The sequence below is a fragment of the Pseudomonas sp. GW821-FHT02H09 genome, from assembly GCF_059421425.1.
The window spans coordinates 115344-173014 of sequence record NZ_JBWKVA010000012.1; the positions used below are offsets into that span (position 1 = coordinate 115344).

General features: G+C 60.2%; 46 protein-coding genes (2 of these 46 cut by a window edge). 25 read left to right on the plus strand and 21 right to left on the minus strand.

All coding sequences use genetic code 11. The annotated features are described in order from the left end of the window. The 4 genes in view from AC07VR_RS17690 to glyA are tightly spaced (at most 23 nt apart) and all read right to left on the minus strand, a layout consistent with a single transcriptional unit that may run on beyond the window. Positions 1–2812, minus strand: the 5' portion of a protein-coding gene (locus tag AC07VR_RS17690) for a sarcosine oxidase subunit alpha (protein ID WP_495011996.1). Its footprint begins 206 nt before the window's first position; only the first 2812 of its 3018 coding nucleotides appear in the window; its start codon is at positions 2810–2812; the stop codon falls past the left edge of the window. Beyond that, a complete protein-coding gene (locus tag AC07VR_RS17695; RefSeq protein ID WP_494990619.1) occupies positions 2809–3138 on the minus strand; it encodes a sarcosine oxidase subunit delta in 330 nt (109 codons plus the stop codon). Before AC07VR_RS17695 ends, AC07VR_RS17690 begins: the two co-directional genes overlap by 4 nt. Positions 3139–3152: 14 nt before the next feature. Beyond that, positions 3153–4403 carry a sarcosine oxidase subunit beta gene (locus AC07VR_RS17700; RefSeq protein ID WP_489362507.1) on the minus strand — a complete coding sequence of 417 codons (1251 nt, stop codon included), beginning with the start codon at positions 4401–4403 and terminating at the stop codon, positions 3153–3155. 23 nt (positions 4404–4426) lie between these two features. Continuing rightward, on the minus strand, positions 4427–5680 hold the full coding sequence (gene glyA / locus AC07VR_RS17705) for a serine hydroxymethyltransferase (RefSeq protein WP_494990620.1): 1254 nt from the start codon (positions 5678–5680) through the stop codon (positions 4427–4429). A gap of 433 nt (positions 5681–6113) precedes the next feature. On the opposite strand from glyA, the gene AC07VR_RS17710 reads away from it, so the two are divergent. Together AC07VR_RS17710 and AC07VR_RS17715 are read left to right on the plus strand one after the other, a co-directional pair. After that, positions 6114–7154, plus strand: coding sequence for a threonine aldolase family protein (locus AC07VR_RS17710; RefSeq protein WP_495011997.1), 1041 nt, complete (start codon positions 6114–6116; stop codon positions 7152–7154). 247 nt (positions 7155–7401) lie between these two features. Then, positions 7402–7935 (plus strand): REP-associated tyrosine transposase, encoded by a 534-nt coding sequence (locus AC07VR_RS17715; protein WP_495011998.1) that lies wholly within the window; start codon positions 7402–7404, stop codon positions 7933–7935. Positions 7936–8116: 181 nt separating this feature from the next. Here AC07VR_RS17715 and gbcB read toward each other — a convergent pair whose 3' ends face one another. Next, entirely contained in the window at positions 8117–9217 is a 1101-nt protein-coding gene (gene gbcB, locus AC07VR_RS17720) for a glycine betaine monooxygenase reductase subunit (protein ID WP_494990623.1), read from the minus strand. Positions 9218–9655: 438 nt separating this feature from the next. On the opposite strand from gbcB, the gene gbca reads away from it, so the two are divergent. Beyond that, positions 9656–10951 carry a glycine betaine monooxygenase oxygenase subunit gene (gbca, locus tag AC07VR_RS17725; RefSeq protein ID WP_494990624.1) on the plus strand — a complete coding sequence of 432 codons (1296 nt, stop codon included), beginning with the start codon at positions 9656–9658 and terminating at the stop codon, positions 10949–10951. Positions 10952–11941: 990 nt separating this feature from the next. On the opposite strand, the gene AC07VR_RS17730 is transcribed toward gbca, so the two are convergent. The 7 genes from AC07VR_RS17730 to AC07VR_RS17760 form a co-directional block, all read right to left on the minus strand. Further along, positions 11942–12508, minus strand: coding sequence for a GNAT family N-acetyltransferase (locus tag AC07VR_RS17730; RefSeq protein ID WP_495011999.1), 567 nt, complete (start codon positions 12506–12508; stop codon positions 11942–11944). Between the two features lie 163 nt (positions 12509–12671). Continuing rightward, positions 12672–13442, minus strand: coding sequence for an electron transfer flavoprotein subunit beta (gene etfB, locus AC07VR_RS17735; protein WP_494990626.1), 771 nt, complete (start codon positions 13440–13442; stop codon positions 12672–12674). Positions 13443–13458: 16 nt separating this feature from the next. Then, positions 13459–14679, minus strand: coding sequence for an electron transfer flavoprotein subunit alpha (etfA, locus tag AC07VR_RS17740; protein WP_495012000.1), 1221 nt, complete (start codon positions 14677–14679; stop codon positions 13459–13461). After that, positions 14679–16643 (minus strand): dimethylglycine demethylation protein DgcB, encoded by a 1965-nt coding sequence (dgcB, locus tag AC07VR_RS17745; protein WP_495012001.1) that lies wholly within the window; start codon positions 16641–16643, stop codon positions 14679–14681. The genes etfA and dgcB overlap by 1 nt, the downstream gene beginning before the upstream one ends. 172 nt (positions 16644–16815) lie before the next feature. After that, the gene (dgcA, locus tag AC07VR_RS17750) at positions 16816–18876 is read right to left on the minus strand and encodes a dimethylglycine demethylation protein DgcA (RefSeq protein ID WP_258698727.1); all 2061 of its coding nucleotides are present in this window, start codon (positions 18874–18876) and stop codon (positions 16816–16818) included. 15 nt (positions 18877–18891) lie between these two features. Further along, positions 18892–19422, minus strand: a complete 531-nt coding sequence (locus AC07VR_RS17755; RefSeq protein ID WP_007907543.1) for a DUF5943 domain-containing protein — start codon at positions 19420–19422, stop codon at positions 18892–18894. 162 nt (positions 19423–19584) lie between these two features. Beyond that, the gene (locus AC07VR_RS17760) at positions 19585–20562 is read right to left on the minus strand and encodes a dipeptidase (RefSeq protein ID WP_123426508.1); all 978 of its coding nucleotides are present in this window, start codon (positions 20560–20562) and stop codon (positions 19585–19587) included. A gap of 221 nt (positions 20563–20783) precedes the next feature. Here AC07VR_RS17760 and AC07VR_RS17765 point away from each other — a divergent pair, with 221 nt between their 5' ends. After that, positions 20784–21185 (plus strand): lysozyme inhibitor LprI family protein, encoded by a 402-nt coding sequence (locus tag AC07VR_RS17765; RefSeq protein WP_495012002.1) that lies wholly within the window; start codon positions 20784–20786, stop codon positions 21183–21185. A gap of 164 nt (positions 21186–21349) precedes the next feature. After that, positions 21350–21772 (plus strand): DUF3010 family protein, encoded by a 423-nt coding sequence (locus tag AC07VR_RS17770; RefSeq protein ID WP_495012003.1) that lies wholly within the window; start codon positions 21350–21352, stop codon positions 21770–21772. Positions 21773–21780: 8 nt separating this feature from the next. Here AC07VR_RS17770 and AC07VR_RS17775 read toward each other — a convergent pair whose 3' ends face one another. Beyond that, on the minus strand, positions 21781–22728 hold the full coding sequence (locus tag AC07VR_RS17775; protein WP_494990632.1) for a GlxA family transcriptional regulator: 948 nt from the start codon (positions 22726–22728) through the stop codon (positions 21781–21783). A 194-nt stretch (positions 22729–22922) separates the two neighbouring features. On the opposite strand from AC07VR_RS17775, the gene choX reads away from it, so the two are divergent. The 6 genes from choX to AC07VR_RS17805 all read left to right on the plus strand — a co-directional run bounded on the left by choX (position 22923) and on the right by AC07VR_RS17805 (position 28406). Further along, on the plus strand, positions 22923–23867 hold the full coding sequence (choX, locus tag AC07VR_RS17780) for a choline ABC transporter substrate-binding protein (protein WP_495012004.1): 945 nt from the start codon (positions 22923–22925) through the stop codon (positions 23865–23867). A gap of 102 nt (positions 23868–23969) precedes the next feature. Next, positions 23970–24857: a 3-dehydrocarnitine:acetyl-CoA trimethylamine transferase CdhC gene (gene cdhC, locus AC07VR_RS17785; protein WP_494990634.1), complete on the plus strand. Its 888-nt coding sequence runs from the start codon at positions 23970–23972 to the stop codon at positions 24855–24857. A 142-nt stretch (positions 24858–24999) separates the two neighbouring features. Further along, positions 25000–25965: an L-carnitine dehydrogenase gene (locus tag AC07VR_RS17790; RefSeq protein ID WP_494990635.1), complete on the plus strand. Its 966-nt coding sequence runs from the start codon at positions 25000–25002 to the stop codon at positions 25963–25965. Between the two features lie 128 nt (positions 25966–26093). Further along, complete coding sequence (locus tag AC07VR_RS17795; protein ID WP_494990636.1) at positions 26094–26570, plus strand: thioesterase family protein; 477 nt, start codon at positions 26094–26096, stop codon at positions 26568–26570. Positions 26571–26594: 24 nt separating this feature from the next. Further along, positions 26595–27758 (plus strand): gamma-butyrobetaine dioxygenase, encoded by a 1164-nt coding sequence (locus AC07VR_RS17800; RefSeq protein WP_495012005.1) that lies wholly within the window; start codon positions 26595–26597, stop codon positions 27756–27758. A 384-nt stretch (positions 27759–28142) separates the two neighbouring features. Next, positions 28143–28406 (plus strand): hypothetical protein, encoded by a 264-nt coding sequence (locus AC07VR_RS17805; RefSeq protein ID WP_347902423.1) that lies wholly within the window; start codon positions 28143–28145, stop codon positions 28404–28406. A 127-nt stretch (positions 28407–28533) separates the two neighbouring features. On the opposite strand, the gene gbdR is transcribed toward AC07VR_RS17805, so the two are convergent. Both gbdR and AC07VR_RS17815 read right to left on the minus strand, forming a co-directional pair. Continuing rightward, positions 28534–29637: a choline metabolism transcriptional regulator GbdR gene (gene gbdR / locus AC07VR_RS17810; protein WP_494990638.1), complete on the minus strand. Its 1104-nt coding sequence runs from the start codon at positions 29635–29637 to the stop codon at positions 28534–28536. 542 nt (positions 29638–30179) lie between these two features. Then, positions 30180–31556 (minus strand): L-serine ammonia-lyase, encoded by a 1377-nt coding sequence (locus AC07VR_RS17815; protein WP_495012006.1) that lies wholly within the window; start codon positions 31554–31556, stop codon positions 30180–30182. Between the two features lie 445 nt (positions 31557–32001). On the opposite strand from AC07VR_RS17815, the gene AC07VR_RS17820 reads away from it, so the two are divergent. The 3 genes from AC07VR_RS17820 (at position 32002) to choV (ending at position 35036) form a co-directional block, all read left to right on the plus strand. Then, positions 32002–32949 carry a choline ABC transporter substrate-binding protein gene (locus tag AC07VR_RS17820; RefSeq protein ID WP_494990640.1) on the plus strand — a complete coding sequence of 316 codons (948 nt, stop codon included), beginning with the start codon at positions 32002–32004 and terminating at the stop codon, positions 32947–32949. A gap of 66 nt (positions 32950–33015) precedes the next feature. Then, positions 33016–33861: a choline ABC transporter permease subunit gene (gene choW, locus AC07VR_RS17825; protein WP_494990641.1), complete on the plus strand. Its 846-nt coding sequence runs from the start codon at positions 33016–33018 to the stop codon at positions 33859–33861. Further along, a complete protein-coding gene (choV, locus tag AC07VR_RS17830) occupies positions 33858–35036 on the plus strand; it encodes a choline ABC transporter ATP-binding protein (protein WP_495012007.1) in 1179 nt (392 codons plus the stop codon). Before choW ends, choV begins: the two co-directional genes overlap by 4 nt. Positions 35037–35246: 210 nt before the next feature. Here the strand turns inward: choV and AC07VR_RS17835 are convergent, their stop codons facing one another. Beyond that, positions 35247–37205, minus strand: coding sequence for a BCCT family transporter (locus tag AC07VR_RS17835; RefSeq protein WP_495012026.1), 1959 nt, complete (start codon positions 37203–37205; stop codon positions 35247–35249). A gap of 470 nt (positions 37206–37675) precedes the next feature. Here AC07VR_RS17835 and betI point away from each other — a divergent pair, with 470 nt between their 5' ends. The 10 genes from betI to yccS all read left to right on the plus strand — a co-directional run bounded on the left by betI (position 37676) and on the right by yccS (position 52462). Further along, entirely contained in the window at positions 37676–38269 is a 594-nt protein-coding gene (gene betI / locus AC07VR_RS17840; protein ID WP_494990643.1) for a transcriptional regulator BetI, read from the plus strand. A 107-nt stretch (positions 38270–38376) separates the two neighbouring features. Continuing rightward, positions 38377–39849 (plus strand): betaine-aldehyde dehydrogenase, encoded by a 1473-nt coding sequence (gene betB, locus AC07VR_RS17845; protein ID WP_495012008.1) that lies wholly within the window; start codon positions 38377–38379, stop codon positions 39847–39849. A 153-nt stretch (positions 39850–40002) separates the two neighbouring features. Continuing rightward, the gene (betA, locus tag AC07VR_RS17850) at positions 40003–41706 is read left to right on the plus strand and encodes a choline dehydrogenase (RefSeq protein WP_495012009.1); all 1704 of its coding nucleotides are present in this window, start codon (positions 40003–40005) and stop codon (positions 41704–41706) included. A 306-nt stretch (positions 41707–42012) separates the two neighbouring features. Beyond that, the gene (locus AC07VR_RS17855; protein WP_029297314.1) at positions 42013–42708 is read left to right on the plus strand and encodes an RraA family protein; all 696 of its coding nucleotides are present in this window, start codon (positions 42013–42015) and stop codon (positions 42706–42708) included. Positions 42709–42851: 143 nt separating this feature from the next. After that, on the plus strand, positions 42852–44294 hold the full coding sequence (locus tag AC07VR_RS17860; RefSeq protein WP_495012010.1) for a TldD/PmbA family protein: 1443 nt from the start codon (positions 42852–42854) through the stop codon (positions 44292–44294). Next, entirely contained in the window at positions 44294–45631 is a 1338-nt protein-coding gene (locus AC07VR_RS17865) for a TldD/PmbA family protein (protein ID WP_495012011.1), read from the plus strand. The genes AC07VR_RS17860 and AC07VR_RS17865 overlap by 1 nt, the downstream gene beginning before the upstream one ends. A 142-nt stretch (positions 45632–45773) precedes the next feature. Beyond that, on the plus strand, positions 45774–47201 hold the full coding sequence (gene mdtD, locus AC07VR_RS17870) for a multidrug transporter subunit MdtD (RefSeq protein ID WP_494990648.1): 1428 nt from the start codon (positions 45774–45776) through the stop codon (positions 47199–47201). Positions 47202–47355: 154 nt separating this feature from the next. Next, the gene (gene dbpA, locus AC07VR_RS17875; RefSeq protein WP_494991171.1) at positions 47356–48693 is read left to right on the plus strand and encodes an ATP-dependent RNA helicase DbpA; all 1338 of its coding nucleotides are present in this window, start codon (positions 47356–47358) and stop codon (positions 48691–48693) included. A 135-nt stretch (positions 48694–48828) separates the two neighbouring features. Further along, positions 48829–50007, plus strand: coding sequence for a BaiN/RdsA family NAD(P)/FAD-dependent oxidoreductase (locus AC07VR_RS17880; protein ID WP_495012012.1), 1179 nt, complete (start codon positions 48829–48831; stop codon positions 50005–50007). Positions 50008–50278: 271 nt separating this feature from the next. Then, positions 50279–52462, plus strand: coding sequence for a YccS family putative transporter (gene yccS, locus AC07VR_RS17885; RefSeq protein ID WP_495012013.1), 2184 nt, complete (start codon positions 50279–50281; stop codon positions 52460–52462). Positions 52463–52604: 142 nt separating this feature from the next. Here the strand turns inward: yccS and AC07VR_RS17890 are convergent, their stop codons facing one another. Beyond that, positions 52605–53342 carry a substrate-binding periplasmic protein gene (locus tag AC07VR_RS17890; RefSeq protein ID WP_494990651.1) on the minus strand — a complete coding sequence of 246 codons (738 nt, stop codon included), beginning with the start codon at positions 53340–53342 and terminating at the stop codon, positions 52605–52607. A gap of 271 nt (positions 53343–53613) precedes the next feature. On the opposite strand from AC07VR_RS17890, the gene AC07VR_RS17895 reads away from it, so the two are divergent. After that, positions 53614–54066, plus strand: coding sequence for a GNAT family N-acetyltransferase (locus tag AC07VR_RS17895; protein ID WP_494990652.1), 453 nt, complete (start codon positions 53614–53616; stop codon positions 54064–54066). A 41-nt stretch (positions 54067–54107) separates the two neighbouring features. Here AC07VR_RS17895 and AC07VR_RS17900 read toward each other — a convergent pair whose 3' ends face one another. From AC07VR_RS17900 to AC07VR_RS17915, 4 genes are all read right to left on the minus strand, one after another. Continuing rightward, positions 54108–54404 (minus strand): winged helix-turn-helix domain-containing protein, encoded by a 297-nt coding sequence (locus tag AC07VR_RS17900; RefSeq protein ID WP_494990653.1) that lies wholly within the window; start codon positions 54402–54404, stop codon positions 54108–54110. 24 nt (positions 54405–54428) lie between these two features. Then, the gene (locus AC07VR_RS17905; RefSeq protein WP_495012014.1) at positions 54429–54941 is read right to left on the minus strand and encodes a M48 metallopeptidase family protein; all 513 of its coding nucleotides are present in this window, start codon (positions 54939–54941) and stop codon (positions 54429–54431) included. Between the two features lie 42 nt (positions 54942–54983). Continuing rightward, positions 54984–57107, minus strand: a complete 2124-nt coding sequence (locus tag AC07VR_RS17910) for a putative bifunctional diguanylate cyclase/phosphodiesterase (RefSeq protein ID WP_494990655.1) — start codon at positions 57105–57107, stop codon at positions 54984–54986. A gap of 447 nt (positions 57108–57554) precedes the next feature. Continuing rightward, on the minus strand, positions 57555–57671 hold the 3' portion of the coding sequence (locus AC07VR_RS17915; RefSeq protein WP_495012015.1) for a ubiquitin-like protein. 87 nt of this gene lie beyond the right edge of the window; 117 of the gene's 204 nt are visible here — the last part of the coding sequence; the start codon falls outside the window, past its right edge; its stop codon occupies positions 57555–57557.

Genomic DNA, 57671 nt, shown 5'->3' on the forward strand with positions numbered 1-57671 from the left:
CTTGCTTGGTGTTGAACACCAGTTGCGCACCTTCCGGCAGCCATTTGGTCGGGTCGATCGGCTTCAGACCAACCAACTGTTTGCGTTGATCACGCACGCAGTCTTCCCGGTTCATGCCGCGCCAGCCGATCCAGGAGAACGGTTTGGTCCGGCCAACACACCAGCCCATGTTCAGGTCGTCCGGGGTCATCGAGCTGTCGGTATCCTGACCGACGATGATGAAGCCCTTCTCGGCCCGCAGTACGTGCATGGTTTCGGTGCCGTACGGGGTCAGGTTGTACTTTTTGCCGGCCTCGACGATTTTTTCCAGTACGCCCATGGCGTAGTCGGCCTGCACGTTAACCTCGTAGGACAGCTCACCGGTGAACGAAATACGGAACACCCGCGCTGGTACACCGCCTACCAGGCCTTCTTTCCAGGTCATGAACGGGAAGCCGTCCCGATCCAGATCGATGTCGGTGACTTCGCTGAGCAGCTTGCGGCTGTTCGGCCCGGACAGGGTCATCGTCGCCCAGTGGTCGGTGACCGAGGTGAAGTACACCTTGAGGTCTGGCCATTCGGTCTGTTGGTAGATTTCCAGCCATTGCAGCACACGAGCAGCGCCGCCGGTGGTGGTGGTCATCAGGAAGTGGTTGTCTGCAAGACAGGCCGTAACGCCGTCGTCGAACACCATGCCGTCTTCTTTGCACATCAGGCCGTAACGGGCCTTGCCCACATCGAGCTTGGTCCAGGCGTTGGTGTAAACGCGGTTGAGGAACTCCCGCGCATCCGGGCCCTGGATATCGATTTTGCCCAGTGTCGACGCATCGAGTAGGCCGACGCTGTCGCGCACGGCTTTACATTCGCGTTTGACGGCGGCGTGCAGGTCTTCGCCGTTTTTCGGGAAGTACCAAGGACGCTTCCATTGACCGACGTCTTCGAACTCGGCGCCGTTCTTCACGTGCCAGGCTTGCAGGGCGGTGTAACGCACCGGCTCGAAGATATGGCCACAGTGACGACCGGCTACCGCACCGAAGGTCACCGGCGTGTAGTTCGGACGGAACATGGTGGTGCCCATTTGCGGGATGGTCACGTTCAGGGAACGCGCCGCAATGGCCAGACCGTTGACGTTGCCGAGTTTGCCCTGGTCGGTACCGAAACCCAGTGCGGTGTAGCGTTTGACGTGCTCGACCGATTCGAAGCCTTCGCGGGTCGCCAGTTCGATGGCGGCGGCGGTGACGTCGTTCTGCAGGTCGACGAATTGCTTCGGCGCCCGTGCAGTGGCTTTTTCATGAGGCACCTGGTACAGCGCCAGGGTTGGCTCTTCCAGACGGGTCAGGGCTTTTGGCAACACGCCCTGGACCACTTTGAACCCGGCTTCGCTGGCAGCGCGCACGCCACCTTCAAAACCATCGGCCAGCGTGTCGCCAAGGCTGTACACGCCATTCACACCACCGACGCACACGCGTTTTTGCGGTGCTTCGCCCGGTACGAAACCGAGGATGTCTTCACGCCAGATCGGCTTGCCGCCCAGGTGCGAAGCGAGGTGAACGACTGGGCTGTAGCCGCCGGAGCTGGCCACCAGATCGCACTCCAGCCATTCGCCAGGGCTGGTCACGGTGTGGGCCTTGACGTCGATGGCCGCAACGCGAGCCGCGGTCACATGTTTGCTGCCACGAGCTTCGACCACTGCGCTGCCGGTCAGAATACGGATGCCTTTGGCCCGTGCTTCCTCTACCAGCGCACCACGTGGATTGCTCCGTGCGTCAGCGATGGCCACCACTTGCAGGCTGGCATCGAGCCAGTCCAGCGCCACGCGATAGGCGTGATCGTTGTTGGTGGAAAGCACCAGTTTCTTGCCCGGCGCTACGCCATAACGACGGACGTAAGTCGAGACTGCGCCGGCCAGCATGTTGCCCGGCACGTCATTGTTGCCGTAGACCAATGGACGCTCGTGAGCGCCGGTCGCCAGCACCACACGCTTGGCGCGGACCCGGTGGATACGCTGACGCACTTGACCGATCGGTGCGCGGTCGCCGAGGTGATCGGTGAGGCGCTCGTGAATGGTCAGGAAGTTATGGTCGTGGTAGCCGTTGACCGTGGCGCGCGGCAACAGCAGCACGTCCGGCAGGGATTTCAGTTCAGCGACGACGCTGGCGATCCATTCGGCGGCTGGTTTGCCGTCGAGGCTTTCGCGGGAGTCGAGCAGGCTGCCGCCGAACTCTTCCTGTTCGTCCGCCAGAATCACCCGGGCACCGCTGCGCGCGGCTGCCAGAGCGGCTGCCAGACCAGCAGGGCCGGCGCCGACGATCAGCACGTCGCAGTGCTGGTTCATGTAGTCGTAGGTATCCGGATCGTTCTCGGTCGGCGAACGGCCTAAACCTGCGGCCTTACGAATGTATTTCTCGTAGGTCATCCAGAACGATTGCGGGTACATGAAGGTTTTGTAGTAGAAGCCCGGCGGCATCAGCTTGCCGCCGACCTTGCCGAGAATCCCCATCATGTCGTTGTTGACGCTCGGCCAGCCGTTGGTGCTGCTGGCGACCAGGCCCTGGTACAGCGCCTGTTGAGTGGCGCGCACGTTAGGGATCTGCGTGGCTTCAGTGGCGCCGATCTGCAGCACTGCGTTCGGCTCTTCGGCACCGGCGGCGAAGATGCCGCGCGGGCGAGAGTATTTGAAGCTGCGACCGATGATATCCACACCGTTGGCCAGCAAGGCTGCGGCCAGGGTGTCGCCTTCGAAGCCTTTGTAGCTCTGGCCGTTGAAGGTGAAGCTCAAGACTTTATTGCGGTCGATCCGGCCGCCGTTGGAAAGACGATTGATCTGGCTCATACCTTCTCTCCCAGAGCCGTCGCGGCCGCTTTCGGACTGTCTGCTTTACCGGTGAATTGCGGCTTGGCGCCGATCTTGTAGGTTTCGAGAATCTCGTAGGTCACGGTGTCACGGGTGGCGTTGAAGTACTGACGGCAGCCGGCGACGTGATCCCACAGCTCGTGGTGCAACCCGCGTGGGTTGTCACGGAAGAACATGTAATCGCCCCACTGCTCGTCAGTGCAAGCGTTCGGGTCCAGTGGGCGCGGGATGTGCGCCTGGCCGGATGCATGGAATTCCTCTTCGGAGCGCAGTTCGCCGCAGTGAGGACAGAAGATGTGCAACATAGGGATTTCTCCTGTTAGTGGGCGACAGCTGCAGCGCCGTGTTCATCGATCAACGCACCGCTGTGGAAACGGTCGATGGAGAATGGAGCGGCCAACGGGTGCATTTCACCCTTGGCCAGGCTTGCGGCAAACACGTTGCCCGAGCCAGGTGTCGCTTTGAAGCCACCGGTACCCCAACCGCAGTTGAAGAACATGTTCGGAACCGGGGTTTTCGAGATGATCGGGCAAGCGTCCGGAGTGGTGTCGACGATGCCGCCCCACTGACGGTTCATGCGTACGCGGGACAACACCGGGAACATCTCGACGATGGCCTGAACGGTGTGTTCGATCACCGGGTACGAACCACGCTGGCCGTAGCCGTTGTAGCCATCGATACCGGCGCCAATCACCAGGTCGCCCTTGTCGGACTGGCTGATGTAACCGTGTACGGCGTTGGACATGATCACGCTGTCGATAATCGGCTTGATCGGCTCGGACACCAGCGCTTGCAGCGGATGGGATTCGATCGGCAGACGGAAACCGGCGAGTTTGGCCATGTGCCCGGAGTTACCTGCGGTGACCACACCGACGCGCTTGGCGCCGATAAAGCCCTTGTTGGTTTCCACACCGATGCACACACCGTTTTCCTTACGGAAACCGATCACTTCGGTCTGTTGAATCAGGTCCACGCCCAAGGCGTCGGCGGCACGGGCAAAGCCCCAGGCCACGGCATCGTGACGCGCCACACCGCCGCGACGCTGGACGGTAGCGCCCATCACCGGGTAGCGAGTGTTTTTCGAGCAGTCGAGGTACGGGATCTCGTCCGCCACTTGCTTGGCATCGAGCAGTTCGCCGTCCACGCCGTTGAGGCGGTTGGCGCTGACCCGACGCTCGGAATCACGGATGTCCTGCAGGGTGTGGCACAGGTTGTAAACGCCACGCTGGGAGAACATCACGTTGTAGTTCAGGTCCTGGGACAGGCCTTCCCAGAGTTTCATCGCGTGTTCGTACAGGTGCGCCGATTCGTCCCACAGGTAGTTGGAGCGAACGATGGTGGTGTTGCGCGCGGTGTTACCGCCGCCCAGCCAGCCTTTCTCGACCACGGCCACGTTGGTGATGCCGTGCTCCTTGGCCAGGTAGTAGGCGGTCGCCAGACCATGCCCGCCACCGCCGACGATGACCACGTCATAGACCTTTTTCGGGGTCGGCGTGCGCCACATCTTCTGCCAGTTTTCATGGTGGCTGAGGGAGTGCTTGAAGAGGCCGAAGCCCGAGTAGCGTTGCATAGTCATTTACTCCAAAACTGCTCTCAGCGGTAAACCGGGAAGTCCGCGCACAGGGCTGCCACATTCTTCGCCACATCGGCCTCGACATCGGCATCGCCGAGGTTGTCGAGAATGTCGCAGATCCAGCCGGCCAGCTCGACGCACTGAGTGACCTTGAAGCCGCGAGTGGTGACCGCCGGGGTGCCGATTCGCAGGCCCGAGGTGACGAACGGCGACTGTGGGTCGTTCGGTACGGCGTTCTTGTTCACGGTGATGTGAGCGCGACCCAAAGCGGCGTCAGCTTCCTTACCGGTGAGGCCCTGACGGATCAGGCTGACCAGGAACAGGTGATTGTCGGTGCCGCCGGACACTACATCGTAGCCGCGTTTGATAAAGATGCTGGCCATGGCCTGGGCGTTGTCGATCACTTGTTGCTGATAAACCTTGAAGCCAGGCTCCAGCGCTTCCTTGAAGCACACCGCTTTAGCGGCGATCACGTGCATCAGCGGGCCGCCCTGACCACCAGGGAATACGGCAGCGTTGAGTTTCTTTTCCAGCTCTTCGTTGGCACGGGCCAGGATCAGACCGCCACGTGGACCGCGCAGGGTTTTGTGAGTGGTGGTGGTGACCACGTCAGCGTACGGCAGCGGGTTCGGGTACAGACCGGCAGCGACCAGACCGGCGACGTGAGCCATGTCGACGAACAGGTAAGCGCCGACTTTGTCCGCGATCTGACGGAAGCGTGGGAAATCCAGGGTTTTCGAGTAGGCCGAGAAACCGGCGATGATCATTTTTGGCTTGTGCTCGACCGCCATGCGCTCGACTTCGTCGTAATCGATCAAGCCAGTGTTGGTGTCGATGCCGTACTGCACAGCGTTATAGAGCTTGCCGGAGAAGCTGACCTTGGCGCCGTGGGTCAGGTGACCGCCGTGAGCCAGGCTCATGCCCAGTACGGTGTCGCCGGCCTGCAACAGGGCAAGGAACACCGCTGCGTTGGCCTGGCTGCCAGAGTGCGGCTGGACGTTGGCGTAGTCGGCACCGAACAGCTGCTTGGCGCGTTCGATGGCCAGGGCTTCAACCTTGTCCACGTGCTCGCAACCGCCGTAGTAGCGCTTGCCCGGATAGCCTTCAGCGTATTTGTTGGTCAGGCCGCTGCCTTGCGCTTCCATGACGCGTTTGCTGGTGTAGTTCTCCGACGCGATCAGCTCGATGTGATCTTCCTGACGTAGCTCCTCGGCATTCATGGCCGCCAGCAGTGCATCGTCATAACCCTGGATTTGGTCTTGCTTGCTGAACATCGCGTCTCTCCCAGCGGCGGCGGTGCGCCATTCGTCTCGGTGAGGCCTCTGTCCTTGGACAGTGCCCTTTGGATGCGATGGTATGACCGGCGCAGACAGGCCAAATGCCTATGGACGCCACGCAAAGGTGCGTTTACGACATAGACTGGCGCGCAGGGATCATTGGTAGCTGATCGTTTATGCACGCAAGCCTTGCGTAGCAGCTGCCGAAGGCTGCGTTCGACCGAGAATCGGTCGCAAATCCGGTATCCACGATTTACCTGCAAGACCGCGTTTTGAGCGTTTTACGACCGCTTCGCGGCCGGACGCAGGCTTCGCCAGCTGCTACAGGGGACCGCTCGCGCATCGGGAATTATTCCTACAGAATCAGCAGATGTGCGCTTCCTGCGATTCTGGTTAAAGTGCGCACCATCATCGACCACAGGATCCGGCCATGACCGATAAGAGCCAACAATTCGCCAGCGACAACTATTCCGGCATCTGCCCTGAAGCCTGGGCGGCCATGGAACAGGCCAATCAAGGCCACCAACGCGCCTACGGCGACGATGAGTGGACCGCACGCGCTTCGGACGACTTCCGCAAACTGTTCGAAACCGACTGCGAAGTGTTCTTCGCCTTCAACGGCACCGCAGCCAACTCGCTGGCACTGTCGTCGTTGTGCCAGAGTTACCACAGCGTAATCTGCTCGGAAACCGCCCACGTCGAAACCGACGAATGCGGCGCACCGGAATTCTTTTCCAACGGCTCCAAGCTGCTCATCGCAGGCACCGAAAACGGCAAACTGACCCCGGAATCGATCCGCGAAATCGCCCTCAAGCGCCAGGACATCCACTACCCGAAACCACGCGTCGTGACCCTGACCCAGGCGACCGAAGTCGGTAGCGTCTACACCCCGGAAGAAATCCGCGCCATCAGCGCCACCTGCAAAGAGCTGGGCCTGAATCTGCACATGGACGGTGCGCGCTTCTCCAACGCTTGCGCGTTCCTCAATTGCTCGCCCGCCGACCTGACCTGGAAAGCCGGCGTTGACGTGCTGTGCTTCGGCGGGACGAAAAACGGCATGGCGGTGGGTGAAGCGATTCTGTTCTTCAACCAGAAACTCGCTGAAGACTTCGACTACCGCTGCAAACAGGCCGGGCAACTGGCTTCGAAAATGCGTTTTCTCTCGGCGCCGTGGGTCGGCCTGCTGGAAAACGACGCCTGGCTCAAACACGCCCGCCACGCCAACTACTGCGCGCAATTGCTGAGCGAGCTGGTGAGCGACATTCCAGGGGTTGAACTGATGTTCCCGGTGCAAGCCAACGGCGTGTTCCTGCAACTGTCGGAATCGGCCGTCGCGGCGCTGACCGCCAAGAGCTGGCGTTTTTACACCTTCATAGGCAAAGGCGGCGCCCGCTTCATGTGCTCGTGGGATACAGAAGTAGAGCGCGTACGAGAACTGGCGGCGGATATTCGGGAAGTGATGAGCGCCTGACACATGATCGTTCCCACGCTCCGCGTGGGAATGCCTCTCGGGACGCTCCGCGTTCCTGCCTCACCGTCTACGTAGAGCCGGACACCGTTGTGACGCAGAGCGTCACGGGCTGCATTCCCACGCAGAGCGTGGGAACGATTATTAGAGGCGCGTCGCAATTTCCCACTAACTCCGCGGCGCTGTCCTCTAGCACCACCCCACAACCCCGCTCACCCTGATCATTCCCACGCAGCAAAGGAATGCACCCATGGGCCGCAGCCGCTACACCATCACCGAGCCCGACAAGCCCCACTTCCTGACCTGCACCATCATGGAGTGGCTCCCGTTGTTCATCCGGCCCTACATTGTCGATCACCTGCTCAATTGCTGGCGCTATCAACAATCCCATCAGAACTTACAGCTGTATGGCTACGTCATCCTGGAAAACCATCTGCACTTTGTTGACGAAGCTCCGGACCTGAGCAAATGCCTCAGTCAGTTCAAATCTTTCACCGCCCGACAAATCATCGACGATCTGCAAAGCAAAGGCGCAGAACGAGCCCTGCAACGCCTGCGTTTCAGCAAGCGCGCCCATAAGCTCGATCGGGTGTATCAGCTGTGGCAGGAAGGTTCTCACGCCGAGTTGGTCTATAGCGAAGCGGTAATGCGTCAAAAACTGGATTACATCCATCACAACCCGGTGAAGCGTGGGTATGTGGATCTGGCAGAGCACTGGCGGTACTCAAGCGCTCGGAACTATGCAGGGATGGAAGGGCTTATCGAGATTCAGCGCTGGTATTGAAACGTACTCCCGGACGACGGCGGCGAGACAGGAACGCAGAGCGTCCCCAGAGGCATTCCCACGCAGAGCGTGGGAACGACCATGGTTGGGGGGCTCCACGTGAGCTCGTTGAGCTCATTCCCACGCTCTGCGTGGGAATGCAGCCCGGGACGCTCTGCGTCCCTTCCCCCGGAGTAACGGGTTAAAACTCGATCCGCACATCCCCTTTCGGCACGCTGCAGCACGAGAGGATATAACCCTCGGCTTCGTCTTCTTCGGTGATGCCACCGTTGTGCTCCATCTCGACCTCCCCGCCCAGTTTCATCACTTTGCAGGTGCCGCAGATGCCCATGCCGCAGGCTTTGGGGATCAGCAGGCCGAGTTTGGCGGCGGCTGCGTGGACGGTTTCGCCCGGTGCGACGCGAATGCTTTTGCCGGAGGCGGTGAATTCCACCTGGTGCAGGTCGGCGGCATCGATTGGCGGCGCGTCGGCCGCTTGTTCGGCGTGTTCGACGGCGTCAGCGCGCGCTTCCGGCGGGGTCGCGCCGAAGGACTCTTCGTGATATCGCGACATGTCGAAGCCAGCGCCTTCCAGCAAGCGCTTGACCGCGTTCATATACGGCGTCGGGCCGCAGCAGAACACTTCGCGCTCCAGGAAGTCCGGCGCCATCAACTCGAGCATTTTGTGGTTCAGGTAACCGCGATAACCGGCCCACGGCTCACCCATGCCATGCTTCTCGCAGATCAGGTGCAAGCTGAAGTTGTCGATCCGCGATGCCATATGTTCCAGCTCGCGGTGATAGATGATGTCTTTGGGCGAGCGGGCGCTGTGGATAAACACCATGTCGACATTGCCGTTGGTGTCGTAGAACCAACGGGCCATGGACATCACCGGGGTGATCCCGACGCCGCCGCTGAGGTAGAGCACTTTCGGCGCGGTGAAATCCATGGCGTTGAACAGCCCGACCGGGCCGTGCACCGCCAGCTCCTGGCCTTCATGCAGGGTGTCGTGCAGCCAGTTGGACACCTTGCCGCCCGGAACGCGCTTGATGGTCACCGAAAAGCTGTACGGCACCGAAGGCGAACTGGAAATGGTGTAGGAGCGCATGATCGGCACACCGTCGATTTCCAGTTCCAGGGTGACGAACTGCCCGGGCTTGAAGAAGAACAGAATCGGCTGATCGGCCATAAAGCAGAAGGTGCGCACATCCCAGGTTTCCTGGATGACTTTGACACAACGGACGATGTGCCGACCATTGGCCCAGGTCTGGGTTGTTACCGGATTCAGGAAACTATTGGACATGCTGATCTCCACGGCCGACTGTCGGCCTCATGTTGCCGATTCTGCTCAAGGCGTGCAGTGGCCACTTACCTATCTACGACATTCACGTACTTATCGCGACCAGCCCCCAACCACTGGGGGTTGCGCGTCGGGAACAGATTTGGCCATGTCGCCCATGGATAAGGTTCTGGCCTGCGCCGGCCCCACACTCGCTTCAACAGATAAACGCTGTTTTCTGCCTTGCGTAGCAACCGTGGCCAGTGTCACGGGGTTGTACGGAGCAAGCCCGGATGCATGAAGTTCTGAGCCAAGGCGCCGCGACGAGTCATAGCCCGCTATGGCGAGGAGCGGCAACGCAGGATCAGGACTTCAGGCGCCGGACTTGACCGTACAACCCCGTTACACTGGCCATACAGCCACTATTCGCCGGCCACACAGATGGCCATGAGGACTTAAACGATGGACGTCACCACTACCCTGAGCTTGGGCGATCCACTGGAACCCGCACGCAAGGCCACCGCGCAGATGCTGCAAGAGCGCGAGCGTACGTTCTCGCTGCCACAGCCGTTCTACTCTGATGAGCGGTTATTTGATATCGACATGCAGGAGATCTTCCAGAAAGAGTGGCTGATCGCCGGCATGACCTGCGAAATCCCGACCAAGGGCAACTACCTGACCCTGCAAATCGGCAAGAACCCGATCATCGTGATTCGCGGCGCAGAAGGCGTGGTTCATGCCTTTCATAACGTCTGCCGCCACCGTGGTTCGCGTCTGTGCACCAGCGAAAAAGGCAAAGTTGCCAAACTGGTCTGCCACTACCACCAGTGGACCTACGAGCTTGACGGTCGTCTGTTGTTCGCCGGCAGCGAGATGGGCGACGACTTCGACATGAAGCAGTACGGCCTAAAGCCGGTGAACGTGAAGACCGCCGGTGGCTACATCTTCATCAGCCTCGCGGAAAACCCGCCGGCCATTGATGACTTCCTGTCGACACTGAACCATTACATGGAACCGTACGACATGGAGAACACCAAGGTGGCGGTGCAAACCACCCTGGTGGAACAGGCCAACTGGAAACTGGTGCTGGAAAACAACCGCGAGTGCTACCACTGCAACGCGTCGCACCCGGCACTGCTGAAAACCCTGCTGGAATGGGACGACGTTACCGACCCACGCGCCGACCAGGCGTTCAAGGACCACGTAGCCGCTTCCGCCGCTGCCTGGGAAGCCGAGAAGATTCCTTACGCTCACGCCAGCTTCGGCCTGCGTAACCGCATCGTGCGCATGCCACTGCTCAAGGGCACCGTGTCAATGACCCTGGACGGCAAGCAAGCCTGCAAGAAACTCATGGGCCGGATCCAGAACCCGGATCTGGGCTCGATGCGCATCCTGCACCTGCCGCACTCGTGGAACCACTGCATGGGCGATCACATCATTGTGTTCACCGTGTGGCCGATCAGCGCGCAGGAAACCATGGTCACCACCAAATGGCTGGTGCACAAGGACGCTGTCGAAGGCGTGGATTACGACGTCGACCGCATGCGTGAAGTCTGGGATGCCACCAACAATGAGGACCGTCGTCTGGCCGAAGAGAACCAGCGCGGGATCAACTCCACCGCGTACCAGCCAGGCCCGTACTCCAAGACCTACGAGTTCGGTGTGGTGAACTTTGTGGATTGGTACAGCGAGCGTCTGCTGAACAACCTCGGCGCAGAACCGGCGCCGTACCTCAAGGGCGTGCCGGTTCACGGCTAAGATGATCGTTCCCACGCTCCCGCGTGGGATTGCATCCCGTGACGCTCTGCGTCACTTCCAGAGCGGACGCAGAGCGCCCATGGCGGCATTCCCACGCAGAGCGTGGGAACGATCATAAAGGTCAACAGATCGCAGCCTGCGGCAGCTCCTACGGAATCACACGATCCCTGTAGGAGCTGCCGCAGGCTGCGATCTTTTTTTTCGACAACGCAAAATCACCGCCCACACCCCCCCTATAGAACTGTACGAAATATGATCTATTGCGTTACAGCCTATAAGGGACGTGGCGTGCAGCCTTCAGCGAACAAGTTATCCACACTTCCACCCACAGCTAATGGGGACAACTGTGGAAAGGCCGGAAGGTTTCTCCACAGAAACCGAAGAAAATCCGTGACTTATCCAAAAGCAGGGTTTTCGGCAGCGATTGTATGTTTTTTAATCAGAGCCCTGTAAACCACGGCCTGCATGGCTCGTAGCGGACCGCGAACACCTTATCCACAGAAGCGCCAACAGACTTTGGGGGCAACTTGGGTGGATCTGTGGAAAACCACCGAAGACCGCGATAAATCGGGGTTTTCAGGCGGTTTATCGGCTTGAATCGGTGATTTGGTTGTTTTTTAACCAGCGCCCTGATAAGCCCGGTTTGTATGGTCTGTAGCGGACAGCGAACATCTTATCCACAGAAAGGCCAACAGAGATTGGGGGCAAGTATTGGTATGCAAGCAAAGTTATCCCAGGGAAAAAGCTCGAAAAAACCGCAGGTTAGGCTGATTGTTTTTTGTACGAAGGGTTGCAGGGCTTGATTGGCGTAGGGTGTAGCGAGGGGTGAACATGTTATCCACAGAAGCGCTAACAGGGATTGTGGGTAAATCCAAAAATCCCTGTAGGAGCCGATCTTGCTCGCGATAGCGGTTTATCAGGCGACAGCGATGGTGAATGTCAGTACGCCTTCGCGAGCAAGCTCTGCTCCTACAGGGATTTGCGTTCGGCTCACAGCCGATGCATCAGATAGGCTTCACCCGTGACCCGAATCATCGGATGAGGAGTGACCTGGCAGGTTTTGACGATGCCAAAGCCGTGTCGCTCATAGAAACGCCGGGCGCCGGTGTTCGCGGCGTAGTCGATCAGGCTCAGGCCATTGAGACCCAACTGGCTGGCTCGCGCATGGGCATGCTCAAGGAACTGCTTGCCCAGGCCCTGGTTACGCCAGCCCTCGTGCAGCGCCAGGCTGGAAATGTAGAGCGTGTCAGGGATTTCCATATCGGCGTAGGGCGCCAGGACCGGATCGGTCACAGGCTCTGCCTCGGGATCTTGGCGCATTGTGTAGCTGTGCATCATGCCGACGACTTCGCCCTCGGACTCCGCAATCAAGCAGTTCTGGTAAGAGAAATCCACGTCGTCACGGGCGTACCGGGCGGCGCCTACATCGAGTAAATCCTGCCCCGACGCTGCCAGTTTGCTCCAGATATAGTCGGAGCAACCCTCAGAGGAAATCTGAAACAAGCGAGCAATCTCGCGCGCATCGGAGCGCAGAGCCGAACGAAATTTAACTGCCATTACCCAACCCCACAGGACATTAACAAGATCGTTCCCACGCGCAGCAAAGAAATGCAGCCCTTGACGCTCCGCGTCACAGCCGAAGCGGACGCAGAGCGTCCATAGAGGCATTCCCACGCGGGAGCGTGGGAACGATCAAACGATCATCGCGTCACAGTCGGAACTAGCGAACCACGCCTTCTTCAATCAGCAGTTTGAGGATGGCTTCGGCGCCCTCTTGGGCGCTGACGCCCTTGAGCACCTGTCCACCGCCGCCGCTGGCCTTGGCCGTTGCGGCCTTCATGCGATCAGCGCCGCTTTTGGCCTTGATCACTTTCAGACGCTTTGGCCGGGGTTTCGCCGGTTGCAGCGTGGCGATTGTGAGTAACTCATCGTCGACCACCTCCACCTGATCGGCCTGCAACACCCCACGCCGGGCCGGGCCATAAGCACTTTGCCGAGGTTTCGGCGCGGCGTTATCCACAGTCGCGAGAAACGGCAGGCGGACTTTCAGCCGCCGACGTTGACCACGGGGCAAGGCCTGCAGCACCAGGGCCGAATTACCATCGATGGATTCGACCTGCGCCAGACCCACGACCAGCGGCCAACCAAGGCTTTCGGCCAGAAGGAACGGCAACATGCCCGAGCCTTCACCGGTTTCCGCCTGGCTGCCGGTCAGGACGACTTGAGCACCGGCATCGCGCAGATAGTCGGTCAATGCTGGAAGCGCATCCGCGCCGGGCGGCTGCTCCAGCACATGCAGCTGCTCCAGCCCCATCCCCAGGTAGGCCCGCAGTGCCGGTTCCGCGATATCGCCGGCATGCAGCACTTGCAGGTTATCCCCAGCCAGTTGCAAACCCAGTTCGACCGCCCGCGCGTCCTGTTCGGCACGCCGAGGTCGCCCGGAAGTCGGGTGGGCGCCGATGGACACCAGGCTGATCACATTCGTACTCATAACCTAAATCCTTCCCTTAAGCCGCATCGCGCTTGGCTTCGTTGCGGTAAGCCTCTACCGCCGCGATCAAGGCTTGAAGAATCGCCGCACTCTCGCCAATCACCGACAGGTCAGCGCGCTTGATCATGTCGCAACCCGGATCGAGGTTGATCGCCACCACCTTGTCGCAGGCACCGATGCCTTGCAGGTGCTGGATCGCCCCGGAAATTCCCACCGCGACATAGACCCGCGCCGTGACCCAGGTGCCGCTGGCGCCGACCTGACGGTCGCGGGCCATGAAGCCATCGTCCACCGCCACTCGCGAGGCGCCTTCGGTAGCACCGAGGGCCGCAGCGGCCCTGTGGAAAAGATTCCAGTCCTTGACCCCGTTGCCGCCCGAGAAAATGAACTCAGCTTCGGCCATGGGAATCGCCGCCGGATCGACCGCCACCGCACCGAGGTCTTCGATACGCGACAGGCTGCGAGCGACCGCTGTGGATAACTCCACCGGCAACGCTTCGTGACGGGTTTCGCTGACAGGTTCGGCGCACTCGGCAGCCGCCAGAATCAGGCGCGCCACTGGTCGTGCAAGATCCTGCAGGCCAGCACCGGCGCGGCCGATGCACTCCTCGCCCTTGACCTGCCAGACCCGCGTAGCCGGGCGTTCACCCAAGGCGGCAGCAAAGCGCCGGCCCAGTTCGCCTCCACCGCTGCGGCTGTCCGGCAGCAGCCAGTGCCGCGGGTTGAACTGGTTATCCACAGCCCGCAGGCCCTGGACTCGTTGTTCCGGTGCATAACCGCTGAACTCACTGCCATCGAGCACCAGCAAGCGGTCGACGCCAGCCGTGGCGAAAGCGTTCTCTTTGTGTTCGCCGAAAACCACGACCAGCACCGCGCCGTCGTTGCCCGCCAGCTGATGGGCCAGGCCCAGCAGGTCGCGGTCGTGGCTGCTCAGGCGGCCGCCGACCATATCCGGCACGACGCTGATGTAGAACGCCGGTTGTGCCACTTGATGCAGCGGCAATTGCACTTCAACCGTGGCCGTACGCTTGGCCGCGCCGCCCTGTTGGGCGCCGCTGCGATCGATGCGTTTGATACCGTTGGGACCGATGAATCCGATGCCGTGGGGATTCTTGCGAATGATGCCGTTAGGCCCCATCCAGCTGTGTTGCACCGGCTGCATGGCCGCGTGCAGCGGGTGCAGACGGTTGCGGGCGATCCATTCAGCGCGAGGGTCGCGGCGGATAATGTCGCTCATCAGTGCACCTCCGCAGGTTCACGTTTGGCCGGCTTCGACGGCTTGCCTGGCGCCGCGTCTTCGAGCAACGCATCAGCTACCAGCTCGGCGATGTCCTTGATCATCGGTCGCGGTTCGACCACGCCTTCAAGCATCGCGGTGCACTGTGGACAACCCACGGCCACCAGCTCGGCGCCGGTTTCGCGGATGTCTTCCATGCGCATGTCGGGGATCCGTTGCTTGCCGGGAATGTCAGTGATCGGCGCACCGCCACCGCCGCCGCAGCAGCGCGAGCGGAAACCGGAGCGTTGCATTTCCTTGATCTCGATCCCCAGCGCCCGCAGCACTTCGCGCGGGGCCTCGTATTCGCCGTTGTAACGGCCGAGGTAGCAAGGATCGTGATAGGTCACGCTGCTGCCTTTATGCTGGCCGAGGTTGAGCGCGCCGGCATCGATAATTTCTGCCATGTAGGTGCTGTGGTGCTGCACCACATAGTTGCCGTCAAAGGCACCGTATTCGTTTTTCAGCACGTGAAAACTGTGCGGATCACAGGTGACGATGCGCTTGAAGCTGTACTTGGCCAAGGTCTGAATGTTGCGTTTGGCCAGCATCTGGAACGTCGCTTCATCACCAAGACGCCGGGCCACGTCACCGCTGTCGCGTTCTTCCAGGCCGAGTACCGCGAAGTCGACTTTGGCCGCTTTCAGCACTTTGACGAAGGCGCGCAAGGTGCGCTGGTTACGCATGTCGAAAGCACCGTCGCCTACCCAGAACAGCACGTCAGTGGTTTTCTTCTCGCTGAGCAGGCTGAGGTTCAAGTCCGCCGCCCAGTTCATCCGTCCGCCCGGGGCGAAACCGCCAGGGTTGTCGGTGGCGATCAGGTTTTCCAGGACTTCAGCGCCCTTGTTCGGCGTGGCGCCTTTTTCCAGGGTCAGGTGACGACGCATGTCGACGATGGCGTCGACATGCTCGATCATCATCGGGCACTCCTCGACACAGGCGCGGCAGGTGGTGCAGGACCAGAGGGTTTCAGCGTCCACCAGACCGTTGACGATCGGTTGATGGGGATTGCCGCCGTGTTCGCCAATCGCTTTACCCTTGCCGTCAAGGGATGGATAGGGGCTACCGGCGAATTTGGCGTCGGTGCCGCCAGCGAGGCCGACCACCATGTCTTGAATCAGTTTTTTCGGGTTCAGCGGTTGCCCAGCGGCAAAGGCCGGGCACGCGGCTTCGCATTTACCGCACTGCACGCAGGCGTCAAAGCCAAGCAATTGGTTCCAGGTGAAATCCTTGGGTTTTTCCACGCCTAGCGGTGCGTTCGGATCGTTGAGGTCCAACGGCTTCAAACCGGTGGAACGACCACCCCCAAAGCGTTCGGCGCGGCGGTGCCAGGCCAGGTGCAAGGCGCCGGCGAAGGCGTGTTTCATCGGCCCGCCCCAGGTCATGCCCAGGAACATTTCCGACACGCCCCACAACACGCCCAGACCGAGCACGGCGGCCAACAGCCAGCCGCCGAAGTCCGCAGGCAGAATCCCGGCTACCGGCAAGGTCGCAAGGAAGAAGCTGATGGAAAACGCCATCAGGCTTTTCGGCAGGCGCATCCACGGGCCTTTCGACAGCCGCGCCGGCGGGTTGCGCCGACGCAGGTAGACGAAGATCGCCCCGCCGAACATCAGCAAGGAGGCGAACAGCAAGGCGTAGCCGAGGATGCGGTTATGCAGGCCAAAACCATGAACCAAAATCGCCAGTACGGCAGCCAGCACAAAGCCGCCGGCCGTGGCGACGTGGGTGTTGGCGATGTATTTGTCCCGCGCCACCACATGGTGCAGATCGACCATGTAGCGCTTGGGTATGGCAAACAGACCGCCGATCAGGTCGACCCTGGAAGCTCGGCCCTGGCGCCACATAGCCACCCGCCGCAGCGCGCCCAGGACAGCCAGGCCCAGGGCAGCGAACAACAGGATAGGAAGAAGGGTGTTCAACATGGTGGAGCTCCCAAAGACCTCGAGGTCTTGCAGGCCTAACTACCTGGATGCCTTGCTCGACTCCTTGTAGGAGCGAGCTTGCTCGCGAAAGCGGTGGGTCAGTCGACATCAATGTTGAATGTCAGTCCGCCTTCGCGAGCAAGCTCGCTCCTACAGGGTTATCCACAAGCTCTTAGAAATCCTTGCACAACCGCAGCGCGTCGTAGATCGCCGCGTGGGTGTTGCGCTGGGCTACGCAGTCGCCGATACGGAACAGCAAGTAGCCGTCACCCGCCTGGCTCAGCGAAGGCTGAGGCTTGATCGCGAACAGGGCTTCGATGTCCATCTGGCCTTTGTTGCGCGAGCCTTCCTTCAGCGCGTAGTAGATTTCTTCGTCCGGCCGCACGCCGTTCTCGACCACGACCTGGTCGACCACCCGCTCCTCTTTGGCGCCGGTGTATTCGTTCTCCAGCACCGCCACCAGCTTGTCGCCTTCGCGGTAGACCTTCTCCAGCATCATGTCCCCGGTCATGATCACTTCTTTCGGGTACATGCTGCGGTAGTAAGTCGGGAACGACGTACCGCCGATGGCCACACCCGGCTTGATGTCGTCAGTGACGATTTCGACCTGGCTGCCCTTGTCGGCGAGGAAGTCCGCCGTCGACATCCCGGTGAACTCGCAAATGGTGTCGTAGACCAGCACGTTCTTGCCAGGCGCCACCTTGCCGTCGAGGATGTCCCAGCTGCTGACCACCAAACCTTCAGCCGCGCCCCAGTGTTCGTTCTGTTCCAGGAATGGATGACCGCCGACGGCGAGTACCACCACGTCCGGACGCAAATCGAGAATGGTCGCTGCATCGGCCGCCACGCCCAGGCGCAGGTCGACTTTCAAGCGCGCCAGTTCCAGCTGGAACCAACGGGTAATACCGGCGATCTGGTCTCGTTGCGGAGCCTTCGAGGCGGTAGTGATCTGCCCACCGATGAATTCTTTCTTCTCGAACAGAGTCACGTCGTGGCCACGTTCGGCCGACACGCGTGCAGCTTCCATCCCGGCAGGACCGGCACCGACGACGACAACCTTGCGCTTCACACCCGTCGACTTCTCGATGATGTGCGGCACGCCCATGTATTCACGGGAGGTCGCGGCGTTCTGGATGCACAAAACGTCCAGGCCCTGGTACTGACGGTCGATGCAGTAGTTGGCACCAACACACTGTTTGATCTGGTCGACCTGGCCCATCTTGATCTTGGCGATCAGGTGCGGGTCCGCGATATGAGCGCGGGTCATGCCGACCATGTCGACGTAACCGCCTTCCAGAATACGCGTCGCCTGGTTCGGGTCCTTGATGTTCTGCGCGTGCAGTACCGGAGCCTTGACCACTTCCTTGATACCGGCCGCCAGGTGCAGGAACGGCTCCGGTGGATAACTCATGTTGGGGATAACGTTGGCCAGGGTGTTGTGGGTGTCGCAACCCGAACCCACGACGCCGATGAAGTCGATCATGCCGGTGTCGTCGTAGTACTTGGCGATCTGCTTCATGTCCTCATGGGACAAACCATCCGGGTGGAATTCGTCACCGCAGATACGAATGCCGACACAGAAGTCCGGACCGACTTCCTTGCGCACAGCCTTGATCACTTCCAGGCCGAAACGCATGCGGTTCTCGAAGCTGCCGCCCCATTCATCGGTACGTTTGTTGACCCGCGGGCTCCAGAACTGGTCGATCATGTGCTGGTGCACAGCCGACAGTTCAACACCGTCCAGGCCACCGGCCTTGGCCCGTGCCGCTGCGCTGGCGTAGTTGCCGATTACCCGCCAGATTTCTTCCGGCTCGATGGTTTTGCAAGTCGCACGGTGCACCGGCTCACGGATGCCCGACGGCGACAGCAGGGTCGGCCAATGCTCGCCATCCCAGCGCGAGCGACGACCCATGTGGGTAATCTGGATCATGATCTTGGCGCCATGCTTGTGCATGGCGTCGGCCAGATTCTGGAAGTGCGGAATGATCCGGTCGTCGGCCAGGTTGACCGATTTCCACCAGCCTTGCGGGCTGTCGATGGCCACGCTGGAAGAACCGCCGCAAATCGCCAGGCCGATCCCGCCCTTGGCTTTCTCTTCGTAATATTTGACGTACCGATCGGTGGTCATGCCGCCGTCGGTGGCGTAGACCTCAGCATGCGCGGTGCTGAGCACGCGGTTGCGGATGGTCAGTTTGCCGATTTGAATCGGTTGAAACATTGCTTCGAAAGCCATGGCGGGTTCCTCGACTTACAACGGCTTGACGGTGAACAAGCCGTCGTCGTGGCCTTCTTCGGAGCCACCGTAAACCTGTTCGGCCACAGTGCGGATCGAGCTGCCACGGGCCTGAAGAATCTGGTCCATGGCGCCGGCGAACCAGCCAGTGAACATGTAATCGACCTTGCGTCCGACCTTGCCGTACACATAGACGAACGCCGAGTGTTCAAGCTTGACGCTGGCGGTGCCTTTGTCCAGGTCGATGTCCTGGATCTTGAACAGGCCCCAGCCACGTTGCGACAGGCGCTTCATGTAGTGCTCGAACACCGCAACGCCTTCCAGGCCGTGGCATTCAGCTTCTTTTTCACACCAGTGCCAGGCGGATTTGTAGCCGGCCTTGTAGAGGATCTCGGCATAGGCGTCAGCGCCCAGCACTTCCTCGATGCCCATGTGGTTGTTGACGAAGAAGTGACGCGGCACATACAGCATCGGCAGGGCGTCAGAGGTCCAGACACCGGTTTCGCTGTCGACTTCGATTGGCAATTGCGGGGCGATTTTGGCCATGAATAAAACTCCAGAATTCGATGTATTGAGGCGATTTGTAGCAGCTGCCGAGCCTGCGAGGCTGCGTTGGGCGGCGAAGCGGCCCCCGAGGGCGGTCCTGCGGACCGCAACGCAGCCTCATACTTCGGCAGCTGCTACAGCGATTGTTGTTGGAAAGTGGCGTTATTCGCCCCAGACGTCTTTGAGGACGTTGACCCAGTTTTCGCCCATGATCTTGCGCACCACGCGCTCGGAATGACCGCGCTTGAGCAGTGTCTCGGTCAGGTTCGGGAACTCGCCCACGGTGCGGATGCCCAGCGGGTTGATGATCTTGCCGAAGCTGGTCAGACGACGGGCGTAGCCCTTGTCGTGGGTCAGCATTTCGAAGAAATCCTGGCCATGGCCCTGGGTGAAGTCGGTGCCGATACCGATCGCGTCTTCACCGACGATGTTCATGGTGTATTCGATGGCTTCGGCGTAGTCGTCGATGGTCGAATCGATGCCTTTGGCCAGGAACGGCGCGAACATGGTCACACCGACGAAACCGCCGTGATCGGCGATGAACTTCAGTTCTTCGTCAGATTTGTTGCGCGGGTGCTCTTTGAGACCCGACGGCAGGCAGTGGGAATAGCAAACCGGTTTTTTCGATTCGAGAATGACTTCTTCGGACGTCTTGGAGCCGACGTGGGACAGGTCGCACATGATGCCGGCGCGGTTCATTTCCGCGACGATTTCACGACCAAAGCCAGACAACCCGCCATCACGCTCGTAGCAACCGGTGCCCACGAGGTTCTGGGTGTTGTAGCACATCTGTACCACGCCAACCCCGAGCTGCTTGAAGATCTCGACGTAGCCGATCTGGTCTTCAAACGCATGGGCGTTCTGGAAGCCGAAGATGATCCCGGTCTTGCCCTGTTCTTTGGCGAGACGGATGTCGGCAGTGGTCTTGACCGGAATCACCAGGTCGCTGTTCTCGCGAATCAGCTTCTGGCTGGCGGCAATGTTGTTGATGGTCGCCTGGAACCCCTCCCACACCGAAACGGTGCAGTTGGCCGCGGTCAAACCGCCCTTGCGCATGTCTTCAAACAGCTCGCGGTTCCACTTGGCAATGATCAGCCCGTCGATAACGATGCTGTCGGCGTGCAATTCGGCTGGGCTCATCAGGCTGTCCCCTTGTTAGCGATTCATGCGCCGAATCGTCTGCCGGCGCTTTGGGGTCAGCATATGCCTGAGGGCAGTGGCAGCCGGGTGCAAAAACGACAGGGGAATTGCCGAAAGCGTCAATACGCGACAAAGGGTCTCAACACAGGGCCAAAGCCGATCTGTTCTTTGCCTTGCGCTTGAGCCAGAATTCGTCGCATTACTGGATTTAGGGCAACGCAATGAAATCGATCTTCCTGGCTTTGGCACTGATAGCGACCGGCGTACAGGCGGCTGAAGAGGCCGACACCTCGCCGTGCGACGCAGTGGAAAACGACCAACAGACCGTGGAATGCTCGGCCTATAGCAAAACCACCGCCGAACAGTTGCTCAACGACAACTACAAAAACCTGGTCGAGCGCATGCAGGCGCTCTACGCCAACAACAAAACCCAGCTCAACGACATCACCAACAAACTTAAAACCGCTCAGCAGCAGTGGCTGAAGCTGCGCGACGCCGATTGCGCGGTCGAGGCCTTCCCTGCTGCGGCGGGCAGCAAGGCTTACACCATTGCCCACAACGACTGTGTGGCGCGGATGAGCGATGAGCGGTCGGAGTTTCTGGAGTCGGTTGGGCAGGAGTAAGAGACCGCTGGGCGTCCGTTATGACGCTGGACCGGGGTTAAGAGACAACCGCTTGTCTGTTATTCATTTGGGCTTGCGATCTTGTCGCGAGTGAGACCCTTTGCGACGCTCGATGCTCGAAGGTATGCGACCATCACCGCAAATAACGCACTCCAGGTCTCCCCATGAAAATCTGCGGCATCGAAATCAAAGGCAGCGAAGCGATCATCGCCGTTGCCTCCCTCGACAATCAGGTGCTGAGTCACCTCGCCATCGCCACCAAAAAAATCGCCCTCGAAGACGACGATGACGCCGTCAACGTCAAAGCCTTCGCCACACAGGTCGCCGCGTTTATCCACAACAACGGCATCGAACGCGTCGCTATCAAAAAGCGCAGTAAAAAAGGCGAGTTCGCCGGCGGCCCGACGACGTTCAAGATCGAAGGCGTATTCCAGCTACTGGAAAACTGCGAAGTCACCCTGCTCTCGCCGCAGACCATCAATGCGCAGAACAAGAAGTTCGACTTCGCCCTGCCGGCAACGCTGAACAAGTATCAGCATGAAGCGTTCAAGGCGGCGTGTTCGGCGTTGACGAAAGGGGCGTCCTGATACCGCTGTTACGCCTTCACACTCTGCCGCCGGTCTTCGCGCGGACACTGCGCAAACCTCGCGCGATAACTGCGGGTGAAGTACGACGGCGACTCAAACCCGCAGGCAATGCTCACCTCCAGCACGCTCATGTCGGTCTGACGCAGCAGTTGTCGGGCCTTCTCCAGCCGCAAACCCAGATAGAAATTGCTCGGTGTGTCGTTGAGGTGCAGGCGAAATAGTCGCTCCAGCTGACGGCGCGTCACTTTGATCGATTCGGCCAGATCCAGAGTGCTCAATGGCGGCTCGCTGTGCTGCTCCATTTCGCCGATCACATGCACCAGTTTCTTGTTGCTGATGCCGTAGCGGGTGGCGATTTGCATACGCTGGTGGTCTTTGCGCGGGCGGATGCGGCCGAGTACGAATTGTTCGGACACCTGGATCGCCAGTTCCGGGCCGTGGGCCTGGCCGATCAGGTCGAGCATCAGGTCGATGGACGCCGTGCCGCCGGCCGAGGTGATACGTCGACGGTCTATTTCGAAGAGTTCCTGGGTCACGCTCAGCTGTGGATAAGACTCCTTGAAGGCGTCGATGGCTTCCCAGTGCAGGGTCAGACGGTGGCCGTCGAGCAAACCGGCTTCGGCCAGTATGAAGCTGCCGGTGTCGATGGCACCGAGGGTCACGCCATCGTGGTCGAGTCGGCGCAGCCAATGCTCCAGCACGGGGGTAGCAAACTTCAGCGGTTCGAAACCGGCCACCACCAATAAGGTCGCGCCCTTCTTCAATGGCTCCAGCGCCGCATCGGCGTTGACCGACATGCCATTGCTTGCCAACACCGCGCCGCCGTCAGCGCTCAGCACATGCCAGCGGTACAGCTCGCCACGAAACCTGTTGGCCACGCGCAACGGTTCGATGGCCGAGATAAAGCCGATCGCCGAAAAACCCGGCATCAATAAGAAGTAGAAATCCTGAGACATGGAACGCACTCGGATGACGGGTAGCGTGGGAACCGTGATACGCCGATTCAAGGCACCATTCAAGACCACAGGTCGCTGCTGTGCAAGAGCTGGTCGCCGCTGTGCGTTTTCACACGCCTTGAGCTGCGTAACTTGGCATCACCGGCGCACAAAGACACCGGAACCCACAATAACGACCTGCCGAGGAACCCACCATGAAACGACTGATCAGCAGCTGTGTTCTTGCACTCAGCGGTACCGCTTTCTTGAGCTCCGGCGTCATGGCGGCCGAACCCGCCGCGTGCCAGAACGTGCGCATGGGCGTAGTGAACTGGACCGACGTGATCGCCACCAGTGCCATGACTCAGGTCCTGCTCGACGGCCTCGGCTACAAGACCAAACAAACCAGCGCCTCCCAGCAAATTGTCTTCGCCGGCATCCGCGACCAGCGCCTGGACATGTTCCTGGGCTACTGGAACCCACTGATGACCCAGACCATCACGCCGTTCGTCGATGGCAAGCAAGTCAAAGTCCTGGCCGAACCAAGCCTGAAGGATGCACGGGCGACCCTGGCTGTACCGACTTACCTCGCCGACAAAGGCCTGAAAACCTTTGCCGACATCGCCAGGTTCGAAAAAGAGCTGGGTGGCAAGATCTACGGTATCGAACCGGGCTCGGGCGCCAACACCCAGATCAAGGAAATGATCGCCAAGAACCAGTTCGGCCTGGGCAAATTCCAGCTGGTCGAATCCAGCGAGGCCGGCATGCTCGCCGCGGTGGATCGCGCCGTGCGGCGCGACGAAGCCGTGGTGTTCTTCGGCTGGGCGCCGCACCCGATGAACGTCAACGTGAAAATGACCTACCTCACCGGCAGCGAAAACGCTCTCGGCCCGAACGAAGGCTCGGCCACCGTCTGGACCGTCACCGCACCGAACTACGCCAGCCAGTGCCCGAACGTCAGCCGCTTGCTCAGCAACCTGACCTTCACTGCCGAAGACGAGAGCCGGATGATGCAGCCGCTGCTCGACCACAAGGACGCTTTCGAGTCGGCCAAGCAATGGATCAAGGATCACCCGCAAGACAAGCAACGCTGGCTTGAAGGCGTGACCACCTTCGACGGCAAACCGGCTGCCGAGAATCTGCAACTGACCAACAAGTAATACCGATATAAACCACCGATTCGCAGCCGATGACGGCTGCGAACGGGCCCGCTACGCCCAAAAAACCACGCCCCAAAAAAACGGCCTGAAGGAAATCGCACCATGAACCACGACGTCATCATCACCTGCGCACTCACCGGTGCTGGCGACACGACCGCCAAGAGCCCGCACGTGCCGGTCACCCCGAAACAGATCGCCGCCGCTGCGGTGGAAGCCGCCAAAGCCGGGGCCACCGTGGTCCATTGCCATGTGCGCGATCCTGAAACCGGCAAGTTCAGCCGCGACGTAGCGCTGTACCGCGAAGTGATGGAGCGCATTCGCGAAGCGGACGTCGACATCATCGTCAACCTCACTGCCGGCATGGGCGGCGACCTGGAAATCGGCGCCGGTGAAAATCCGATGGAATTCGGCCCGAACACCGATCTGGTCGGCCCGCTGACTCGTCTGGCCCACGTTGAAGAGTTGCTGCCGGAAATCTGCACCCTGGACTGCGGCACCCTGAACTTCGGCGACGGCGACACTATTTACGTCTCCACCCCGGCGCAACTGCGCGCTGGCGCCAAACGCATTCAAGAGCTGGGCGTGAAGGCCGAGCTGGAAATTTTCGACACCGGTCACCTGTGGTTCGCCAAGCAGATGATCAAGGAAGGTTTGCTGGACGACCCGCTGTTCCAGCTGTGCCTGGGCATCCCGTGGGGCGCGCCGGCAGACACCACCACTATGAAAGCGATGGTCGACAACCTGCCGGCCAATGCGGTCTGGGCCGGGTTCGGCATCGGCCGCATGCAAATGCCGATGGCCGCCCAGGCGGTATTGCTCGGCGGCAACGTGCGGGTCGGTCTGGAAGACAACCTCTGGCTGGATCGCGGCGTGCTGGCCACCAACGGTCAATTGGTTGAGCGCGTTTCGGAAATTCTCAGCCGCCTCGGTGCCCGCGTTCTGACCCCAGCCGAAGGCCGGGCGAAGATGGGCCTGACCAAGCGCGGTTAACCCCAACCCACGGCTCCCTTGTAGGAGCCGAGCTTGCTCGCGATGACGTCGGAACATCCGGAACATCTTCTGCGGCTGAAAAACCGCTATCGCGAGCAAGCTCGGCTCCTACAGGGATCACCAAACTCTTTAGGAAGTCACCATGAGTTTTATCACCGAAATCAAAACCTTCGCCGCGCTGGGCAGTGGTGTCATTGGCAGCGGCTGGGTTTCCCGCGCCCTCGCCCATGGCCTTGATGTGGTGGCCTGGGACCCGGCGCCCGGTGCCGAAGCCGCTCTGCGCAAACGCGTCGCCAATGCCTGGGGCGCTCTGGAAAAACAGGGCCTGGCACCCGGCGCGTCACAGGATCGTCTGCGCTTTGTCGCGACCATCGAAGAGTGCGTGAAAGACGCCGACTTCATCCAGGAAAGTGCCCCGGAACGCCTGGAACTGAAACTTGAGCTGCACAGCAAAATCAGCGCTGCGGCCAAACCAAATGCGCTGATCGGTTCCAGCACTTCAGGTCTGTTGCCGAGCGAGTTCTACGAGGGCTCGACCCACCCGGAACGCTGCGTGGTCGGTCACCCATTCAACCCGGTGTACCTGCTGCCATTGGTGGAAGTGGTCGGCGGCAAAAACACCGCACCCGAAGCCGTGCAAGCGGCGATGAAAGTCTACGAATCCCTTGGCATGCGCCCGCTGCATGTGCGCAAGGAAGTCCCTGGCTTCATTGCCGACCGTCTGCTCGAAGCGCTGTGGCGTGAAGCGCTGCATTTGGTTAACGATGGCGTAGCGACCACCGGCGAAATCGACGACGCTATCCGCTTCGGTGCCGGTTTGCGCTGGTCGTTCATGGGGACCTTCCTGACTTACACCCTGGCCGGTGGCGACGCCGGTATGCGGCACTTCATGGCCCAGTTCGGCCCTGCACTGCAGCTGCCGTGGACCTATCTGCCAGCGCCGGAACTGACCGACAAGCTGATCGACGACGTGGTCGACGGTACCAGCGATCAGCTCGGCAAACACAGCATTTCGGCCCTGGAACGCTATCGTGATGACTGCCTGCTGGCGGTGTTGGAAGCGGTAAAGACCACCAAGGCCAAGCATGGCATGACCTTCAGCGAGTGATGTCGATCGTTCCCACGCTCTGCGTGGGAATGCAGCCCGGGACGCTCCGCGTCCCAAAGACGTGACGCAGAGCGTCACAGGAGGCGTTCCCACGCAGAGCGTGGGAACGATCATGTCTGGAGATAAACATGCCTGCCCTCACCACCTACAACACCAAAATCATCCCCGACTGGGTCGACTACAACGGCCATCTACGCGATGCGTTTTATCTATTGATCTTCAGCTACGCCACCGACGCGCTGATGGATCAACTGGGCATGGACAGCAACAACCGCGAAGCCAGCGGCAACTCGTTATTCACCCTCGAACTGCACCTCAACTACCTGCACGAGGTGAAACTCGGTGCCGAGGTTGAGGTACACACCCAGATCATCGGCCACGACCGCAAACGCCTGCATCTCTATCACAGCCTGCACCTGGTCGGCGAAGAGCAAGAACTGGCGGGCAATGAGCAAATGTTGCTTCATGTCGACCTTGCCGGCCCACGTTCCGCCCCCTTCAGCGAACCGGTTCTGAACAAACTGCTGGCCATCACCACCCTGCAGTCCGACCTGCCAGCACCGGCCTACATTGGCCGGGTGATCGGCCTGCCTCCGGAAAAATAACAAACCAAAAACAAGGAGATCGCCATGAACACCGCCGCCGCTTTTGCCGACTTCCGCAGCTATCCGTTGATCAGCGCTTTGACCGCCGTACAAGCCCGGGCGGACGGTGTTCAAGTGCAATGGGCCGATGGCCGATTGAGCCCGTTTCACCATCAGTGGTTGCGGGACAACTGCCCCTGCCCGGCCTGCGTCTATACCGTGACTCGCGAACAGGTACTGGAAATCGTCGACGTCGCCGAAGACCTGGCACCTTCCTTGACCCATATCGATGCCGACGGATGCCTGTGCATCGATTGGCAGGACGGTCACAGCAGCCGCTTCGATCCCGGCTGGTTGCGGGCTCATGCTTATGACGACGAATCCCGGGCAGAACGTCGTGCCAGCAAACCGAAAAGCCAGCTGTGGCACAGCGACCTGAAACTGCCGGTGTTCGAGTATCAAGCAGTGATGGACGATCCCAAGGCGCTGCTGCAATGGCTCTTGGCGCTGCGCGATATCGGCCTCACTCAAATCCGTGGCCTACCCACCGAACCGGGCTCGCTGACGCAGATCGCCAAGCGGATTTCCTTTATCCGCGAGAGCAACTTCGGCGTGCTGTTCAACGTGCAATCCAAGGCTGACGCCGACAGCAACGCTTACACAGCGTTCAACCTGCCGCTGCACAGCGACCTGCCGACCCGCGAGCTGCAACCGGGGCTGCAATTCCTGCATTGCCTGGTCAATGAAGCGGACGGCGGCGAGAGTATTTTTGTCGACGGTTTTGCCATTGCCGAAGCCTTGCGCCAGGAAGATCCGGAAGCCTTTAGCAGCCTGTGCGACATCCCTGTGGAGTTTCGCAACAAGGACCGCCACAGCGACTACCGCTGCCTGGCGCCGATCATCGCCCTTGACGCACTGGGGCAAGTGTCGGAAATCCGCATGGCGAACTTCCTGCGGGGGCCGTTCGATGCATCAGTCGAGCAGATGCCCAAGCTGTATCAGGCCTATCGACGCTTTATCGCCATGACCCGCGAAGCCCGTTTCAGGCTTATCACCCGGCTCAATCCTGGTGAGATGTGGTGCTTCGACAACCGCCGCACGCTCCACGCCCGCAACGCCTTCGACCCCACCAGTGGCGCCCGGCATTTCCAGGGCTGCTACATCGACCGTGATGAATTGCTGTCGCGGATATTGGTGTTGCAGCGCTAGAGGAGATCGTTCCCACGCTCCCGCGTGGGGATGCATCCCGTGACGCTCTGCGTCACAGCCGGAGCGGACGCAGAGCGTCCATGGCGGCGTTCCCACGCAGAGCGTGGGAACGATCTCCTCTCTCCAATCCCCAGACAAAAAAAGCCCCGATCAAGCCGTGACAAGATCGAGGCAGAGGTTGTTTCTGAGGAGCTTTGCGCAGAGGGTGACCAAACCGTCGACACGTCAGCTGAGGCTCAGTGTGCCCAGTCATCGTCCCTGCAAGTTAGCCGAAAACGACCTGTTCATAGGTATCGCGGCCATTGCGACAATTCCTCCTTGCCCCCACCCATCGCCCCTACCAGAATCGAGCCACGACAATGTTCCCTGAAGAAGGATAGCGTCATGATGCACGCCGATTTGATAGACCAGGAAGACCTGTTGGGCCAGCTCAAGGCTCTTGGGTTTGAAGTCCCGAGTGGCGCCACTGCAGAGCAGGCCTGTGAATGCGCGGTACGCGGCTTGAACGATGTACGAGCCATGACCCTGAGAACCATGGTCAAGCAGATGTACACCAGCAGCGCGACGATTCTGCCCGCTGTGCGCCAGGCGATAGACAAGCAACTGCTGCCGGCATTGGCGCAATATCAGCAAAGCCGTAGCGCCTGACAGGAAGCCTTTGATCGTTCCCACGCTCTGCGTGGGAACGCAGCCCAGGACGCTCCGCGTCCCTGCCGAAGCGGACGCAGAGCGTCCATTGAGGCGTTCCCACGCAGAAAGTGGGAACGATCAGCTGTTAGAGCCTTACGCTAGCAAACGTCGACTCGTTACGCGCCTGGCTCAACGCCGACAACGGCCCGGACAACGGGGCCAATACCAGTGCCTGCGGAATCGGCATCATCGCCACTTGTTGTGCAGTGTTGGAACCGACGCGTTCATCGCGTGGCGGAATGCCGAAGTATTCGCGGTAGCACTTGGAGAAGTGTGGTGTGGAGACGAAACCACAGACCGACGCCACTTCGATGATCGACATCGGCGTTTGCTTGAGCAACTGCCGGGCACGGATCAGGCGCAATTTCAGGTAGTAGCGCGATGGCGAACAGTGCAGGTATTTCTGGAACAGACGCTCCAGCTGACGCCGCGAGACGGTGACATACACCGCCAGCTCGTCGAGGTCGATCGGCTCTTCCAGGTTGGCTTCCATCAGCGCGACGATTTCCTGCAACTTCGGCTGGTTGGTGCCGAGCATGTGCTTGAGCGGCACGCGCTGGTGATCCTGTTCGTTACGAATGCGTTCGTAGACAAACATCTCGGAGATCGCTGCCGACAGTTCACGGCCGTGATCACGGCTGATCAGGTGCAGCATCATGTCCAGCGGCGCGGTGCCGCCGGAGCTGGTGAAACGGTTGCGGTCGAGGGTGAACAAACGAGTGCTCATGGCGACACGCGGGAAAGCTTCCTGCATCGACGCCAGGCATTCCCAGTGCACGCTGCAATCAAAGCCGTCCAGCAGACCGGCGCAGGCCAGGGCCCAGCTGCCGGTGCAGACCGCTCCGAGGCGACGGGACTGACGTGCCTGGCTTTGCAGCCACGACACGTGCTCACGGGTCACGGTGCGTTGAATGCCGACACCGCCGCAGACGATGACGGTGTCCAGGGCGGGCGCTTTGTGCATGGAGGCGTCGGGGGTGATTTGCAGACCATCGCTGGCCCAGACCTGGCCGCCGTCGACGGTGAGGGTCGTCCAGCGATACAGCTCGCGACCGGACAATTGGTTGGCCATGCGCAGGGGTTCTACTGCGGAGGCCAAAGAAATAAGCGTGAAATTGTCCAGCAGCAAAAAGCCGATGGATTGAGGCGCACGGTTCTGGGGTTGAGCTCCAGAGTTGAACGACGTCATCGCGGTATCTCCTCACACAAAGCGGGTGATGGCCTCAGGCGGAGGCTCTTGTTATGGCCATCGTTCTCTCGCGGAGACGGGCTTTGTTATGACAGAGCAATTGCCATGCCTAAAGTTGAATGCGCATTCAATAACTCCTGAAAACGACGTCGCGATGCGTCTATATAGCCCCCGCGCGGAGTGAGGGTTATAAGCGAGGAAGAGGTGTGTAGGCGCTTTGCCCCGGGGGCTGTGAGCAAATCGGTAGCACTTGTGGGAAAAGCACTGAGAACCCTTGGGAAAGAGTGTCACCTCAAGCACGGGTGACCAACGGTCAGGGTCGAAATCGAGCCCTGACCTGAGGGTGTTTCTCTTAACTGTAAGCGACGCGCCAAAAAGCAGCGCTTATTCGAATCAGTGTTCACTTACCGCGCAGTTTTGACTGGTCTGACGCCATCGCGAGCAAACTCGCTCCTACAAGGGGACGCAAAACCTGTAGGAGCAGCCGGTCGACGCTCGATTGCTCGCGATGAAGGCCACTCGGTTTTACTGGTGTACTGCGCTCAACATTCCACCGCACTCACCGCCAGCCCACCGCGCGAGGTCTCTTTGTATTTGTCGTGCATGTCGGCACCGGTGTCGCGCATGGTGCGGATGACCCGGTCCAGGGAGATAAAGTGCTGGCCATCCCCACGCAGGGCCATCTGTGCGGCGTTGATGGCCTTTACTGCGGCAATCGCATTACGCTCGATACACGGCACTTGCACCAGGCCGCCCACCGGATCGCAGGTCAGACCCAGGTTATGTTCCAGGCCGATTTCCGCCGCGTTGCACAGTTGCTCCGGTGTCGCGCCGAGAATTTCCGCCAGCCCGGCCGCGGCCATGGCGCACGCCGAACCGACCTCACCCTGACAGCCGACTTCGGCACCGGAAATCGACGCGTTCTTTTTACACAGAATCCCGATCGCCGCCGCACTCAGGAAATAGTCGACGACATTGGCATCGGTCACCGCTTCGCTGAATTTCATGAAGTAGTGCAGCACCGCCGGGATGATCCCTGCCGCACCGTTGGTCGGTGCCGTGACCATGCGCCCGCCGGCAGCGTTCTCTTCGTTGACCGCCAGGGCGAACAGGTTGACCCACTCCATGGCGCTCAAGGTCGAGCCGATCACGTTGGGTTTGTTCAGCTCTTGCAGGCTGCGGTGCAGCTTGGCGGCGCGGCGTCGCACATTAAGACCACCGGGCAGGACGCCTTCGTGCTTGAGCCCTTGCTCGACACAGTCCTGCATCGCGCGCCAGAGCTTCATCAAACCACTGCGAATTTCTTCTTCCGGGCGCCAGACCTTCTCGTTAGCCATCATCAGTTCGGCGACACGCAGGTTGTGTTTCTTGCAGAGGCTGAGCAGTTCGACCGCGCTGGAGAAATCGTAAGGCAGCACAGTCCGATCAAGGTCTACCACACCGCTGCTGGCTTGCGCCTCGTCGACGACAAAACCGCCACCAATGGAGTAATAGGTGTCGCGATGCAGCTCGCCTGCCTCGCCTTCGACGACCAGGGTCATGGCGTTGGGGTGGAACGGCAGGTTCTCATCGATCAAGCGCATGTCCCGCGCCCATATAAAGGGGATCGGCAAGCGACCGTCGAGCAGCAGCGTGCCGGTTTCGCGCAGGGTGTTAATACGCACGCCGATCTGCGATGGATCAATGGCGTCCGGCCACTCACTCATCAGCCCCATGATCACCGCGTTGTCGCTGCCGTGACCGATACCGGTGGCGGACAGCGAGCCGTACAACTGCACTTCGACCCGCCGCACCTGATCAAGCAGACCTTGCTCGCGAAGCGTCTGGACGAATAGCGCCGCTGCGCGCATCGGTCCGACGGTATGAGAACTCGAGGGCCCGATACCAATCTTGAACAGGTCAAACACACTGATAGCCATTACCGCGAACCTCCTGATGAGCATACTCCAGGCGCCAAAGCACCCGGTGACGGAGCTGCTACGCTCAAATCGCAATCCGCCTGGATCGCCGCATCATCCGGCTTTTGCAGTCAGGCACGACGTCTCACACCGACTCGCTCATGTCCATCAACGTCGCAATCGGCCAACAGCAAGTTCTGGCCGTTTTTCGCGGTGCAGATGGACAAAAAGTGCGGTTGCAGGGCTGAAAAAATCTGTAAACGACGTTACCGACACTGGATGCGACCCTCCCTGTACTGGATACGACGCACCCTGTAGGCGTCAGATTTTCACTGGTACATGATCAGTCTCGACTCGATTGCAAGATGCTGTGGTAGAGCTGCTCCCCACACGTCTCCAACCGCAACACATAAGCGCGGTCATCCAGTCGGTAAACCGCCAAAAAAAAACATCCAGGAGTCCACCCATGAAAGGTTCCCCGTCGTTGTTGTTGGCCGCCATGCTGAGTCTGCCTGTTCTGGCTCAAGCCGCAGAACCGGCACAGTGCAGCACCGTAAACTTCTCCGATGTCGGCTGGACCGACATCACCGCCACTACCGCGACCACCAGCGTCGTCCTCGATGCCTTGGGTTACAAGACCAAGACCACCATGATTTCCGTGCCGGTGACCTACAAGTCCCTGGCCGACGGCAAGAACATGGACGTATTCCTCGGCAACTGGATGCCGACCATGGAAAACGACATCAAGGCCTACCGCGATGCCGGTACCGTGGAAACCGTGCGTACGAACCTCAAAGGTGCCAAGTACACCCTGGCGGTTCCACAGGCTTTGTATGACAAGGGTCTGAAAGATTTCAAAGACATTGCCAAGTTCAAAAAAGAACTGGACGGCAAGATCTACGGCATCGAACCGGGTAATGACGGCAACCGCCTGATCCAGAGTATGATCGACAAGAACGCCTTCGGCCTGAAAGACGCTGGCTTCAAAGTGGTCGAGTCCAGCGAAGCCGGCATGCTCTCGCAAGTCGAGCGCGCCCAGAAGCGCGATACCGCCGTGGTGTTCCTGGGCTGGGCACCGCACCCGATGAACAAGCGCTTCAAGATTGAGTACCTCACCGGTGGCGATGATTACTTCGGTCCGGATTTTGGCGCAGCCACTGTCCTGACCAACACCCGCAAGGGCTACACCCAGGAATGCAGCAACGTTGGTCAGTTGCTGAAGAATCTGGAGTTCACCGTCGACATGGAAAGCTCTCTGATGGGCAACATCCTGGACGACAAGATGAAGCCTGACGCGGCCGCCAAGGCCTGGCTGAAAAAGAATCCACAGGTGCTCGATACCTGGCTCGCTGGCGTGACCACCATTGACGGTAAACCAGGCCTGGAGGCCGTTAAAGCCAAACTCGCGAAGTAATCGTTGACGCCGGGCGGGCTAGCCCGCCCGGGCTGTTTTTTTCCTTGCATGCGGACGTTCACTACCATGCTGACTGATCACAAAATCCCCCTAGGCCAGTACATCGCTGCCTTCGTTGAATGGTTGACGCAACACGGCGCCAGCACTTTCGATGCGATCGCCACGACACTGGAAACGATGATCCATGGCGTGACATTTGCGCTGACCTGGTTCAATCCGCTGGCATTGATCGGCCTGATCGCGCTACTGGCTCATTTCATTCAACGCAAATGGGGCCTGACGGCCTTTGTCGTACTGTCTTTCCTGCTGATCCTGAACCTGGGTTACTGGCAGGAAACCATGGAAACCCTCGCCCAAGTGCTGTTCGCCACACTGGTCTGCGTGGTCATTGGCGTGCCGCTGGGCATCGTCGCGGCGCACAAGCCGATGTTCTATACTTTAATGCGTCCGGTACTCGATCTGATGCAGACCGTACCGACGTTCGTTTACCTCATTCCTACCCTGACCCTGTTCGGTCTGGGCGTGGTGCCCGGTCTGATTTCCACGGTGGTGTTCGCGATTGCCGCGCCCATCCGTCTGACCTACCTGGGTATCCGTGATGTACCGCAAGAGTTGATGGACGCCGGCAAAGCCTTTGGCTGCTCGCGCCGTCAGTTGCTCTCGCGCATCGAACTGCCCCACGCCATGCCGAGCATCGCTGCCGGCATCACCCAGTGCATCATGCTCTCACTGTCGATGGTGGTGATCGCGGCGCTGGTGGGTGCTGATGGCTTGGGTAAACCCGTGGTCAACGCACTGAACACTGCTGATATCGCACTGGGCTTTGAAGCAGGCCTGGCGATCGTATTGCTGGCGATCATGCTCGACCGTATCTGCAAACAACCCGACGCTAAAGTAGGGGGTGACGCATGAGCATAATCCGCTTCGACAAGGTAGATGTTGTCTTCTCCAAAGACCCGCGTGAGGCCCTGAAATTGCTGGACAAGGGCCTGACGCGTGATCAGATCCTGAAACAGACCGGTCAGATCGTCGGTGTCGAAAAAGCCAGTCTGGACATCGAAAAAGGCGAAATCTGCGTGCTGATGGGCCTCTCCGGCTCTGGCAAGTCGAGTCTGTTGCGGTGTATCAACGGCTTGAACACCGTCAGCCGCGGGCAGTTGTTCGTCGAGCACGAAGGCAGGCAAATCGACATCGCCTCCTGCACCCCGGCCGAACTGAAGATGATGCGCACCAAGCGCATTGCCATGGTGTTCCAGAAGTTCGCCCTGATGCCTTGGCTGACCGTACGCGAGAACATCAGCTTCGGCCTCGAGATGCAGGGTCGTCCGGAAAAGGAACGGAACAAACTGGTCGACGAAAAAATCGAGCTGGTGGGCCTGACCCAATGGCGCAACAAGAAGCCCGATGAACTCTCCGGCGGCATGCAACAACGTGTGGGCCTGGCCCGCGCCCTGGCGATGGACGCCGACATTCTCCTGATGGACGAACCCTTCTCGGCCCTCGATCCACTGATCCGCCAAGGCCTGCAAGACGAACTGCTGGAGCTGCAACGCAAGCTGCACAAGACCATCGTGTTCGTGAGCCACGACCTTGATGAAGCCCTGAAGCTGGGCAGCCGTATCGCGATCATGAAAGACGGTCGGATCGTCCAGTACAGCAAACCGGAAGAAATCGTGCTGAACCCGGCCGATGACTATGTTCGCACGTTCGTTGCCCATACCAACCCGCTGAATGTCCTGTGCGGTCGCAGCCTGATGCGCACGCTGGACAACTGCAAACGCATCAACGGTTCCGTATGCCTCGACCCAGGCGGTGACTCCTGGCTCGATCTGGCCGAAGGCAACACCATCAAGGGCGCACGCCAGAACGGCGCCAGCCTTGATCTGCAGAACTGGATACCTGGCCAGGCGGTGGAAGGACTGGGGCGTCGACCAACCCTGGTGGACTTCAACATCGGTATGCGCGAAGCGTTGCAGATCCGCTACCAGACCGGCAACAAGCTTGTTCTGCATGACAACCACAAGGTGGTCGGAATACTCGGCGACAGCGAGCTCTACCATGCGTTGCTAGGGAAGAATCTGGGGTAAGACAGCACACATAAAAACGCCGCGATCCTCGCGGCGTTTTTGTGTGTGCGATCTGTGCGATCGTTCCCACGCTCTGCGTGGGAATGCATCCGGTGACGCTCCGCGTCAGACTCAACAACGGACGCAGAGCGTCCAGGGCGGCATTCCCACGCAGAGCGTGGGAACGATCACCAAGCACAAAAAAGGAGCTCTATCCGAGCCCCTTATGCTTTAGCTATACACCCGGCCCAGGAGCTGCCGATGGCTTTCAAACTGATCGAGCACGTCACGGGTAATCTGCTCTGGAGTGAACCCCATCAAGTCATATTCCTGACTGCCGCTGTGCAGGTAAACCTCGGCACGGTAGTAACGACTGCGCACTTCAGGCTCCACATCTGCTCCTTCAGGCTGAACCGAATCGCTCGGCGCCGCCAGGTAACCCTCCAGGCTGACCTCGTAAAGGAACGGATTGCCCTCATTCATTTCCACCCGCAGGCCAATATTGCTGCGGGATTTACCCAGGTTGCTCTGCACCGTCAGGCCCAGATTACGCAGTTGCGCGGCGGCATCTTGCAGCGCCGCACTGACGTGCTTGTCCATGTAGCGTTGCACGATGGCCTGAGTCGGTTGCAGATCCAGCGCACTCAAACGTTCGCTGAAACCACGACGACCGCGAGCGGCCAATTCGGCTTGCTCCTGCTCGATCTGCACGTCCTGGCGCATGGCCTTGTGCAAACCGAACATGAAGAACACCAACACCACCGAGAACGGCAGACCGGCCAGCACCACCATGGTTTGCATGGCTTCGAAGTTACCGGCGAACAACAGACCGATGGTCACCAGCGTGATCACCACCGACCAGAAGATCCGCAACCAGTGCGGCGCGTCTTCATCGACATTGCCGCCCTTGCAGGACAGGTTGGCCATCATCACCGCGCCAGAGTCGGCCGGGGTCAGGAACAACACGAAACCGACAAAGATCGACACGCCGATCACGATTTTCGACGCTGGGTAGTGCTCAAGCAGCTGGTAGATCGCCATGGACGGCTGCTCGAGCGCCGTCTTCCCAAGCTCCACCGCTCCCTGGTTCATCACCAGATCCAAAGCCGAGTTACCGAAGATCGACAGCCAGGCCAGGGTGAAACCCAGCGGAATCAGCAGCACGCCAGCCACCAGTTCACGCACGGTACGACCGCGGGAAATACGCGCGATGAACATGCCTACGAATGGGGCCCAGGAAATCCACCAGGCCCAGTAGAACAGAGTCCACAGGCCCAACCAGCGCTCGGATTTGGCGTTGTCGGCTTCGTACACATAAAGGTCGAAGGTTTTCAGCACCACGCCGTTCAGGTAGTCGCCGATGTTCTGCACAAAACCGTTAAGCAGGTGCAGGGTCGGGCCGAACAGCAGCACGAAAATCAGCAGACCGCTGAACAGCACGATGTTCAGGTTGGACAGACGACGGATGCCATTTTCCACGCCAGACACGGCAGCGATGGTCGCCACAGTGCTCATCACGATGATTACGATCAACAGGTTGGTGTTGTTATGCTCCATGCCGAACAGGTTCTCAAGCCCCGACGACACTTGCAGCGAGCCAATCCCCAGGTTGGTCACCAGACCCAGCAGGGTCACGAACATGCCAAAGCCGTCGACCGCATGACCGGCCGCGCCTTTGACCCAACGCTCGCCCACCAGCGGATACAGCGCCGAACGCAGCGCCAGTGGCTGGTTATGACGGTAAGCAAAGTACGCCACGGCCAGGCCGACCAGCGCGTAGATCGCCCAGCCATGCAGGCCCCAATGCAGGAACGTCAGCTGCACTGCCTGACGCGCCGCCAGGTTGCTGCCGGCCACGCCTTCCGGCGGGTTGAAGTAGTGATCCAGAGGCTCGGAAGCACCAAAGTAGAGTAGCGAGATGCCGATGCCGGACGAGAACAGCATCCCGGCCCAGGCGCCATAGCTGAAGTCCGGGGTGTCGTCCTTGCTGCCCAGTTTGAGCTTGCCATAGGACGAAAACGCCAGACCGACGACGAATACCAGGTAGGCGGCGATCACCACCATGTAGTACCAGCCGAAGCTGCGCGACAACCAGGCCTGGGCTATCCCCAGCACTCTCCCGGCTTCTTGCGGCGCGGCGATGAGGATGGCGGTCAGCAGCAGGATCAATGCGGTCGAGGTGTAGAACACCCAACCGTTGACCGTCACCTTTTCGGGCGAGGTCTTTATAAGAGAGGCAGAACTCATTGCACAGATGCTCCAGGCAGTGCGAGAGAAGGACACAAGGCAAAGCGTTACCCGACCAATCGGTTAGTTGGCAGCCGATCAGCGGGTGATATAAAGACACCCCGAAAAAAGCCCGAACCCACAGGAACGGCGCGGAAAACCGGCGAGGGGTTTGCGCGAAAGAATGCTTGGCCATATGACCTCAAGCACTCGACACGTCCTTCCTCGGCGGTTAACGCCATGTCTTGAGTGGGTTTCGAGCTTTTTTGGATGCCGTTTTTCCGCCATCTACACGTAGGAAAAACCTGCAGACAGCGACGATTTGTCGCAGATCTTATTCTTTGTTGATTGAACGTTCAATCAAAACAAAATAGACTGGCCTCCACACCAGTAGTCACTAGTCGACTGCTGGCAGGCCTAAGGAGATGTGCAAGATGCCCAAGGTCGGTATGCAACCCATACGCCGCCAGCAGTTGATCGAAGCCACCTTGCTGGCAGTCGATCAGGTCGGAATGGGGGACGCCAGCATTGCGCTGATCGCCCGTTTGGCCGGTGTCTCGAATGGCATCATCAGTCACTATTTTCAGGACAAGAATGGCCTGATCGCCGCCACGATGCGGTATCTGATGAGCGTCCTGAGCGAGAACGTCACCGCGCGCCGCCAGGCGCTGGAAGATAGCTGCCCACGGGCTCATCTCCAGGTGATTATCGAAGGCAACTTCGACGCCAGCCAGGTCAATGGCCCGGCAATGAAAACCTGGCTGGCCTTCTGGGCCACCAGCATGCACCACCCGTCATTGCACAGGTTGCAGCGGATCAACGATCACCGACTGTATTCCAACCTGTGTTGCCAGTTCCGCCGAGTGCTGCCGATTGACGCTGCACGCAGCGCAGCACGCGGCCTGGCAGCCCTGATTGACGGTTTGTGGTTGCGCGGCGCGCTGTCGGGAGATGCTTTCGACACCGTGCAGGCGCAACGGATTGCTTACGAATACATGGATTTCCAACTGGCTAAGCAGGAGCGCTAGAGCACACATAACCGCTCGGCCCCTGAACGGCCACTGACCAGCGATGCCCAGGCTTTACGGCACGCCCAGTGGTTAACGCCAACCACTTATGCACTTGCGAGGACACTATGGCCCGTTTCGAACTGCAAAAACTTTACATCGACGGCGGTTACTCCGACGCCAGCGGCGACGCCACCTTCGAAGCCATCAACCCGGCTACCGGTGAAGTTCTCGCACAAGTGCAACGTGCGACCTTCGCTGACGTCGAGCGCGCCGTTGTCGCCGCCGAAAAGGGCCAGAAAGTATGGGCCGCGATGACCGCCATGCAGCGTTCGCGCATCCTGCGTCGTGCCGTTGAAATCCTCCGCGAGCGCAACGACGAACTGGCCGTTCTGGAAACCCTGGACACCGGCAAGTCGTACTCGGAAACCCGTTACGTCGACATCGTTACCGGCGCTGACGTGCTCGAGTACTACGCCGGTCTGGTCCCGGCCATCGAAGGCGAGCAGATTCCGCTGCGCACCACCTCTTTCGTCTACACCCGTCGCGAGCCGCTGGGCGTCGTCGCGGGTATCGGCGCGTGGAACTATCCGATCCAGATCGCTCTGTGGAAATCCGCTCCGGCCCTGGCGGCCGGTAACGCGATGATCTTCAAGCCAAGCGAAGTCACCTCCCTGACTACCCTGAAGCTGGCTGAGATCTACACCGAAGCCGGCCTGCCGGATGGCGTGTTCAACGTTCTGACCGGCAGCGGCCGTGAAGTCGGCACCTGGCTGACCGAGCACCCACGCATTGAAAAAATCTCTTTCACCGGCGGCACCGACACCGGCAAGAAGGTCATGGCCAGCGCTTCCAGCTCCTCGCTCAAAGACGTGACCATGGAGCTGGGCGGCAAATCCCCGCTGATCATTTTCGACGACGCCGATCTTGATCGCGCTGCCGACACCGCGATGATGGCCAACTTCTACAGCTCCGGTCAGGTCTGCACCAACGGCACTCGCGTGTTCGTTCCGAGCCACCTGAAAGCCGCTTTCGAAGCCAAAATCGTTGAGCGCGTTGCGCGCATTCGCGTTGGCAACCCGCAAGACGAAAACACCAACTTCGGCCCACTGGTCAGCTTCGCCCACATGGAAAGCGTGCTCGGCTACATCGCCAAAGGTAAAGAAGAAGGCGCCCGCGTTCTGTGCGGCGGCGAACGTCTGACCGACGGCGAATTCGCCAAAGGCGCGTTCGTGGCACCGACCGTGTTCACCGACTGCACCGACGAGATGACCATCGTCCGCGAAGAAATCTTCGGCCCGGTGATGAGCATCCTCACCTACGAAACCGAAGAAGAAGTGATCCGCCGCGCCAACGACACCGAGTTCGGCCTGGCTGCCGGTGTGGTCACCAAAGATCTGAACCGCGCTCACCGCGTGATTCATCAACTGGAAGCCGGTATCTGCTGGATCAACGCCTGGGGCGAATCGGCAGCGGAAATGCCGGTTGGCGGCTTCAAGCAATCGGGCGTGGGCCGCGAAAACGGCATCAGCTCGCTGAACAACTTCACACGCATCAAATCGGTACAGGTCGAGCTGGGCGAATACAACTCGGTGTTCTAAGACTCGAGTCTTTCACCGCTCGCGAGGCCGCCTCGCGAGCAAGCTCGCTCCTACAGGTTTTGCGCGGGCCCTGTAGGAGCGAGCTTGCTCGCGATCGAGTGCGCAGCACTCGCAACGGCCCCACCTGACCCAACATCAAAGAGGGTGCATTCAATGTCCCAAGAATTCGACTACATCATCATTGGTGCCGGCTCTGCCGGTAACACCCTGGCGACCCGTCTGACTGAAGACGAAGGCGTCACCGTGCTGCTGCTCGAAGCAGGCGGCCCGGACTACCGTTACGACTTCCGCACGCAAATGCCTGCGGCCCTGGCGTTTCCGCTGCAAGGCCGTCGCTACAACTGGGCCTACGAAACCGACCCAGAGCCACACATGGATGGCCGTCGGATGGAGTGCGGTCGCGGCAAGGGCCTGGGCGGTTCTTCGCTGATCAACGGCATGTGCTACATCCGCGGTAACGCCATGGACTACGACGGCTGGGCGAAAAACCCTGGCCTGGAAGACTGGACCTACCTGGACTGCCTGCCGTACTTCCGCAAAGCGGAAACCCGCGACATCGGCCCGAACGACTACCACGGTGGCGAAGGCCCGGTTAGCGTGACCACGCCCAAAGCCGGCAACAACCCGCTGTTCCACGCGATGGTTGAAGCAGGCGTGCAGGCCGGTTACCCGCGTACCGAAGATCTGAATGGCTACCAGCAGGAAGGTTTCGGCCCGATGGACCGTACCGTGACGCCTAAAGGTCGTCGTTCCAGCACCGCGCGCGGCTACCTGGACATCGCCAAAAAGCGTTCGACCCTGCACATCGTCACCCACGCTCTGACCGACAAGATTCTGTTCGAGGGCAAACGCGCCGTCGGCGTACGTTACCTGGTGGGCAGCGCCGAAGAGCGCGTTGAAGCCCGTGCACGCAAGGAAGTGTTGCTGTGCAGCGGCGCGATCGCTTCGCCACAGATCCTGCAACGCTCCGGCGTCGGCCCGGCCCAATTGCTGAAAAGCCTGGACATCCCGGTCGTTCACGATCTGCCAGGTGTTGGCGAGAACCTGCAAGACCACCTGGAGCTTTACCTGCAGTACGCTTGCACCCAGCCGGTCTCGCTGTACCCCTCGCTGCTGCTGCACAACCAGCCGGCCATCGGTGCCGAATGGTTGTTCAACGGCACCGGTATTGGCGCCAGCAACCAGTTCGAAGCCGGTGGTTTTATCCGTACTCGCCCGGACTTCGAATGGCCGAACATTCAGTACCACTTCCTGCCGGTTGCGATTAACTACAACGGCAGCAACGGTGTGAAAGAGCACGGCTTCCAGGCGCACATGGGCTCCATGCGTTCGCCAAGCCGCGGCCGCATCCAGGTCAAATCCAAGGATCCGCGCCAGTACCCGAGCATCCTGTTCAACTACATGGCCACCGAGCAAGACTGGCAGGAATTTCGCGACGGCATCCGCCTGACCCGTGAAATCATGCAGCAGCCGGCACTCGACGCCTTCCGTGGTCGCGAACTGAGCCCGGGCATCGAGGTGCAAACCGACGAGCAACTGGACAAGTTCATCCGTGAACACGCCGAAACCGCGTTCCACCCGTCCTGCTCGTGCAAAATGGGCACCGACGAGATGGCCGTGGTCGATGGCCAGGGTCGCGTCCACGGGATGCAAGGCCTGCGCGTGATCGACGCCTCGATCATGCCGCTGATCACCACCGGTAACCTGAACGCGCCAACGATCATGATCGCCGAGAAAATCGCCGACAAGATCCGTGGTCGCAAGCCTCTGCCTCGCAGCAAGGCCAAGTACTATGTGGCGGGCAACGCCCCGGTACGTGGCAAGCCACTGCGTGAAGTGAGCCGTACCGCGCAATAACCGGCATGGCGCCAATCGCAACGGTTGGCGCCTAATCCCGTAGCAGTTGCCGAAGGCTACGTTCGGCTGCGTAGCAGTCGCAACCCGGTAAACTCGGTTCCATCCAGAAGCGGGGACTCAGGTTTTACGACTGCTGCGCAGCCGAACGCAGGCTTCGCCAGCTGCTACAGGGTTTGCGTAAACCCGCCCACACCGTTTCACCCTTGATCCCACCCCCCGCGCAGGCCTAATCTAGTCATCGCGCAAACGTTTCACCTCCCTCGCCCCCATCGAAAGCCGCCACCTGGCTGGCCACGAGGCATACTCATGTTTGATGTCGTTTCTTCGAGCAAATGGCCCACCGGCTTCCTGATCAATCCAAACGTTGAACCCCTCGATCCAAAATGGCTGAAGGAATTCAGCAAGATCCCCGCCGCTGCCGTCAGCGATTGCCTGGGCCGCAACGTCGGTGGCCTGGGTCTCAAAGCCTTCCACGGTAACGCTCCGATGCTCGGCAGCGCGCTGACCGTGCGCGTGCGCCCCGGCGACAACCTGATGATTCTCAAAGCCATGCAGATGGCCCGCCCCGGCGACGTGCTGGTGATCGACGGCAGCGCCGACCTGACTCGCGCAGTGTTCGGCGGCATCATGCGCGCCATGGCGCTGAAAGCCGGGATCGTCGGCGTGGTGATCAACGGTGCTCTGCGCGACCTCGACGAATGGCAAACCGGTGAACTGCCGGCCTACGCCATCGGCGGCGTACACCGTGGCCCGAGCACCGACGGCGGCGGTGAAATCAACGTGCCGATTTCCTGTGCCGGGATGCTCGTCGCACCAGGCGACCTGATGATCGGCGACGGTGACGGTGTGGTGGCCGCATCGCGCAGCGAACTGCCGGAACTGTTGGTGCGTTGCCACGACCTGCTGGCCCGCGAAAAAGCGACACTGGCAGCAATTGAAGCCGGCACCCTGGACCCGGATCGCTTCGACGCGATCCTGCGCGCCAAGGGTTGCCCGGTCTAACGCTAAAAGCATCGCGGGCAAGCCTCGCTCCTACGGTTTTGTGGTTGATCACACATCCATGATTCAATCTTGGCCTTGTAGGAGCGAGGCTTGCCCGCGATGAGGCCCTCAAGGTCGCCGCTACTCACAAGGAGGTTCCCCGCATGTTCGATTTCCACCCCCAGCTCAAACAGCGCTTCGCTGCGTTGCGCACGGGCGCTGAATTCTTTTCGCTGCGCTACGTGCGTGAGTCGGGCCAGTACCTGTCGATGCGCAAGAACGTTGCAGAGCCCCCACACCTTGGCCGCGACGAAGGCGCGATGCTGACCGCACGGGTCAACGGCGTTGAAGCCTATGCCGCGACCAACGATCTTTCCCAATCCGGCCTGCAAGCCGCCCTCGAACGGGCCGAGCAGCAAGCCCGGTTGATCGCCGCCCACGCCCTGCTCGACCTGCGCCAACAGCCGGTTTCCAGCGAGCGCGGCGATTACTTGTCACCGAACTTCGAACACCCCTTCCCATCCCTGAGTGACTGCTACCAATTGCTCGGTGACGAATCCGCCGCCGTGCCAAAAGACGAGCGGTTGGTGAACTGGGAAGTGAGCATCGGCATCACCAATGTCGAGCAGATCTACCTCAACAGTGCGGGTGCCGAATTGCGCCAGGCGCAGCGTTTCGTCTACCCGAGCCTGGAGGTTACCGCCTACGACGGCAGCGACAGCCAGACCCGCAGCCTGGGCCGCGAGAACTTCGGCCAGCAGGGCGGCGCCGACGTGATCAGCCGCTGCGGGCTGGTGGGCGCCGGCCCAACAGTGTCCGACCAGGCCCTGCAACTGCTGCTGGCGCCGAACACCCCGCAAGGCCCGCGCGACCTGTTGTTGATGCCGGACCAGATGATGCTGCAGATCCACGAGTCCATCGGTCACCCGCTGGAACTGGATCGCATCCTCGGCGACGAGCGCAATTACGCCGGCACCAGTTTCGTCAAAGCCAGCGACTTCGGCAGCCTGCAATACGGCTCCAAATTGCTCAACGTGACCTTCGACCCGGACATTCCCGAACAGCTCGCCAGCTACGGCCATGACGACGACGGTACGGCCGCCAGCAAACAATTCCTGATCCGTGACGGGTTGCTGCTGCGTCCGCTGGGCGGCGCGCTGTCGCAATACCGCTCCGGCCTCGACGGCGTCGCCAACAGCCGCGCCTGTAGCTGGAACCGTCCGCCGATCGATCGCATGGCCAACTTGAATATCGAGCCGGGCGATCAGCCTCTTGAGCAACTGATCGGCGGCATCGAGCACGGCGTGCTGATGTCGACCAACCGCTCCTGGTCGATCGACGATGCGCGCAACAAATTCCAGTTCGGCTGCGAATGGGGCCAGTTGATCGAAAACGGCGAACTCAAGGGCGTCGTGAAGAACCCCAACTACCGTGCCATTTCCGCGCAGTTCTGGCGCAACCTCAGCGCCGTCGGTGACGCCGGCACCTTCAAGGTCCTCGGCACGCCGAACTGCGGCAAAGGCGAGCCGAATCAGGTGATCCGCGTCGGCCATGCATCGCCCGCCTGCGTATTCAGCAACGTTGATGTGTTTGGAGGGGATGCCTGATGAGTACTGCCATGAGTCAGGAGCAACAATTCCAGGCACTGGTCGGTTGGTTGCAGGGCAACCTGCGCGAGCCAGAGCAATTCACCCTGAGCTACGACGCCGAATCCTCGGAGTTCATTCGTTTCAACCATGCCAAGGTGCGTCAGGCCGGGCATGTGCAGCAGGCCAGCCTGAGCTTCAAGCTGATTGACGATGGTCGTCATGCAAACCTCGGCATCACCCTCGCCGGCGACCCGCAAGTCGACCGTCAGCGCCTGGCCGAAGGCCTGCAACAGCTGCGCGAAACCTTGCCGCTGTTGCCGCAGGACCCGTATCTGCTGCTCAACTACAACGGCTGGCAGAGCCAGAATGTGCAGGACCACCCACTACCGGACACCGCCCAGGTCGTTGAAGCCATCAGCCGTGCCGCTGACGGGCTCGACCTGGTCGGCTTCTATGCTGCCGGTCCTGTCAGCCGTGGCTTCGCCAGCTCGGCCGGGGCCTTTGGCTGGCATCAGGCCAACAGTTTCAACTTCGACTTCAGCCTGTTTCACGCCAACGGCCAAGCGGTGAAAGCCAGCTACGCCGGGCATGACTGGAGCAGCGAGGGTTTCGCCAAGCGCTTCCAGCAGGCCCGCGAGCAGTTGCAACACCTGAGCCGCCCCCTGCGCACGTTGGCGCCGGGACAGTACCGTGCTTACCTCGCGCCGGCTGCCCTTGAGGAAATTCTGGGCATGCTCTGCTGGGGCGGCTTTTCGGCCCGCTCGATCGCCAGCAAGAGCAGTCCGCTGCAACGACTGTACGGCGGCGATTGCGCGTTCAGCCCGCTGGTGTCTCTGGATGAGAAAGTGACAGGCTCGCTGAGCCCGGCGTTTTCCGGCGAGGGTTATCCACGTAGCGATCTGACACTGATCAATGCCGGCCAGGCTGATGCGCAACTGGTCAACTCGCGCAGTGCCGCCGAATACGGCCTCACCGCCAACGGCGCCGCTAGCGGCGAAGCGCCGAGTGCATTGAACATGGCGGCGGGTTCGCTGGCGCAGGAAGACATTCTCAAGCAACTGGGAACTGGCCTGTACATCAGCAACCTCTGGTACCTGAACTACTCGGACCTGCCGGCCGCACGCCTGACCGGTATGACTCGCTTCGCCACTTTCTGGGTGGAAAACGGCGAGATACAGGCACCGGTCAGCACCATGCGTTTCGACGACAGCGCCTACAGCTTGCTCGGCTCGCAACTGGAAGCACTGACCCGCGAGCGGGAACTGATTTTGTCGGCCAGTACCTACAGCCAGCGCCAAACCGCCTCGGCGCTGCTGCCGGGAGCGCTGGTCAGCCGACTCACGTTGACCCTGTAGTGACGATCGCCCCCACGCTCTGCGTGGGAGTGTATCCATGGACGCTCTGCGTCCGCTCTTGAACGGTGACGCGGAGCGTCACGGGCTGCATTCCCACGCAGAGCGTGGGAACGATCACTGACTCACACTCACAAGAGGTCCCATGCCCAACCGCCCGACGCTTGATGCAACAACCGCCCGCTGGGTGCCGTGGGTAGTGGCCATCGCGTTTTTCATGCAGTCCCTCGACGGAACAATCCTCAACACAGCATTGCCCGCCATGGCCCGGGATCTGGCGGAGGACCCGCTGCGCATGCAAGGCGTGGTCATCGCCTACATGCTCACCGTGGCCCTGCTGATTCCCGCCTCGGGCTGGATCGCCGACCGCTTCGGCACCAAAAAGATTTTCTTCGGCGCGATATTTCTGTTCAGCATCGGCTCGCTGCTCTGCGCGTTATCCCACTCGCTGAACATTCTGATCGGCGCCCGGGTCGTGCAGGGGCTGGGCGGCGCACTGATGTTGCCGGTAGGCAGGCTGGTGGTGCTGCGGGCTTACCCACGCTCTGATCTGGTGCGGATTATGGGTTTCATCACCATTCCCGGCCTGCTCGGCCCGCTGCTCGGCCCGACCATGGGCGGCTGGATGGTGCAGTACCTGACCTGGCACTGGATTTTCCTGATTAATCTGCCGGTCGGCCTGATCGGCTGCTACGCCGTCTGGCGCTTCATTCCCGACCTGCGCGGCAGCGAGCGCACGCGCTTCGACGGCCTCGGTTTCCTGTTCTTCGGCGCGGCGATGGTACTGATCACCATCGCCATGGAGGGTCTCGGCGAACTGCACCTGCCGCACTTGCGGGTGATGTTGCTGCTGTTCGGTGGCATGGCCTGCCTCGCGGCGTATTGGCTGCGGGCCGGGCACATCGACAACCCCTTGTTTGCACCGTCGCTATTCAAGACCCGGACCTTTGCCGTGGGCATCCTCGGTAACCTGTTCGCTCGTCTGGGCAGCGGCGCCCTGCCGTTTCTGGTGCCGTTGCTGCTGCAAATCGCCCTCGGTTATTCGCCGTCCCAGGCCGGGATGAGCATGCTGCCGCTGGCCGCGGCGGCGATGATCGCCAAATCCATCGCCCGGCCGCTGATCGAACGCCTGGGTTATCGGATCGTGCTCACCGGCAACACCCTGGCGCTGGGTTTACTGCTGGCGAGCATGGGGCTGGTCAGCGAACAAACGCCTTACGGGTTGTTGCTGTTTCAATTAGCGCTGCTCGGCGCAGTCAACTCGTTGCAGTTCACCGCGATGAACACCGTCACCCTGATCGACCTCGATGACGCCAGCGCCAGCAGCGGCAACAGCCTGCTGTCGGTGGTCGCGCAGCTGTCCCTGAGCCTGGGCGTGGCCTGTGCCGGCGCCCTGCTCGGCGGCTTTACCGCTGAGGTGGGCAACGACGGTGTGAACAGCGTTTTGGGCGCCTTCCAGTTGACCTTCGTGACCGTCGGCATCATGGCAATGCTGGCTGCGGCGATCTTTTTGCAGCTGTCGCCAAAAGACGGCCGGCGTATTCGCCGTCCGCAAGAGCACATCGAGCCGTAGTTTCTGACAAAAGGTGCCCGCACCTGGCTACTTTTCGTCCATAACTTGCAGGGAAAATGCTTTGGACTGGTACACTGCGCGACATTTTGTTTTGCAGGCCAGTCCCGTGACCACCATCGCCACCGCTTTTAATACTTTGCCGCTGTCCGCCGCCATGCTGGCTAACCTCGACTCCCTCGGTTATGCCCAGATGACGCCGATCCAGGCGCAAAGCTTGCCGGTGATCCTCAAGGGGATGGACCTGATCGCCCAGGCCAAGACCGGTAGCGGCAAAACCGCCGCCTTCGGTATCGGCCTGTTGAACCCGATCAATCCGCGCTTCTTTGGCTGCCAGGCACTGGTCATCTGCCCGACCCGTGAGCTGGCCGACCAGGTCGCCAAGGAAATCCGTCGCCTGGCCCGCGCCGAAGACAACATCAAGGTCCTGACCCTGTGCGGCGGCGTGTCCTTCGGCCCGCAGATCGGTTCGCTGGAACACGGCGCGCACATCATCGTCGGCACCCCGGGCCGGATTCAGCAGCATCTGCGCAAGGGTTCGCTGGTGCTCCATGGCCTGAACACCCTGATCCTCGACGAAGCCGACCGCATGCTCGACATGGGTTTCTACGATTCCATCGAAGAAATCATCGCCCAGTCCCCGGAGCGTCGCCAGACCCTGCTGTTCTCCGCCACCTACCCGGTGGGCATCAAGCAGCTGGCGTCGAAGTTCATGCGCAACCCGCAGCAAGTGAAGGCCGAGGCGTTCCACGACGACACGCAGATCGAACAGCGTTTCTTCGAGATTTCGCCGGAAGAGCGCATGGACGCAGTGGTCAAAGTCCTCGCGCATTTCCGTCCGCAGTCCACTGTGGCGTTCTGCTTCACCAAGCAGCAGGTGCAGGAAACCGTTGATCACCTGACCGCCAAAGGCATTTCCGCCGTCGGCCTGCATGGCGACCTGGAACAGCGCGATCGTGACCAGGTGCTGGCGATGTTCGCCAACCGCAGTACTTCAGTACTGGTCGCCACCGACGTCGCCGCTCGCGGTCTGGACATCGATGCGCTGGACATGGTGGTCAACGTCGAACTGGCCCGTGACTCGGAAATCCACATCCACCGCGTCGGCCGTACCGGCCGTGCCGGTGAGAAAGGCATTGCGATCAGTCTGGTCGCGCCGTCCGAAGCCCATCGCGCCCAGGCCATCGAGCAGCTGCAGAAATCGCCACTGAGCTGGGATCAACTGGACAACCTGAAATCCCAGGGCGGCGCCCCGCTGCTGCCGGCCATGAGCACCCTGTGCATCGGCGCCGGCCGTAAAGACAAGGTTCGCCCGGGCGATATCCTCGGCGCCCTGACCGGCGATGCCGGCATCCCGGGTGCCCAGGTCGGCAAAATCGCGATCTTCGACTTCCAGGCCTACGTGGCCGTGGAACGCACAATCGCCAAGCAGGCTGTGCAGCGCTTGAGCGAAGGCAAAATCAAAGGCCGGTCGCTGCGCGTGCGGATTTTGTAAGAACATGATCGTTCCCACGCTCCCGCGTGGGAATGCATCCCGTGACGCTCCGCGTCACAAAAGCGGACGCGGAGCGTCCAAGGCGGCGTTCCCACGCAGAGCGTGGGAACGATCGAACATGTTGAGGGTTTCGTTTTGCGCTCTACCGAAGTCGTGATCATTGGCGCTGGCGCCGCAGGTTTGATGTGTGCACTGACCGCCGCCGGGCGTGGGCGCAAGGTGATGTTGATCGACCATGCAAACAAGGCCGGCAAGAAAATCCTGATGTCCGGTGGTGGGCGCTGCAATTTCACCAACATGTACACCGAACCGAACAATTTTCTCTCGCAGAACGCGCACTTTTGCAAATCCGCCCTCGCCCGCTACACCCAATGGGATTTCATCGGGTTGGTGGCCAAGCACGGCGTGCCGTACCACGAGAAGAAGCTCGGCCAGTTGTTCTGCGATAACAAATCCAGCGACATCCTCGCCATGCTGCTCGAGGAGTGCGAACAGGTCGGCGTCAGCCTGCACCTGGACACTTCGATCCAGCAGATCGAAAAATTCGAAAGCGGGTACCTGCTGGAAACCACCCTGGGGCAGTTGACCTGCGAATCCCTGGTGATCGCCACCGGCGGCCTGTCGATTCCAACCCTCGGGGCTACCGGTTTTGGCTACCAAGTGGCCAGGCAATTCGGCCATGAGCTGCTGCCGACTCGCGCAGGGCTGGTGCCGTTCACCATCACCGATCAGCTCAAAGAGTTGTGCGGCGAGCTGTCGGGTACCTCGGTGGATTGCCTGGTGAGCTGCAACGATCAGAGTTTCCGCGAGAACATCCTGTTCACCCACCGTGGCCTGAGTGGCCCGGCAATTTTGCAGATTTCCTCGTACTGGCAATCGGGCGACACCGTGGAGATCAACCTGCTACCCGATTACGACGTGCCGGGCTGGCTGCAACAGCAACAAGCCGAACGCCCCAACAGCGAGTTGAAAACCCTGCTTGGCGAGATCTTTACCAAGAAGATGGCCAACCTGCTGGCCGAACAATGGTTCGCCTCCAAGCCAATGAAGCAGTACACCCACGCTGAGTTGGCCGATATCGCCGAAAAGCTGGCGTGCTGGAAGCTGGTGCCGGCCGGCACCGAAGGTTATCGCACCGCGGAAGTAACGTTGGGCGGCGTGGACACTCGCGAAGTGTCATCCAAAACCATGGAATCGCTGAAAAGCCCAGGGCTGTATTTCATCGGCGAAGTACTGGACGTCACCGGGCACCTCGGCGGTTTCAACTTCCAGTGGGCCTGGGCCTCCGGCTACGCCGCCGCGCAGTACGTTTAATCAACACAGACCTCCTGCGTAGCAGCTGGCGCAGCCTGCGTCCGGCTGCGCGGCAGTCGTAAAACCAGACGGTGCGGTGTGCCAGGCAAATCGCGGCGCCTGACTTGCCAGGACTGCGTCCTGGAACGCAGCCTGCGGCAGCTGCTACATGGTGTTATCCAACAGTTGCTCCCACGGAACAGATTTTGCTGTCAGATGTGATCGACGCCATTGCGTCGACGTCATTACTGGCTCAATTTAGCTGCATTGCCCCGGAAGGCCTTCGCACTTCATGTCATCGACCTCGTTCCGTCAGTCTCTGCGGCGCCTTTGGGCGCTGGATAAATTCAGCTACAGCGTGCGGGTATTCGTCGCCCTGACCGGTACGATGGCGCTGTGTTGGTATCAGGATGAAATGGGCCTGCTGATCCCGTTGTTCCTGGGGATTATCGCCAGCGCCCTGGCCGAGACCGACGACGGCTGGCAAGGCCGCTTGAATGCCTTGGCCGTGACCCTGGTCTGTTTCAGCGTCGCGGCGCTTTCCGTCGAACTGTTATTCCCCTACCCGCTGATTTTTGTCGGCGCTCTGGCGCTGGCCAGTTTCAGCCTGACCATGCTCGGCGCCTTGGGCGAACGTTATGGTGCGATTGCTTCGGCGACCTTGATTCTCTCGGTCTACACCATGATTGGCGTGGACCAGCGCGGCGGCGCGGTCAACGACTTCTGGCATGAGCCGGTGCTGCTGGTGGCCGGTGCCGCCTGGTACGGCCTGCTATCCGTGGTGTGGCAGGCGCTGTTTTCCAACCAGCCGGTGCAACAGAGTCTCGCCCGGCTGTTTCGTGAGCTGGGTTATTACCTGAAGCTGAAGTCGTTGCTGTTCGAGCCGATCCGGCAGATGGATGTCGAGGCGCGGCGTCTGCAACTGGCCCAGCAAAACGGCCGGGTCGTCGCAGCGCTCAACGCCGCCAAGGAAATCATTCTGCATCGGGTCGGCAATGGCCGACCGGGCTCGAAAGTCAGCCGCTACCTGAAGCTGTACTTCCTCGCCCAGGACATCCACGAACGCGCCAGTTCTTCCCACTATCCCTACAACGCGCTGGCCGAAGCCTTTTTCCATAGCGACGTGCTGTTTCGCTGCCAGCGCCTGCTACGCCAGCAAGGCAAAGCCTGCCGGGCACTGGCCGAGACGATTCAGTTGCGCCAACCGTTCGTGTATGACGCCAACTTCGCCGAAGCGCTGAGCGACCTGCACGCCTCCCTCGAACACTTGCGCATCCAGAGCAACCCGGCCTGGCGCGGCTTGCTGCGCTCTTTGCGTGCGCTGGCGGCAAACCTGAGCACCCTCGACCGGCTGCTCAGCGATGCGAGCAACCCCGACAGCCTGGCCGACGCCACCGACAGCAGTCTGCTGGACCGTTCGCCGCGCAACCTCAAGGACGTCTGGACGCGCCTGCGAACCCAACTGACGCCAACTTCGCTGTTGTTCCGCCATGCCCTGCGTTTACCCCTGGCCTTGAGCATTGGCTACGGCATGGTGCATTTGATTCACCCGTCCCAAGGCTATTGGATCATCCTCACCACACTGTTCGTCTGCCAGCCGAACTATGGCGCGACCCGGCGCAAGCTTGGTCAACGGGTCATCGGCACGGCGATCGGTTTGACTGCGGCCTGGGCACTGTTCGATCTATTCCCAAGCCCCCTGATCCAGTCGCTGTTCGCCATCGCCGCCGGGATAGTGTTCTTTATCAACCGCACCACCCGTTACACCCTGGCCACGGCGGCGATCACCTTGATGGTGCTGTTCTGCTTCAATCAGGTCGGCGACGGTTACGGGCTATTCCTGCCACGACTGCTCGATACCTTGCTCGGCAGCCTGATCGCGGGGCTTGCGGTGTTCCTGTTCCTGCCGGACTGGCAAGGTCGACGCTTGAACAAAGTGCTGGCCAATACCCTGACCTGCAACAGCATCTACTTGCGGCAAATCATGCAGCAATATGCCATCGGCAAAAGTGACGATCTGGCGTATCGCCTGGCCCGACGCAATGCCCACAACGCCGATGCGGCGCTGTCGACCACGCTGGCCAACATGCTGATGGAGCCGGGGCATTTTCGCAAAGAAGCCGACGTCGGGTTCCGCTTTCTGGTGCTCTCCCACACCTTGCTCAGCTACTTGTCGGGCCTCGGTGCCCACCGTGAAACCCCGTTACCGCCGCCAGTGCGCGAGCAATTGATCGACGGCGCCGGCGTCAGCCTGGCGGCGAGCATCGATGAAATCGCTCAAGGGTTGGCAAGCAAACTGCCGATTGCGATTCAGAGCGATGCCGAAGAAGCGCTGGCCAATGAGCTGGAACAGATGCCGGATGAAATCGACGAAGGCCAGCGGCTGGTGCAAACCCAGCTGGCACTGATTTGCCGCCAGCTCGGCCCATTGCGGACCCTGGCGGCGCATTTGATCAAGGATACCAGCGAGGATTAGCAGGGTAGATCGTTCCCACGCTCTGTGTGGGAATGCCTCACTGGACGCTCCGCGTCCGTTTTCGGATGTGACGCGGAGTATCACGGGCTGCATTCCCACGCAGGAGCGTGGGAACGATCATCAGAAACAGCTTCGCTTCAGGTTACATCCCATGCTGCTTCAGCAACCGGTCATAACTCCCGTCAGCCTTCATCGCCGCGATCTCCCGATCGAAACCGGCGACGATTTGTTGATGCTCGGGATTTTTCAGGCTGACCAGAATATGCAGGCTGTTCTCGCTCAACGGCTTGGGCACAAACTCCACCCCGTTGCGCACCCTGGGCGACTCACGGGCCAGGTAGTAGCGCGCGACGTATTCATCTTCCAGGGTCAACTTCACGCGGCCGGCGGCCAGCATCCGCACCGCCATCGAAAAGTTGTGCACAGGCACTTTCTGTAAGTCCGGGTCTGCGTCGAAGGCCGAGGAATAGGCATAACCACGCACCACAGCGATCGGATATTCATGCAATTGCTGCAAATTGTCGTATTCGATCGGCTCATCCTTGCGCTTGATAAAGCACACCCGATTGATTAGATACCCGCTGGAAAACTGCCCCAGATGGGTCCTGGCCTCGTTGAACCAGGCATTCACCAACACGTCGTAACGCCCTTCGCCAACGCCCTGCAAGGCTCTGGCCCAAGGTACTTGCTCGAATTCACTGGCATAGCCGGCCCGCGCCAGGGCAGTACTGACTATATCGGTGGCTAACCCGCCATTAACCAGCGTGGCATCGGTAAACGGCGGCCAGGCATCGGCTACCAGACGCAATTTTTCCGCGTAAACGCTCTGACCCAGCAAGAGCAATCCAATCAAAGCAAAGGCTCGATGCAATCGCGGCATGCTAAAACATCCTTAGCGGGCGGGCTGCCCAGCGTGTTTTTAGCCAAAACTCGAAGGCCCGTGTGCCGGTACGCCGCCACAACTCCGGTCCTAACACTAGCTCATGGGAGCCACTGCACAGAGCTACCCAGCAGATTACACAAAGAAGACAGGAGCGAGCAAAATGAATGATGGCAATTTGATTTTTCTCACATAAACGACCTCTGCCGGCGGCAGACATCCACTCGCAGGACGCTTAGTATCCGAACCAGGTTTCTTACAGGATGAACAGATGACAATCGATTGGGTCTGCAAACACCACAGCGATCTGGGCAAGGAGCAGTTGTACGCCATTTTGCAATTGCGCACGGAAGTCTTTGTTGTCGAGCAGAAATGCGCCTATCAAGAAGTCGATGGCCAGGACCTGGAAGGTGACACCTGCCATTTGATGGCGTGGGACGGTGATCGGTTAGTGGCGTACTTGCGTTTGCTCGACCCGGTCTCCCAAGGCGGGGACGTGGTCATCGGCCGGGTGGTGATTGCACCGCACGCGCGAGGCAAAGGGCTGGGGCATGAACTGATGGCCAACGCCTTGAAGCAGGCTGAAAAGTACTGGCCTGAGGTCCCGATCTACTTGTCGGCCCAAGCGCATTTGCAGGGCTATTACGAGCGATACGGGTTTGTCGTGGCGGGTGAGGAATATCTTGAAGATGGTATTGCGCATATCGGGATGCGCAAATCCTGAACCTGATCGTTCCCACGCTCCAGCGTGGGAACGATCAGTGCTCAGGGATACCCCAACACCGCTTTGATTTGCCCAAGATTCTGCGTAATCCAGCCCTTATCAATCGCCCCCCAACTGTGGATCTGATAACGCCCGGCATGGTTGCGAGCACCGTCCTGCTGCTCGAACTCACAGACGATATCCAGATCCGCGAGCGCCGCGATCGTGTCCTGCGCCGTGCGTCGGGGCATGCCGGTGACGTCGATGAGCGCCGGGACGCTGCTGGCCAGCTGGCTGTCGATCAGGTAAGCCACGTACAAGCGGCGGTAAAAGCTGCTCTTGGTCTTGCTCACGTCCATCCACAAACTCCTTGTCGGTAACCGTTACGAAGCCACAACGGTCTTGCCCTGCATGTCCCGGTACGTCAGGTAAATCCGCAGGTCGAATTCCAATTGGTGATAGCCCGGCAGCATGTGCTCGCAGAGCTGATAGAACGCCTTGTTGTGGTCGGATTCTTTGAAGTGTGCCAGTTCGTGCACCACAATCATGCGCAGAAATTCCGGTGCCGCGTCCTTGAACAATGACGCGATGCGTATCTCCTTCTTGGCCTTGAGTTTGCCACCCTGCACCCGCGAAATGGCGGTGTGCAAACCAAGGGCGCGATGGGTCAAATCCAGGCGGTTATCGAACAGCACTTTGTCGATGGCCGGTGCATTACGCAGATGCTCCTGCTTGAGCGCCAGAGCAAAGCTGTACAGCGCCTTATCGCTCTGCACCGCGTGCTTGTGTGGATAACGCTGGCTCAAATAGTCGCCCAGCCGATCTTGCGCAACCAGCTGACGCACTTGCTCTTGCAAGGCAGCGGGATAAGCCTGGAGATATTTCAGCGCAGTCATGGGGCAGCAACACAGTCACGAAAGATCGCCAGTGTAGCGAATTCAGCCCTCCAGCGCGCTCCAGTCAAACGGCAGTGCAAAACGGCTAACGTCACGGGCCATCAGCGGATGCGCCACCAGAGAGCCTTGCGCGTACTGACAGCCATTGGCCTGCAACCACTGATACTGCTCGTGGGTTTGCACACCTTCAGCGATCACCAGCAAACCGAACCGCTTGCACAGATCGATAACGCTGCTGGCCATCGCTGCATCGCGCGGCGAATCGAGCAAGCGGGCAATCAGCTGCCGATCGAGTTTCAGGGTATCAAGTTCCAGGTCGCGCAGATGAGCCAAAGAGCAGTTGCCCATACCAAAGTCATCGAGCGCGACCCGCACCCCAAGCTTGCGCAATAGCCGCAGCTGCTTGCGAGCTTCATCGAGGTTTTGCATCAAGGCGTCCTCGGTCACTTCGACTTCCAGCTGTTGTGGCCGCAAGCCATGACGCTCGAGCACCTGACGCAATTCTGCCGCCAGATTGGGCATGCCAAACTGGGTACTGCTCAGGCTCACGCTGAGCACCAGGTCGTCAGCAAAAACGCTTCCCCAGTCACGCCGCTGAGCCGCACTCTGCTGGTAGATCCAACTACCCAGACAGCTGATCAGCCGTGCCTCTTCCAGCAATGGCAGGAACAACCCCGGCGGCACGTCACCGACGCTCGGGTGCTGCCAGCGCAGCATGGCTTCGAAACCGCGCAGACGGCCGTCGGATATCGCCACCTGAGGCTGGTACACCAGGTTGAAATCCTTGTTCTCAATCGCTGAGCGCACGCTTTCTTCGAGCATCAAACGCGAACGCGCGCGACCATTCATCTCGTAATCGTAGAACCGATACTGCTGGCGCCCCGCGCGCTTGGCCTCGTACATCGCGATATCCGCAGCCCGCAGCAAGCCGTCGAGGTTGGAGCCGCAGTCCGGGTAAGTAGCGATTCCGATGCTTACCCCAAGCGCCATATCCAGACCCCCGACTTGCTGACAAATCGACACCCGTTCAATGAGTTTCTCCGCTATTTTCGCCGCCTGTTCGGGGAACTCCAGATCGAGAAACGCGGTGAACTCATCGCCCCCCATGCGCGCCAGAATATCGAAGGAGCGCAAGCACGCCTTCAATTGCTCGGACACCCAGCGCAGCACCCGATCCCCGGCATCGTGCCCCAGGGAATCATTGACCCGTTTGAAGCCGTCAAGATCCAGATACAGCAGCACCGGCGTGGTGCCCGATCGCTCACTGCGCAGCAGCAGGTTCTCCACGGTCTGATAAAAGCCACGTCGGTTGAGCAACCCGGTCAAAGGGTCCGTGACCGCCTGGAATTCAAGCTGCTGATGCAGATGGCGCACCTCCGACATATCCAGCACGGTCACGACCATCGCCTTGTGCTCAGACGGCAGCGGCGCACACGACAATGCCACGGGCACCTGCTGGCCGGGAGCCGTGCGCAACACGGCGTCGTGCAAGCGCCAGGTGTCGCCACGGCGGTAGCCCGCATAAAGCTCCGAATCGAGCCAACGGGGCACATGAGGTTTTTGCAGAAAACTCACGAACTCCGCGCCCTGCAGCTCTGTCACCGGGGCATCGAGCAACCGCGAGATCGCCGGGTTGGCGAAGCGGATGACTCCGCCTTCATCCACCACCAGAATCCCTTCAGCCGCGTTTTCCAGCACCGAGGCATTGAATGCCCTCGCCGCCTCCAGATCATGACTCAAGCACTGCAAGGCCAGACGATTGCGCTGGTATTCCAGCAATGCCTGGACTTTGGGTTTGAGAATCTGCGGGTCGAACGGCTTGAACAGGTAATCGACCGCACCGTTGGCGTAGCCCTTGATCACGGCGTCCCGGGACTGCTCGTTGGCGGTAAGGAAAATGATTGGAGTCAGGCGGGTACGCTGGCTGTCGCGCATCAAGCGTGCCACTTCAAAACCATCCATCCCGGGCATCTGCACATCCAGCAGCACCAGGTCGACTTCATGTTCGAGTAATAAGCCCAGAGCCTCGACCCCGGAGGCGGCGGTCATTACGCACCAGTCCTGCTGCTGTAACAACGCACGCATGCTGATCAGGTTTTCAGGATAGTCATCAACGATCAAAAGGACTGAGCGGACTTCACCTGGCTTGGGCTGCGCGCATTCCATGCTGCTTCTCTTGTCTGGACGTCATTCCGGTAACCGAGGGAACACCGGACAAATAGTGAGCCTTCACTCTAGTCCCGGATCAGACAAAGCAGTAGATGTCACCACGCTATCATTTAACCAAATCCTCAGGCACCCGACTAACGGTCAGCGCTTCTGCCCCGGTAAACCGGGGTTAAATGACACGCAGTCATTAAACTGACGTCAATTTTATGAAATGTCGAACCCATACGCAGGACACCGCAAGACTTGTAGGAGCGAGGCTTGCCCGCGATCGCCCGCGCAGCGGTCGCAAAACCTTACATCACGGCCCATCAGACAGAATGCGGATGCCGGATTTGCGTGCGCTTCGTCCGAACACGGCCCGACTCGTTCGCGGGCAAGCCTCGCTCCTACCAGAGCTGTGTTCCGGCCGGCAGTGCTGCGTTTTTTTGAAACATTGATTCATCGTTACAAACGAAGTACCAGATTCAGAGCCGAATCCTGCTGGATGCTGTAATCCGACAATGTGCGTCCATCTTCCAGTTTTATTCCTGAAAAATTCAAACGTTGCTGGTCCGGGGGGAT

What these genes read in the sequence shown, in the direction of transcription:
- betI (WP_494990643.1), top strand. Translation starts at nt 37,676, where the DNA reads ATGCCCAAGGTCGGTATGCAACCCATACGCCGCCAGCAGTTGATCGAA.
- yccS (WP_495012013.1), top strand. Translation starts at nt 50,279, where the DNA reads ATGTCATCGACCTCGTTCCGTCAGTCTCTGCGGCGCCTTTGGGCGCTG.
- cdhC (WP_494990634.1), top strand. Translation starts at nt 23,970, where the DNA reads ATGAACCACGACGTCATCATCACCTGCGCACTCACCGGTGCTGGCGAC.
- AC07VR_RS17765 (WP_495012002.1), top strand. Translation starts at nt 20,784, where the DNA reads ATGAAATCGATCTTCCTGGCTTTGGCACTGATAGCGACCGGCGTACAG.
- AC07VR_RS17895 (WP_494990652.1), top strand. Translation starts at nt 53,614, where the DNA reads ATGACAATCGATTGGGTCTGCAAACACCACAGCGATCTGGGCAAGGAG.
- gbcB (WP_494990623.1), bottom strand. Translation starts at nt 9,217, where the DNA reads ATGTCCAATAGTTTCCTGAATCCGGTAACAACCCAGACCTGGGCCAAT.
- etfB (WP_494990626.1), bottom strand. Translation starts at nt 13,442, where the DNA reads ATGAGTACGAATGTGATCAGCCTGGTGTCCATCGGCGCCCACCCGACT.
- choV (WP_495012007.1), top strand. Translation starts at nt 33,858, where the DNA reads ATGAGCATAATCCGCTTCGACAAGGTAGATGTTGTCTTCTCCAAAGAC.
- choX (WP_495012004.1), top strand. Translation starts at nt 22,923, where the DNA reads ATGAAACGACTGATCAGCAGCTGTGTTCTTGCACTCAGCGGTACCGCT.
- AC07VR_RS17730 (WP_495011999.1), bottom strand. Translation starts at nt 12,508, where the DNA reads ATGGCAGTTAAATTTCGTTCGGCTCTGCGCTCCGATGCGCGCGAGATT.
- betB (WP_495012008.1), top strand. Translation starts at nt 38,377, where the DNA reads ATGGCCCGTTTCGAACTGCAAAAACTTTACATCGACGGCGGTTACTCC.
- gbca (WP_494990624.1), top strand. Translation starts at nt 9,656, where the DNA reads ATGGACGTCACCACTACCCTGAGCTTGGGCGATCCACTGGAACCCGCA.
- gbdR (WP_494990638.1), bottom strand. Translation starts at nt 29,637, where the DNA reads ATGACGTCGTTCAACTCTGGAGCTCAACCCCAGAACCGTGCGCCTCAA.
- AC07VR_RS17710 (WP_495011997.1), top strand. Translation starts at nt 6,114, where the DNA reads ATGACCGATAAGAGCCAACAATTCGCCAGCGACAACTATTCCGGCATC.
- betA (WP_495012009.1), top strand. Translation starts at nt 40,003, where the DNA reads ATGTCCCAAGAATTCGACTACATCATCATTGGTGCCGGCTCTGCCGGT.
- AC07VR_RS17815 (WP_495012006.1), bottom strand. Translation starts at nt 31,556, where the DNA reads ATGGCTATCAGTGTGTTTGACCTGTTCAAGATTGGTATCGGGCCCTCG.
- mdtD (WP_494990648.1), top strand. Translation starts at nt 45,774, where the DNA reads ATGCCCAACCGCCCGACGCTTGATGCAACAACCGCCCGCTGGGTGCCG.
- AC07VR_RS17790 (WP_494990635.1), top strand. Translation starts at nt 25,000, where the DNA reads ATGAGTTTTATCACCGAAATCAAAACCTTCGCCGCGCTGGGCAGTGGT.
- AC07VR_RS17795 (WP_494990636.1), top strand. Translation starts at nt 26,094, where the DNA reads ATGCCTGCCCTCACCACCTACAACACCAAAATCATCCCCGACTGGGTC.
- AC07VR_RS17805 (WP_347902423.1), top strand. Translation starts at nt 28,143, where the DNA reads ATGATGCACGCCGATTTGATAGACCAGGAAGACCTGTTGGGCCAGCTC.
- AC07VR_RS17860 (WP_495012010.1), top strand. Translation starts at nt 42,852, where the DNA reads ATGTTCGATTTCCACCCCCAGCTCAAACAGCGCTTCGCTGCGTTGCGC.
- AC07VR_RS17890 (WP_494990651.1), bottom strand. Translation starts at nt 53,342, where the DNA reads ATGCCGCGATTGCATCGAGCCTTTGCTTTGATTGGATTGCTCTTGCTG.
- AC07VR_RS17910 (WP_494990655.1), bottom strand. Translation starts at nt 57,107, where the DNA reads ATGGAATGCGCGCAGCCCAAGCCAGGTGAAGTCCGCTCAGTCCTTTTG.
- AC07VR_RS17775 (WP_494990632.1), bottom strand. Translation starts at nt 22,728, where the DNA reads ATGTCTCAGGATTTCTACTTCTTATTGATGCCGGGTTTTTCGGCGATC.
- AC07VR_RS17760 (WP_123426508.1), bottom strand. Translation starts at nt 20,562, where the DNA reads ATGAGCCCAGCCGAATTGCACGCCGACAGCATCGTTATCGACGGGCTG.
- dbpA (WP_494991171.1), top strand. Translation starts at nt 47,356, where the DNA reads ATGCTGGCTAACCTCGACTCCCTCGGTTATGCCCAGATGACGCCGATC.
- AC07VR_RS17770 (WP_495012003.1), top strand. Translation starts at nt 21,350, where the DNA reads ATGAAAATCTGCGGCATCGAAATCAAAGGCAGCGAAGCGATCATCGCC.
- dgcA (WP_258698727.1), bottom strand. Translation starts at nt 18,876, where the DNA reads ATGGCTTTCGAAGCAATGTTTCAACCGATTCAAATCGGCAAACTGACC.
- choW (WP_494990641.1), top strand. Translation starts at nt 33,016, where the DNA reads ATGCTGACTGATCACAAAATCCCCCTAGGCCAGTACATCGCTGCCTTC.
- glyA (WP_494990620.1), bottom strand. Translation starts at nt 5,680, where the DNA reads ATGTTCAGCAAGCAAGACCAAATCCAGGGTTATGACGATGCACTGCTG.
- etfA (WP_495012000.1), bottom strand. Translation starts at nt 14,679, where the DNA reads ATGAGCGACATTATCCGCCGCGACCCTCGCGCTGAATGGATCGCCCGC.
- AC07VR_RS17905 (WP_495012014.1), bottom strand. Translation starts at nt 54,941, where the DNA reads ATGACTGCGCTGAAATATCTCCAGGCTTATCCCGCTGCCTTGCAAGAG.
- AC07VR_RS17865 (WP_495012011.1), top strand. Translation starts at nt 44,294, where the DNA reads ATGAGTACTGCCATGAGTCAGGAGCAACAATTCCAGGCACTGGTCGGT.
- AC07VR_RS17800 (WP_495012005.1), top strand. Translation starts at nt 26,595, where the DNA reads ATGAACACCGCCGCCGCTTTTGCCGACTTCCGCAGCTATCCGTTGATC.
- AC07VR_RS17900 (WP_494990653.1), bottom strand. Translation starts at nt 54,404, where the DNA reads ATGGACGTGAGCAAGACCAAGAGCAGCTTTTACCGCCGCTTGTACGTG.
- AC07VR_RS17715 (WP_495011998.1), top strand. Translation starts at nt 7,402, where the DNA reads ATGGGCCGCAGCCGCTACACCATCACCGAGCCCGACAAGCCCCACTTC.
- AC07VR_RS17755 (WP_007907543.1), bottom strand. Translation starts at nt 19,422, where the DNA reads ATGGCCAAAATCGCCCCGCAATTGCCAATCGAAGTCGACAGCGAAACC.
- AC07VR_RS17820 (WP_494990640.1), top strand. Translation starts at nt 32,002, where the DNA reads ATGAAAGGTTCCCCGTCGTTGTTGTTGGCCGCCATGCTGAGTCTGCCT.
- dgcB (WP_495012001.1), bottom strand. Translation starts at nt 16,643, where the DNA reads ATGTTGAACACCCTTCTTCCTATCCTGTTGTTCGCTGCCCTGGGCCTG.
- AC07VR_RS17855 (WP_029297314.1), top strand. Translation starts at nt 42,013, where the DNA reads ATGTTTGATGTCGTTTCTTCGAGCAAATGGCCCACCGGCTTCCTGATC.
- AC07VR_RS17695 (WP_494990619.1), bottom strand. Translation starts at nt 3,138, where the DNA reads ATGTTGCACATCTTCTGTCCTCACTGCGGCGAACTGCGCTCCGAAGAG.
- AC07VR_RS17700 (WP_489362507.1), bottom strand. Translation starts at nt 4,403, where the DNA reads ATGCAACGCTACTCGGGCTTCGGCCTCTTCAAGCACTCCCTCAGCCAC.